The following is a 57,671-nucleotide window of genomic DNA, read 5'->3' as shown; positions in this document are numbered from 1 at the left end:
GCCGAGTTGCTGGCAGATCCGGCATTCGATTTTCACTGCATGGTCGATCACCCGGACAACGTCGCCGACCTCGGGGCCTTTTTTGCCGCGCGCGGTTTGCGCCTGAACGTGATGATCGAGTACGGCGTGGTCGGCGGTCGTTGTGGTTGCCGCAGCGAAGCCGAAGTGCTGGCGCTGGCCGAAGCGATCAAGGCGCAGCCGGGGTTGGCGTTGACCGGTATTGAAGGCTACGAAGGGGTGATTCATGGCGACCAGGCGGTCAGCGGAATCCGCGAATTTGCTGCGTCCCTGGTGCGCCTCGCGGTGCAGTTGCAAGACAGCGGCGCTTTCGCCATCGCCAAGCCGATTATCACCGCGTCGGGCTCGGCCTGGTATGACCTGATCGCCGAGTCCTTCGAAGCCCAGAACGCCGCTGGACGTTTTCTCAGTGTGCTGCGCCCTGGCAGTTACGTGGCTCACGACCATGGCATCTACAAGGAAGCGCAATGCTACGTGCTCGATCGTCGTAGCGACTTGCATGAAGGCCTGCGTCCGGCACTGGAAGTCTGGGCGCATGTGCAGTCGTTGCCGGAGCCGGGGTTTGCGGTGATCGCCCTGGGCAAGCGCGATGTAGCCTATGACGCAGGGCTGCCGGTGCCGTTATTGCGTTATCGGGCGGGTGTGGTGCCAGCGATCGGTGATGATGTCAGTGCCTGCACAGTGACGGCGGTAATGGATCAGCATGCGTTCATGACGGTCGCGCCCGGGGTTCAATTGCGCGTGGGTGACATCATCTCGTTCGGTACGTCTCACCCGTGCCTGACCTTTGATAAGTGGCGCACCGGTTGCCTGGTGGATGAGCAGTTGAACGTCATCGAAAGCATGGAAACCTGTTTTTAAGGTTTGAGACCGAGGTGCGGCCATCGCGGGCAAGCCCGCTCCCACATTGGATCTCCAGTGTTCAAAAGATCAGTGTGGGAGCGAGCTTGCTCGCGATGACGGCCTGCCAGACAACACCGAAACCCCAGAGAACCCCCAACCATGAACACCCTCAGCCATCTCGGCCCCGACACCCCGCGCATTGCGCTGATCGGCGAGTGCATGATCGAGTTGCAGCAGCGCGCCGACGGCAGTCTGCAACAGAGTTTTGGTGGCGACACCCTGAACACCGCGGTCTACCTGTCTCGTGAAATGGGCGATGGGGCCACGGTGGATTATGTCACCGCGCTGGGCGATGACAGTTTCAGCGATGCCATGTGCCAGAGCTGGTCCGAAGAAGGTATCGGCCTGGGCATGGTCCAGCGGCTACCGGGACGTTTGCCCGGTTTGTACTGCATCCAGACCGATGCGTCGGGTGAACGTCGTTTCCTCTATTGGCGCAACGAAGCCGCCGTGCGCGATTGCTTCACCACACCGGCGGCGGCACCGATTCTTGCGGCGCTGCCGGATTACGACGTGTTGTATTTCAGTGGCATCACCCTGGCGGTGCTGGGCGAAGCAGGGCGTAAAAAGCTCATCGAGACACTGATCGAAGCCCGTCAGCGGGATGCGCGGATCGTCTTTGACAACAACTATCGGCCACGTTTGTGGAGCAGCGTCGAACAGGCCCGGGTGGCGTACCGCGAAGTCTTGCCCTACGTCGATCTGGCACTGCTGACAGTGGACGATGAACTGGCGTTGTTCGGCTTTTCCGATGATACGGCGGTGTTCGCGGCCTATGAGCAGATTGGCATACCGGAGGTGGTGCTCAAGCGCGGCGCCGAGCCGTGTCTGATTCGCTGTGGCGGTGAGTCGTTCGAGGTCCCGGCGCAACGCGTCGAACGGGTGGTGGACACCACGGCGGCGGGGGATTCGTTCAGCGCGGCGTATCTGGCCAGTCGGCTCCGTGGCGCAAGCCCCGCAGAAGCCGCAGAGGCCGGGCATCGGTTGGCGAGCCGGGTGATCCAAGTGCCGGGGGCACTGATCCCCAAAGATTGAGGTTCAATGGCCGCTTGCTGCGCAATCGGATCGCGAGCAAGCTCGCTCCCACACTGATTTCAGTCACACTACAAAACCTGTGGGAGCGAGCTTGCTCGCGATGAGGCCCTCAAGCCAATCCATCAATCGCGGTAAAACACCTGCACCAGGTGATAACCAAACTTGCTCTTGATCGGTCCGTGCACGACACGCAGCGGTTTCTTGAAAATTACCGCATCGATAGCGCCGACCATCTGCCCGGGCCGGACTTCGCCCAGGTCACCCCCGCGTTTGCCGGACGGGCAAGTGGAATACTTCTTGGCCAGCACATCAAAGGCTTCGCCCTTGGCGATGCGTTGTTTGAGCTGTTCGGCTTCTTCGGCTGTTTTCACCAGGATATGGCGGGCTTGAGCTTTCATTGGGGCAGTTACCTTGGAGCGGTGTTGGCGGCGGGGCGCGATTATGCCTCAAATCATCCGGTTCGGCGGATCATGTGGCGAATCTTGCCGGCCAGTTGTTCAAGGGTGAAGGGCTTGGCCAGCAGGTCCATGCCCTCGTCGAGAAACCCCTGGCGTTCGGCGGCTTTTTCCGCGTAACCAGTCATGAACAATACGTTGAGCCCAGGTCGATGCTGACGGGCGATTTCCGCCAGTTGCCGGCCATTCATGCCGGGCAGGCCGACATCGGTTACCAGCAGATCGATGCGCAGGTCAGACTCCAGCAGCGGTAGGGCGTTTTTGGCATCTTGCGCCTCATGGGCGATGTAGCCCAGTTCGTTCAGCACATTGAGCACCAGCATACGCACCGCAGGGTCGTCTTCGACCAGTACCACCGACTCGCCCGCCGTCGCATAGGGGCTGCCCAGGCTGACTGCCGCCGGCGAGCTGTGCTGAGGCGCGTTGTGCAGGCGCGGCAAATACAGGCGCACCGTCGTGCCTTGTCCCGGCTCACTGCTGAGGGTCACATGGCCGCCGGATTGCTGGGCGAAGCCGTAAATCATCGACAACCCCAGCCCGGTGCCCTGGCCGATGGGTTTGGTGGTGAAGAACGGATCGAAGGCCTTGGCCAAAACGCGCGGGGTCATGCCGGTACCATTGTCGCGTACGCCGAGCATCACATAGTCACCGGCCTTGACAGGCTCAAGCGTGCTGATATCACTGCCGTCAAGGTAGCTATTGGCGGTTTCAATCACCAGCTCGCCGCCCTCAGGCATCGCATCGCGGGCGTTGATCACCAGGTTGAGCAGGGCGTTTTCCAGTTGATTGGCATCGGTGTTGACCGGCCAGACTTCAGGTGCCAACTGAAACTTCAGCTCGATATGCTCGCCCTTGGTGCGGCGCAGCAGCTCTTCGAGCGAACGCACCAGCGTGTTGGGCTCAAGCGGTCGACGGTCCAGCGATTGCCGACGGGAAAATGCCAGCAGCCGGTGGGTCAGGGCCGCTGCCCGATTGGCAGACGACACGGCTGCATCGGCGAAGCGGCCGATCTCATCGCTGCGCCCATCGGCAATGAAGCGCTGCATCAGGTCCAGGCTGCCAATAATTCCGGTCAGCATGTTGTTGAAGTCGTGGGCGATACCGCCAGTGAGTTGGCCGACGGCTTCCATTTTTTGTGCATGGCGCAACGCATCCTCGGCGCGTTCACGCTCGAACATTTCGTTTTGCAGGCGATGGTTGGCTTCAGCCAGTGCCTTGGTGCGTGTGTCGACCCGTTCTTCCAGCGTCTCGTTGAGGTTGCGCAAGGCTTCCTCGGTCTGTTTACGCTCGGTTTCGTCGATCACGAAAATGTAGAAGCCATTGACCGCGCCGTCGGGGCCAAAGCGCGGCAGGTACTTCATCAGCGCATAACGCGGTCGGCCGTCGCGGTGCGGCGAATAAGCCTCGAAGCTGCAGGCCTTGCCGGCCAGTGCCGCGCTGATGTGCTCGACGCGGGTGGCATAGAGTTCGTCGCCGAGAATTTCGCGAATGGTTTTGCCGTACAGCTCCTGCGGGGTCATGCCATACCAGTCCAGGTACGCGCTGTTGTTCAGGCGAAAGCGCTGTTCATGATCGACATAGCCGATCAGCACCGGCATGGCGTTGATGATCAGTTGCAGCTCGGTCTGGCTCTGCCGTAACGCCTGTTCGGTGTGCTTGCGCTCGGTCAGGTCCAGAGCAGCCCCGAGAAAACGCAGAGGCCGACCGTGGTGATCCTTGTAGCAGCGGCCCCGGGCAAAGACCCAGCGTACTTCGCCACTGGCTTGCAGCAGCCGGTATTCCTCGGCGTATTCGCTGCCATGGCTGATGCAGTGCTTGATGCTGCGGGCGACCATGCCCCGGTCTTCCGGGTGCACGCCGTTGAGGTATTCGGTGATGGGCAGTTGGCTGGCCAGCGCCGGATCAACACTGTGCAACTGGGCGAAGTGGGCGTCGGCAATAAAGCGATCTTCGCCGATATCCCAGTCCCAGGTGCCCACCGCGTCGGTGGCGGCGAGGGCCAGTTGCAGGCGCTCTTCGGTTTCGTGCTGGGCCTTGAGGCTGGCCTCCGAGCGTTGTTTGAGCTCCAGGGCAATGCGTCGGCGCTCATTGGTTTCGATGGCGGTGACCAGGATCCCGGAGACCTGGCCACGTTCGTCGCGAATCGGACTGTAGGTCAGGTCCAGCCAGACATCCGACTCACCGCCATCGCGTTGCAGGCTGAAACGCTGCTCGCTGTAGGAGCGTACTTGGCCCTGTAGGACTGCGCTATAAATGGGGTCGGTGAAGTCTTTAAGTTCTGGCCATGTCTGGTGCGTGGGTTGTCCGAAAGCCTGCGGATGCTTGTTGCCGGCCAACAATGCAAAGCCGTCGTTGTAGATCTGCGACAGCTCAGGCCCCCATAACAACAGCATGGGCATGGGCGAGTGAATCACGATGTCCACGGCGGTACGCAGGCTCTGCGGCCAGTTGCTGGCAGCGCCCAGCGGGCTTTGTGCCCAATCGAGTCGGGCAATCAAGGCCTGGGCGTCGCCGCCGGTAGGGGATCCGTTCATTGGGGTTCCTGCATCATGTCGGTACTGCGGCATCAACTATTCTTCGAAGGAGTAGACGCTCGGACGCGTGAAAAGTGGCGTGCCTTGGCGATTTTCGTTCAATGGAAGGCTATACGGATATTTTTTGCCATGGAAATTCATTCGCTGCTAAGAATGCTGGCCAGCCAGGAGGGCTCCGATCTTTACCTGTCTACCGGAGCGCCGCCCACCGGGCGATTTAATGGTGCGCTCAGAGCGCTGGTCAGTGAGACCTTCAAGTCTGGCGAGATCGCCGCGATTGCCGAGGCCATTATGGACGCCGAGCAGCGCGCGGAGTTCGATCGCGAGCTGGAAATGAACCTGGCGGTTTCTCTGGTCGGAGTCGGGCGCTTTCGCGTCAACATCTTCAAGCAGCGCAATGACGTATCGATCGTGGCGCGCAACATCAAACTCGATATCCCACGCTTTGAAGACCTGAAACTGCCTGCCGTGTTGCTTGAAACGGTGATGCTCAAACAGGGGCTGATGTTGTTTGTCGGCGCCACGGATTCGGGCAAGTCGACCTCGCTGGCAGCGTTGATCGATTACCGCAATCGCCACAGCAGCGGGCACATCATCACCATCGAAGACCCGGTGGAATATATCCATCGCCATCAAAAATCGATCATCAACCAGCGCGAGGTAGGCGTTGATACGCGCAGCTTTCACGCCGCCTTGAAGAACACCCTGCGCCAGGCCCCGGATGTGGTGCTGATCGGCGAAATCCGCGACCGCGAAACCATGGAGCATGCATTGGCATTCGCCGACACCGGGCACCTGGTGATCTCCACCTTGCACGCCCACAACGCCAATCAGGCGCTGGACCGGATCATCAATTTTTTCCCGGAAGAACGCCGTGGGCAGTTGCTCAATGATCTGGGCAACAACCTCAAGGCCTTCGTTTCCCAACGCCTGGTGCGTACGCGCGACGGTCAGCGCCGGGCCGCGGTGGAGGTGATGCTGGGCACGCCAACCATTGGCGATCTGATACGGCGCAATGAGCTTGGTGAGCTGAAGTCCATCATGGGAAAGTCATCAGAACTTGGGATGCAGACTTTTGATACAGCGCTTTACACGTTGGTTGTTGAAGGTGTGATCAATGAAGATGAAGCATTGAAACATGCTGACTCGGCTAACGACTTGAGACTGCGTATCAAGCTCTATGCCGAATCAAACGGCATTAAGTCGCCGTCAACAGGCGATTGGGGGTTGGTCGAGTGACAGTTTGGTAGGTATGAAATTGTTCTGGGTTTGGTGGGTGTGTAGTGGCTCGCAATATTGTTTAATATTTTGTCGTTTGATGCTTTTCGTTCTATTAGTAGAGTGCCTGCTCCGTTAAGTTTATTTTTTTATTTTGGAGTGGGTTTTTATGAAAGTCAGGAGTGATGCAAGTGAAGTTGCAGTGTGTGATGCTCGCAGGTATCTGTTGGGTGGGAGGTCTGATGAGATTGAACGTAGTAGTGTCATTGATCTTCTTGAGTCGTTAGTTGCAATTCGCCTCAATAGTGAGGTCGTTAATCTGGAGGGTTCTTTCTTTTTCATGAGTGAAGGGTCGTCCCTTCACGTTGTGTGGAAAACTGTCAGCGTCATGTTGAAGGATCTGGTTGAGTCGGAGGCATTCCAGGAAATACTTACCTCGAAGGGTGCTATCGATCGTAGGCAGGTTTTTGTCACTAGCAGTGGTCGTATGAATATTCTGCTGAAAAATGGTTATTCGGATATCGCACAGGAGCTAAACGCTGATCCGCTTGACGCCCCTCGTCTGCAAGCGCTGGTCGCTGCTGCAAATGCAACAGGTGGGGAAATAAGACTCACAAACACAGTGAACGTAGCTCAATGGATGCGCTTTCACGGTCTGAAGTTGCCAACGGATGTAGGGCAGGTTCACAAACTCTTGTCCTTTCTGAAATGGAACTGGCCAGAGTCGGATAAGCTTGGTTTTTATTGGGAGCATATTCGCGGTCATGACGGTGATTCGGTGGTGCTGACCGAGCCCCAGTGCCAGGAAATTCGCGCGCTGAAGAAAAAGTTGTCCCCTGGTCCTCAGAGTTTGCTCGGTATTTTATATAAGAATGTTCAGGCGACAATTTTCGAGGATATTAGTGGGCAGAATGCGAATGAAATCATAGCGAAAATAGTGCGCCACCCTTCGTCGCAAGCGTTGGCAAAGAAATATATCGAGGCATTGGAGTGGTATGGCTCCAGGAAAGGGGAACATCTTGAAGAGGATGATTTGTCGCAGTTTCTCATTACAGCGATTCTTCTTGATCTCGAATTGTTTAACGGCAAGGGAGAGACGCGAAACCATATCGATTCCTTCGATATTTACCAGCCTTGGGATACTGTGGACAAGCCGCTGAGCATTGTTCGTCACGGGCTTGAGCAATATTTGCTGCTTAATCGAAGGATCTCCGGAAAACTGGTGCCTTTGGTATCGCATTTGCTGTTAGCCGATCTTGCTCCGGGCTTCCTGGTAAAGGGCATACCCTTCGATCTCACTGTGGGTTCTCTAGGTTGGGTGACCTTTTCTCAAACGGTGGCTTTTATCGAAATGAAGTCCAGAGGCGCATCACGTTTCATGACGTATAACCAAGTCATGGAGATTGCAGATATGGATGCACCCAGTTCGTCAATGGGTCAATTGCAGAGTCTGGCGGCCGTTGAAGCCATTATCGACTGGGCACTGGTTAACGAGGTCATTACCCACGATGAGCTGGAGGCATCAGTCAACGGCGCTTCCGCGAGTGCGATATCCGCCTATGAGCGTTATGTAAACCGCCTGGCGCAGAGCTCCAATATATGGGCTGAGCTACCACCAAGCCGGCAAAAAATTGCACTGGAGGCCTTGAAGAAGGCCGCGCCCGGATGTGATTTTCTAGAGAAGCCGTTGCTAAGACATTTCGCGGATCAATTTAATAGTAAACCTAAGGTGTCAATGCTTGATCTGCATATAGAAGGTGAACTTCAAGGTCAGGAGTGGGACTGGGGAAAGGACAAGAGTCTCTTTAAAATCTATCCGGGGCTCATCCAGTTGATGCCCAATCAAGCCATATTCGAAGACGCCGCGCGGGAGCACCATCGTAAACTTCATGAGGCACTGTCGACCAATATCAAGTTTGCAATGGCGTGCATGCCTAGCCATGATCGTGATATTTACGAAAAAAGTAGTATCTCTTTTTTTACCATCCGTCCACCGGTTGGCACACTTGTCTATCCTTCCACTCACAGCACTGGTTATACAGGCGTCAATAATCGTCCTCCTGAGCTCATGGAAACCCAGGCGCAAAGAGATGAGGCGACGGGTCGGTTTGGAGTGATAATGTATGTCTCCAGCGGTAATGATCAATATCTCTGTTATGAGATGTTTAACTTGAGAGGTGAGCTCAGGAGAAACGATGAATTAGGCGCTCTTATTCAAAAGGTCGGGAAGGACAATTTTTCTGCGAGGCTGGATTTCACTGGACGTCTCGACGATCTGCTGCCGGCCGCCACAACGCTCAATTATGCGCCGGTTGATCTCGAAAGTTATACCCACGGTAGCGCACCCAGGGAAAACAGGACAAGTATCGCCATTATAGAAAAATTGGGTACTCTCGCGGCACCAACGTTGGAGCTCGAAAGAAAATGCGGTATTTATCAGCATTTCGTTTGTCCACGATTCAATGAGATTGCACAATTCATCACCACTTATCGCCCTCTGGCGACGGTCAGGGAGTACACAGAGGCGATAACCGAGCTCACTGAGCGAGAGCAAGTGCGCGCGACCACCGAAAAGGTTATTACTTATGTTGTCGACTTGGTCGTGCCTTTCAAAAAGTGTATCGAAGACATTGTCTCAGGAGATAAAAATCGGCTGGTAGATGGTCTTTACGGCTGCACAATGGATGCTATCGGGATTCTTTTCACTGTACTGGGTGCCACCTCCAAACTCTTGAGCATTGCGTCCAGGACGGCATCGTTGGTGTCGAAATTTGTCAGTGTCGGGAAATTTGGATTGAAATTGATGGTTTCGACATTTAACCCGATTGATGGATTGCCGACAGCAGGGTATCGGTTGTCGAAAACACTCTATAGAGGTGGATTGCGTCTGAGCAAAGAAGGCGTCCAGTTAGTAGAGTTGGCGAGCTTCCAGTTACGCAGGCTCACGGGCAAGGCGTCTTCGGTAGACCTGCTCAAGTTAGACAATGTGCCTCAGCTCGGAACGGGTAAGTGGCGCCCTCGCAGTGGTTCCGCCGATGTCATGGACGTGTGTGCAATCGCTAAAAACAGTCACTGGTACGGCGTCAATCGTTTCGGCAGGCCGTGGGGCAAGCGGCTTGATTTCGACTGGAAGCATCCGTTCACTGTGCCGGACGTTCGCCATGAACTCCCGGTGAACTACATCCACCATGTCATTGAACAAAGCATGGGGATTGCCACCCGCAAGATCGATAACGCCATCGTGGTGCTGACGACACCGTCGCTCAAGCTCAGAACTGACCCTGCGATTGGTCTGTTTCTGGGAACGACACCGCAGGTACGGGACGACTTGCTCGCGTTCTTGAAAATCATCAAAACAGACTTCGCTGGCTGGTCACCCAGCAATGTCCTGCTGGATCCCTTGAAAGGCATTGCGACGACCCTTCAGATCAAGCCTCTGGACTTCACCAAATGGAAGAGCGCAGCGATGAGTCAGAAGGCCGATCATCAATTTTTGTCCGTTAATCCTAAAAACCTCAATGACCGTTTAAGTGCTGAAGGCTCCAATTACGGAGATATTGCCGATGATCTGATTCATGAAATGTTTCGCGCCGCGTCTGCCAGAAAGGATATGGTGATCGCCACTGCAGCGACAGAGGCTAATAAAGGCTTGAACGTTGCGCCGTTGTTGAACCTTGTAGCAGGACGTCTTCCAGAGTCGACTCGCGAAGAAAATGTGCGCTATCACGATAGTGGTAAAGCAATTGAAAATGCTGACTCTTGTACGCTGGCAACAGCATTGCTCAGTCAAGTGGTGACTGATTATTCAAATTTCTCGGCAAACGTCGGCATCATGAGTAGCGCCGTTACAGCCAGCACGATTGATACTGAAGTGTGGCTGAATCTGAATACCAAATGAACTGAGGCGATAACGCGCACTTGCGGCGTTATCGCCTCTTGAAGGGCTGTCTTGAGCGGATCAGCTCCTCAGCTCCGGTCGATCCCGAAACTGCTCCAACGCTTCGGGATTGGCCAGTGCATCGGTGTTTTTCACCGGCCGACCATGCACGACATTTCTGACCGCCAACTCGACAACCTTGCCGCTGATGGTTCGCGGTATATCCGTCACCGCCACGATCTTCGCCGGCACATGCCGAGGCGTGGTATTGGCGCGGATGACCTGGCGAATCTCCTGCTCAAGGTTGTCGTCCAGCGTCACGCCGTCACGCAGGCGCACGAACAACACCACGCGCACGTCATCCTGCCATTGCTGGCCGATGGCGACCGAGTCCAGTACCTGATGAACTTTCTCTACCTGACGGTAGATTTCCGCGGTGCCGATGCGTACGCCGCCGGGGTTGAGTACTGCGTCAGAGCGCCCGTGGATCAGCCAGCTGCCATTGGGCCGTTGTTCGGCGTAGTCGCCCTGAGCCCAGACGCCCGGAAACTGGCTGAAATACGACGCACGGAGTTTTTCCTGCTGCGGGTCGTTCCACAGGCCGATCGGCATCGCCGGGAAGTGCCGGGTGCAGACCAGTTCGCCTTTTTCACCGATCACCGGTTGACCGGCCTCATTCCAGACTTCAACCGCCATGCCCAGGCCCTTGCACTGCATCTCGCCACGGCGGACCGGCAGGACCGGGTTGCCGGCAAGAAAGCAGGAAATGATGTCGGTACCGCCGGACATCGATGACAGACACAGATCGCTTTTTATCTCGCGATAAACATAATCGTAGCTTTGCGGCGATAGCGCCGAACCGGTCGAGAGCAGGGCTTTCAGGCTGCCCAGGTCATGGCTGAGGCGTGGCTGGAGGTCATTGCTTTCCAGGGTCGCCAGGTATTTGGGGCTGGTGCCGAAGACGCTGATGGCTTCGCTGTCGATCAGGTCGATCAAGCGTTGTGGGCCGGGATGGAAAGGTGAGCCGTCGTACAGCACCACGCTGCTGCCGACCGCCAATGCCGAGACCAGCCAGTTCCACATCATCCAGCCACAGGTGGTGTAGTAGAACAGTCGGTCGTCAGGCCCGAGGTCGACGTGCAAACCGTGTTCCTTGACGTGTTGCAGCAATACGCCGCCGACGCTGTGGATGATGCATTTCGGCACGCCGGTGGTGCCGCTGGAGTAGAGAATGTACAGCGGATGCGCGAAGGGTACCAGGACGAACCCGGGCTCGCCGCCCGGACGATAAAAGCTGTCCCACAACGCAACGTTGGCTTGGGTTTTGTAATCGTCAATGCGGGCCTGTGGCCGGGCGTAAGGCACGATGATCAGCTGCTGCAACGATGGCAGGTGTTCGAGGATTTCGTTGACCTTGATCGTCTGGTCGATCTCTTTGCCGGCGTAGCGATAACCGGCGCAGGTGATCAGCACTTTCGGTTCGATCTGGCCGAAGCGGTCGACCACTCCGTGCGTGCCGAAATCGGGTGATGAACAGGACCAGATCGCGCCCAGGCTGGTGGACGCGAGCATGCCCACCAGGGTCTGCCAGGTGTTCGGCATGCACGCCGCCACCCGGTCACCCTGACCAACACCGGCGGCGCGCAGGCTCTTTTGCAGACCGGCGACGTGTTCGGCCAGCTCACGGTAACTCAAGCTTTCACGGTGGCCATTCTCGGCGATGGCAATCACGGCAGTTGCGTCATCGCGACGACGCAGCAAGTGTTCGGCGAAGTTCAGCGTGGCGCCGGGAAACCACTCGGCGCTGGGCATCTGCGGGCCCTCACGCAGCACCGTGCTCGGTGGCTGGTGAAAGTTGATCTCGAAAAAATCGACGATGGCCTGCCAGAAATCTTCGCGCTGATCGATGCTCCATTGATGCAGAGCGGGGTAGTCCGCGAGTGCCAGGTTGTACCGCTGATTGCTGAAGCGCCTGAAGGCATCCATGCGGGTCTTGCCGATGCGTTCGGCGCTGGGTTGCCAAAGAACTTCTGACATGATTGGCCTCTTTTTGTTAACCGGATCGTTCCCACGCTCTGCGTGGGAATGCAGCCCGGGACGCTCCGCGTCCCAAAAGCGGACGCGGAGCGTCCATTGAGGCATTCCCACGCAGAGCGAGGGAACGATCATCACCAGTAAAGGCTACTGCGCCAGCCACCCACCATCAATATTCCACGCCGCGCCGCGCACCTGACTGCCGGCTTCACTGCACAGGAACAGCACCAGTTCACCCAGTTGTGAAGGGGTCACGAATTCCAGCGACGGTTGCTTCTCGGCCAGCAAATCATGTTGCGCCTGCTGAGGGTCAATCCCTGCTGCGGCGCGGTCGTCGATCTGCTTCTGCACCAGAGGGGTCAGCACCCAGCCTGGGCAAATGGCGTTGCAGGTGACGTTGCTGGTGGCGGTTTCCAGGCCGACCACTTTGGTCAGACCGATGACCCCGTGCTTGGCGGCGACGTAGGCAGCCTTGCCCACCGAGCCGACCTGGCCGTGTACCGAGGCGATGTTGACGATCCGTCCCCAACCCTTGGTGCGCATGCCTGGCAGGCTCAAACGGGTGCTGTGAAAGACCGAGGACAGGTTGATCGCAATGATCGAATCCCAACGCTCCACGGGGAAGTCTTCCACCGCAGACACGTGCTGGATGCCCGCGTTGTTCACCAGGATATCGACACCACCGAACTCGCGTTCGGCATAGGCGATCATCTCGGCAATTTGCGCGGGGTCACTGACATCGGCCGGGTGATGGCCGACCTTGCCGCCGAACTGTTGGACCTGCGCGATGACGGTGGAGGCATCGCCGAAACCATTGAGGATCAGGTTGGCGCCGGCCTTGGCCAGGCTCAGCGCGATGCCCAGACCGATGCCGCTGGTGGAGCCGGTGACCAATGCGGTTTTGCCGGAAAGAGTTGTCATGAATGCCTCACACAATGCCGGTGGCGTAGAAAGTACCGATGACTACGAAGACCGCCAGGGTCTTGATCAGCGTAATACAGAAAATGTCTTTATAGGCTTCGCGGTGGGTCAGGCCCGTTACCGCGAGCAAGGTAATGACGGCGCCGTTGTGCGGCAGGGTGTCCATGCCGCCACTGGCCATGGCGGCGACCCGGTGCAGCACTTCCAGCGGAATGTTCGCTGCATGGGCTGCCGCAATGAAGTCATTGGCCATCGCCGCGAGGGCGATGCTCATGCCGCCCGAGGCCGAACCGGTGATACCCGCCAGCAGGGTCACGGTGATCGCTTCATTGACCAGTGGGTTAGGGATGCTTTTGAGCCAGTCGGCCAGTACCAGGAAACCGGGCAAGGAGGCGATGACCGCGCCAAAACCGTATTCCGACGCGGTGTTCATCGCCGCCAGCAAGGCGCCGCTGACCGCGCTTCTGCTGCCCTCGGCGAGCTTGCCACGGATCGCCTGGAAGCCGAACATCAGCACCATGACGATGCCGACCAGCAACGCGGCCTGGACCGCCCAGATGGCGGTGAGCTTGGCGATTTCGGTGGTCACCGGCGCGGCCATGCCCGGCAGGCTCAGGCTGTGGGTCTTGCCGTACCACAGCGGAATCCAGTGGGTGAACAGCAGGTTCATGATGCCCACCAGCAGCAACGGCGAGAGCGCGATCCACGGATTGGGCAGCTTCACGTCTTCGGCAGTTTCCGGCTCGTTGCGCAGCACTGTGCCGTAGCCTTCACCGTTGCGCTGGGCTTTGTTGCGCTGACGCTGGAGGAACAGCATGCCGGCGCAAAAGACGAAAATCGTGCCAATCAAACCCAGCCACGGCGCCGCCCAGGCGGTGGTGTCGAAGAAAGTGCTGGGGATGATGTTCTGGATTTGCGGGGTGCCGGGCAGGGCGTCCATGGTGAAGGAAAAGGCGCCGAGAGCGATGGTCGCCGGGATCAGCCGTTTCGGGATATTGCTCTGACGGAACATTTCCGCGGCAAACGGATACACCGCGAATACCACGACGAACAGCGACACGCCGCCGTAGGTGAGCAGGGCGCAGACCAGCACGATCACCAGCATCGCCTGACGCGTGCCGAGCAGGCGAATCGCTGCGGCGACGATCGAACGTGAGAAGCCCGACAACTCGATCAGTTTGCCGAACACTGCGCCGAGCAGGAACACCGGGAAGTACAGTTTGACGAACCCGACCATTTTCTCCATGAACACGCCGGTGAAGGCGGGCGCAACGGCAGAGGGGTCAGTGAGCAGGACCGCACCAAGGGCGGCAATCGGAGCGAAGAGAATGACGCTGTAGCCACGGTATGCAGCCAGCATCAGCAGCGCGAGGGCTGCCAAGGCAATGATCACACTCATGGTGTGTCTCCTGAATTGTTATTTTTTTTGGGGTGGATCTTTTGTGGGAGAGGGCATTAGCGAGTTTCGTGCCATTCAAGCAACTTGTTGAAATATATGAATATTTTTTGGTTTGTCGCTGATGGGGGAATAATTTGTCTCAGATTAGAGACTTGTGGTGGCCTGTAGGGCCCTATCGCGAGCAAGCTCGCTCCCACATTTGTTCGGGGTTGACCCGCAAATATGAGTCTAATGCGATTCAGTGTGGGAGCGAGCTTGCTCGCGAGGGCCGCGATGCGGTTTCAAGTCATGTCTATAAATAGAGATGAATATCTCTTTATTGAGACTCGGCAATCCCCAATGCGACCATCTTCTTGTACAGCGTGGAACGCCCAAGCCCCAGCCGTGCCGCCGCTTCGATCACCTTGCCGCCACAGTGCGCGAGCGTGCTTTCAATCAACTGCCGGTCGAAGCGTTCGCGTGCAGCACTGAAAGTCTCATTGGCATGCGTTTCAATGGCTGGTGGCGTGGAGCGCTGTACCGGCACGAAACTGCCAATCGCTGCGCGAATTTCTGCAGCATTGAGGATCAGGTCATCGCTGAGCAGCGCGGCCCGCTCCAGCACGTTGCGCAGTTCGCGGATGTTTCCCGGCCAGGCGTGTTGGCTGAGCAATTCCAGCGCCTGGCTGTCGAGCTCATGCTGACTGCGCAGTTCTTCCAGGATTGCTTCGCTCAGGGCCGGCAGGTCATCGAGGCGCTCGCGCAGCGGCGGCACCTGGATCGGCAACACGTTGAGGCGGTAATACAGGTCGGCACGAAACTCGCCGCGTTTGATCGCCGCTTCGAGGTCGGTGGAGGTCGCGGCGATCACCCGCACATCGCTCTGGATCACTTCGTTGGAGCCGACCGGTTCGAATTCTTTTTCCTGCAACACCCGCAGTAATTTGCTTTGCAACGGCAGCGGCATGTCGCCGATCTCGTCGAGAAACAAGGTCCCGCCCTGAGCGATCTGCAGCTTGCCGGAGCGACCCTTGCGGTCAGCGCCGGTGAAGGCCCCCGGCGCGGTGCCGAAAAATTCGGCTTCGAGCAGCGCTTCGGGGATCGCCGCGCTGTTGATGCTGACGAAGGCTTTGTGCGCCCGTGGCGAAGCACCGTGAATCGCCTGGGCCAGCAGCTCTTTGCCGGTGCCGGTTTCACCCAGCAACAAGACCGGTGACTCGGTGCTGGCGCTACGTCGGGCGCGGCGTTTGACCTCCAGGCTGGCCGCGCTGGTACCAATGAAGTGGGCAAAGGTGTATTTGGCTTGTCGGGCCCGCAGCAGCGAACGTGTGGACGCAAGCTCTTCCTGCATGCTCAGGTAGCGCTTGAGCATCGGCGACAGGCTGCGCAATTCATCGAACAGCGCAAACCCGATGGCACCAATCACCGCGCCGGCGTCATCGTGAATCGGCAGGCGCATCACCACCAACGGCTCTTTGGGCGTGTCCTGCATGTCCAGCAGAATGGGCCGACCGGTACGCACCACCTCGCGCAACAAGCTGCCGGGAATCACGCTTTCGCACGCCTTGCCGATCGCCACTTCGGCGGACGCCAGGCCAAAGCGCTTGGCATAACGTTCGTTCATCCAGACGATGTTCGCATCGCGGTCGACGATCACCGTGCCTTCGCTGGACTGCTCGATGATCTCGAACAACGAGCGGATCGCCAGCATGCGCACACGTTGGTAGTCCTTGAGGCTTTCGGTGGTGTTCATGGTTTCACTTCCAGAATGTGTAATGCCTGTGCTGGCCCCATCGCGAGCAAGCTCGCTCCCACATTGGATCTATGGTGTTAACCGGCCCCTGTGGGAGCGAGCTTGCTCGCGATGGATGCGACGCGGTCCAACGACATGTACGTGATTATGTCCAGCCAGGATGCGCTGCGGCCAACAACTCTTTGGTATAGGGGTGCTGCGGCGCGGCGAACACTTCATGGCTGGCGCCACGCTCCACGACTTTGCCGTCCTTGATCACGATCATGTCATGGGCCAGGGCGCGAATCACCGCCAGGTCATGGCTGATGAACAGGTAGGTCAAGCCGTATTTTTCCTGAAGCTGGCGGAGCAGGGCGACCACCTGTTTTTGCACCGTGCGATCAAGCGCCGAGGTCGGTTCGTCGAGTAGGATCAATGCCGGTTTCAGCACTAGGGCACGGGCGATGGCGATCCGTTGGCGCTGCCCACCGGAGAATTCGTGCGGGTAGCGGTGACGGCTTTGCGGGTCAAGCCCGACTTCTTTCAGCACCTGGATGACCTGCGCCTCGCGCTCGGCAGCACTCGACTGGCTGTGAACTTCCAGCCCTTCGCTGATGATCTGAGCCACCGACATTCGTGGGCTGAGACTGCCAAACGGGTCCTGGAACACCACCTGCATCTGCTTGCGCCAAGGCCGCAGCTGTTTCTGGTTCAGGCTGTCGAGCGCCTCGCCCTGAAAACGGATGCTGCCTTCGGAGTCGAGCAGGCGCAGGATCGCCTGACCGAGGGTGGACTTGCCGGAACCGGATTCGCCGACGATGCCCAGCGTCTTGCCGCGTTGAATGCTCAGGCTGATGCCGTCGACTGCATGCAACCAGGTTTTGCGCTGGAACAATCCGCCACCCAGCGGAAAACGCACGTTGAGGTCGTTGACCTCCAGCACGGCTTCGCGCTCGTCACGAGGCAAGGCTTCGCCTTCCGGTTCGGCGTTCAGCAGCAGGCGACTGTAGGGATGTTGCGGTTGGTTGAACAACGTCTCGCAAGCGGCTTGTTCGACGATCTCGCCACCGCGCATCACGCAGACACGCTGGGCGATACTGCGTACCAGATTGAGGTCGTGGCTGATCAACAGCAGCGACATGCCCAAGCGTTGTTGCAGTGATTTGAGCAGCAGCAGGATCTTGCGCTGTACCGTCACATCGAGTGCGGTGGTTGGCTCATCGGCGATCAACAACTCGGGTTCGCAGGCCAGCGCCATGGCGATCATCACCCGTTGCCGTTGGCCGCCGGAGAGCTGGTGCGGATAGGCTTTCAGGCGCTCTGCGGGTTTCTGGATACCCACCAGTTCGAGCAGTTCAAGGGTGCGCTTTTGCGCCGCCTTGCCACCGAGTCCCTTGTGCACCAGCAGGGTTTCGCCAATCTGTTTTTCGACGCTGTGCAACGGATTGAGAGAGGTCATCGGCTCCTGGAAAATCATCGCGATGCGATTGCCGCGCAAGGCTCGCAACGTCCCGACGTCCGCGCCGACCAGCTCCTGGCCTCGGTAGCGAATACTGCCCCGGGTTTCGGTGCCGCCATCGGGTACCAGTTGCAGGATCGAATGGGCGGTCACCGATTTACCCGAGCCGGATTCGCCGACCAGCGCCAGGCATTCGCCGGGGCGGATGTCCAGGCACAGGTTGCGCACCGCAGCCTGACCACTGAAGGCCACGTTGAGGTCACGGATTTCGATCAGGTTGTCACTCATATTCAATGTCCGTTTCAAGATCGCGGCTCAAGAGCGCGGATCAAATGCATCGCGCAATGCTTCACCGATAAACACCAGTAAGGAAAGAATCAGCGCCAGGGTGAAAAACGCCGTCAGCCCGAGCCACGGTGCTTGCAGATTCTGTTTGCCCTGACCGATCAATTCGCCCAGCGAGGCGCTGCCGGCGGGCATGCCGAAGCCGAGGAAGTCGAGGGCGGTGAGGGTCGAGATCGCCCCGGTGAGAATGAACGGCAGGTAGCTCAAGGTCGCGTTCATCGCGTTTGGCAGGATGTGCCGCACGATCACTTTGCGGTCGGTCAGGCCCAGCGCGCGCGCCGCTTTGACATACTCCAGATTGCGCCCGCGAAGGAACTCGGCGCGCACCACGTCCACCAGTGCCAGCCAGGAGAACAGTGCCATGATCCCCAGCAGCCACCAGAAGTTCGGCTCGACGAAACCCGACAGGATGATCAGCAGGTAAAGCACCGGCAATCCTGACCAGACTTCCTGCAAACGCTGGCCGAGCAGGTCGACCCAGCCGCCGTAGTAGCCCTGCAAGGCGCCAGCGGCGATGCCGATCAGCGCGCTGATGAAGGTCAACGCCAGCGCAAACAAAATCGACACCCGGGCGCCGAAGATCACCCGCGCCAACACATCGCGCGCCTGATCATCGGTGCCCAGCCAGTTGACCTTCGACGGTGGGCTCGGCGCCGGCTGATTGAGGTCGTAGTTCGGCGTGTCGTCGCTGAACGGGATCGGCGGGAAGAGCATCCAGCCGCCGTCCTTGTGGATCAGCTTCTGCACGTACTCACTGCGGTAATCGGCCTGGAACGGCAGTTGTCCGCCGAACTCTTGCTCGGTGTAGCGTTTGAACGCCGGGAAGTACAACGAGTCCTGATAACTGAGTACCAGTGGCTTGTCGTTGGCGATCAGTTCGCCGCCGAGGGTCAGGACGAAGAGGCCGATGAACAGCCACAGCGACCACCAGCCACGGCGGTTTTTCTTGAAGCGCTCCAGGCGTCGGCGCGACAGGGGCGAGAGATTGAGCATCAGGCGTTCCTCGCGGCGAAGTCGATGCGCGGGTCGACCAGGGTGTAGCAAAGGTCACCGATGAGTTTTACCAGCAGGCCGAACAGGGTGAAGATGAACAGCGAGCCGAACACCACCGGGTAGTCCCGGGACACCGCCGCTTCGTAACTCATCCGCCCCAGTCCATCGAGGGAGAAGATCACTTCGATCAACAGGGAACCAGCGAAAAACACGCCGATCAACGCTTGGGGAATGCCCGAAACCACCAGCAGCATCGCGTTGCGAAACACGTGGCCGTACAGCACCCGACGCTCGCTCAGGCCTTTGGCGCGGGCGGTGACCACGTATTGGCGGGTGATCTCGTTGAGGAACGAGTTCTTGGTCAGGATGGTCAAGGTGGCGAAACCGCCGACCACCAGCGCCGTCACTGGCAGCACCAGGTGCCAGAAGTAGTCGGCCACTTTCCCCAGTGTCGACAGCTGATCGAAATTTTCCGAGACCAATCCACGTACCGGAAACCAGTTCAACGACGTACCACCGGCAAACACCACGATCAGAAACATCGCAAACAGGAACGCCGGCATCGCGTACCCGATAATGATTGCGGTGCTGCTCCAGATATCGAAATGGCTACCGTGATGCACGGCTTTGCGAATGCCCAGCGGAATCGATACCAGGTAGGTGATCAGTGTCGCCCAAAGCCCGAGGGAGATGGTCACCGGCATTTTTTCGAGGATCAGGTCGGTGACCGTGGCACCGCGAAAGAAGCTCTTGCCGAAGTCCAGTCGCGCATAGCTGGTGATCATCAGCCACAGGCGTTCCGGTGCCGGTTTGTCGAAGCCGTACTGTTTTTCGATGTCCTTGATCAGCTGTGGATCAAGGCCTCGACTGGCCCGTGAGCCGTGGCTGATGGCATCACCGGAAGCCCCGATGGCTGGACCACCGATGCCTTGCAGATGCGCGATGGCCTGCTCGACCGGGCCACCCGGTGCGGCCTGCACGATCACGAAGTTGACCAGCAGAATGATCACCAGCGTCGGAATGATCAGCAGCAAACGTCGAACTATATACGCCAGCATCAATGAGGCCCTCCGGGTCTGCCACGGCTGATGCGTTCGGCGGCCATCTGTTCGTTGGTCAGCGGAGTTGTGCTCATTTCCCACCAGCTCTCGATGGCTTCGTCATTGCTCGCTTGTATCGCCGGAATGCCGAAACGGTTCCACCACACGGTCGAGGAGCCTGGCGGGTAATAGTTGGGAATCCAGTAGTAGTTCCATTGCAGCACCCGGTCCAGTGCGTGGGCATAACGCAGCATGTCGGCCTGGGTGGTAGCTTTGACCAGACCGGTAATCAGCGTATCGACGGCCGGATTTTTCAGCACCATGTAATTATTGGAGCCGGGGTCGGTGGCGGCGGCCGAGCCGAAGTAGTTGTACAGTTCACTCCCTGGCGAGGTGGTCACCGGATAGCCGGTGACGATCATGTCGTAGTCACGACTCATCAAGCGGTTTACGTACTGCGACGAGTCGATCCGGCGGATGTCCAGATTGATCCCGATCTGCGCCAGGTTGCGCTTGTACGGCAGTAGCAGACGGTCCATGCCGTTCTGGCTGATCAGGAACGTAAACGCCAGTGGCTCGCCCTCGGCGTTGACCAGTCGATCGCCATCGGGTTTCCAGCCGGCTTGTTCGAGCAGCGCCAGTGCCTGCAATTGCTTGCCACGGATCAGGCCGCTGCCGTCGGTCTTCGGTGCTTCGAAAACCTGGGTAAAGACCTCGTCCGGAATCTGCCCGCGCAAGGGTTCGAGAATCGCCAGTTCGCCGGCATCGGGCAGTTGCCTGGCCGCCAACAGGCTATTGGAAAAGTAACTCTGCTGGCGAATGTACATATCGCGCATCATCTGCCGGTTACTCCACTCGAAATCCCAGAGCATCGCCAGGGCCTGACGGACGCGGCGGTCCTGGAACATCGGCTTTTGCAGATTGAACACAAAACCCTGGGAAGGTTGTGGTGCCTCTTTGGCCAGATGAGCTTTTTGCAGGCGGCCGTCGTTCAGCGCAGGTCCTTCGTAACCGATGGAATATGCGGTGGCCGAGAACTCGCGGTTGTAGTCATAGGCGCCGCCGCGCAAGACCTGACGAGCGACGTCGGTGTCGCCGAAGTACTCGATGCTGAAATGGTCGAAGTTGTACAGGCCACGGCTGACAGGCAAGTCCTTGCCCCACCAGTCGGCGTTGCGCTCGAAGGTAATGCTGCGCCCCGAATCAACCTTGCCGACGCGGTACGGGCCGCTGCCCAGTGGTGCTTCATAACCGCCGCCGTTGGCAAAGTCACGGGTCTTCCACCAGTGCTCGGGAAACACCGGCAAGGTCGCGATGTCCAGCGCCAGGGTGCGGTTCTCGTTGTTCTTGAAGTCAAAACGAATGGTGCGCGGCGACTCGACTTCGACGCCTTTGACGTCGGCGAATTGGGTGCGATAGCGCAGGCTGCCCTGGGTCATCAGCAGGTCGTAGGTGTAGCGCACGTCTTCGGCGGTGATGGGGGTGCCATCGGCGAAGCATGCCTTGGGGTTCAGGTAGAAACGCAGCCACAGGCCATCGTCGGCGCGCTCCATTTTCTCGGCCACCAGCCCGTACACGGTGTAAGGTTCATCCAGCGAACGCTGAGCCAGCGGCGAGTAAATCATCCCGTCTACCTGAGTTACGCCAATGCCCTTGTCGATGTACGGCAGCACGTGGTCAAAGTGGCCGATTTCAATCGCCGAGCGGCGCATGCTGCCGCCCTTGGGCGCCTGCAGGTTGGTATAGGCAAAGTGACTGAAGCCGGCAGGGTATTTGGCCGGTTCGCCATACACGGTCAAGGCGTGTTGTGGCGCAGCGTTCACGCCTGCAGTGCTCAGTAGCAAAGCCAGGGCCGTGAAGATCAATGAGGGGAAAGCCAGTCGCATTGTCAGCCTTAAGAGCCGGATGATCGATAAGCACAATTTGTACGCTAGCGGCGCGTGACTCGCCAGCCATAATCATTCGATACAAACGCAACGGCCCACCAGAAGGCGGGCCGTTGTTTGAGCAAATCGCGGATTGATCAGTCCTGGCGGCTGGTCACTTCCAGCAGGTGGTAACCGAACTGGGTCTTGACCGGGCCTTGCACGGTATTGACCGGTGCGCTGAAGACCACGGTGTCGAATTCCTTGACCATCTGGCCTGGACCGAACGAACCGAGGTTGCCACCGTCACGGCTCGACGGGCAAGTGGAGTTGGCTTTGGCAATGGCAGCGAAATCAGCGCCGGCTTCGATTTGGGCTTTCAGTTCGTTGCACTTGGCTTCTGTGGCAACCAGGATGTGGCGGGCAGTGGCTTTGGCCATGAGAAAAATCTCCATTCAATGTTCAGGTAAGGTGTTGAGCCTACCGGATTCAGTGACCTATTTCTCGTCAAAGTTCGGTCAATCGATTGCCGGTTTTCACCTCATCTTGCCGTTGTTCGAAAAAGACCTGCTTAAAGGCCAACGCTTTTCAAGCGTTCGGCATGCAGCAGATACAACTCGATGGGGTCGATGCCTTTGCGAACCAGACCTGCCGTTTGATTGATCGCATCCAGATGGTCCATCGGGTAATCGGAGCGCAGGACGGTGCCCAGGTGCGAGCTGTAGCGGCCGACCATCCCGTCATTTTGCTCGGACTCGCGGGTGAAAAACCTGGAAAACCCCCGACAAAAAGCATGCAGTGGATCGAGCGCATGCAGCCCTGCATCCAGCAGATTGCCTTGCAACGTGCCACTCCAGGAGTAATAACGAACGCCGTTGACCTGTTCTTCGCCGTTGCCACCCCAGGTCTTCGGCAGGCCTTGAGGGTATTTGGCATTGAAGGCCGCGACGCCTTCAGTCGTTAAAGCGTTGAGGGCGGCGACGGCGTTCTGCGGGATTTTCGGGTTGCCACTGATAAACGACAGGAATTCGACGAACAGTGTCGAGACTGCCACCGCGGCATGTTCTGGCAGGTGCCCGGGGGTCAATGCCTTGCGCAAGCAGTCGGCGAGCTCGGAGCCATGGTTCGGTCCGCTGACCGAGGTCACCGAAGCGACGTTTTGGGGCGCTATCGCTGCGGCATAACGAGCGGTCAGTGCACCTTGGCTATGGCCGATCAGATTGACTTTGCTCGCGCCGGTGCCTGCCAGCACCCGGTCGATTTGCGTCAGCAGTTGCTCGCCACGGACCTCATTGCAGTGAGCGGCCGAGAGGTGGGGTATGAACACTTGTGCGCCAGTGTTCCTCAGTGCCTGTTTCACGCCATGGAAGAGTTCCAGTTTGCCGATGCTTTCGAAACCGAAGAGGCCGTGGACCAGCAGGATAGGGTGCTGCGTGATTGCATTCCGTTGCATGTGCGTACCTGTATTCCGTAGTTCGAGTGAGGGTTCACGTCTTCACTCTAATGCAGGCCGGTAGGCGAGCGCTGTGCGAAAAAACCGCTGTAAACAGTTGAAAACGGAATAAAAATGGCGGGAAAGATCAGATATTGACGAGGCATTGCTCGGAACATTTCGACATCTTCATGTGGGGGATGAAGCTCAACAGCGGCTTTCGTCCTACCCGAGTCAGCTCATTGGCCTCTTTGTTTTAGAGGGAGAGCTGACATCAACAGGCTGACATTTAGGCTCCAATAGATCCATTCAACGCCGCTTCCAAACTATCGGGCAGCGTTTTTCCAAGGAAAGGAGAAGGTGAATGGGTACAGATACCGTGTGTGGCGATAGCGTTTCTAAAAAGGCTGTACCAGAGTGCACCGAGAGGCAGCGCATTCATGTCGGCCAGCTTGCTGAGCCGATTTTGATTGCGCCCAGGAAGGAAGACACGCGACTCCTTCAGCACCGTGTCCTCGACCCCTCCCAAAACCGTGCGGTGCTCAACGTCGAACCCTACCCGGGCATGGCCTGCGGAGACAGGATCGTGCTGTCGTGGAGTGGCATCGATGCTGATGGTGCTGCTTATTTTCACAAGACAGAGCGTTTTGTCAGCAACGCTCAGGTTGGCAAGAAAATTGTGTTCATTGTTCGTGCCCCCCATATTGCAGCGCTCGATGGCGGCTCACTTGAGGTGTATTACACCTTGAGCAGTGCCGAATTGAGCGGCCCCGTTGAATCCCGGCGACTGCAATTGGAGGTGGGAGATGTCAGGCAAGAGTTGCTTGCGGCGCTGGTGGGTGACGCCATAGGCGGCTGGCTTGCTCCCGGGCGGGTCGCTGAAGGGACGAAAGTCACCATTCGCCCCTACGCCAGAATGGCAGTGGGCGACACGGTGTTTTTGTCGTGGGCAGGCAACACGCCGAATCATGCTTTCAGTGATTCGTTGAGCATTGAACACTTTGCTGTCGGGAGCGATATCTCGTTCTGGGTTGATCCGCACTACGTCACGCCGAATCCTGGTTCAGTCGTCACGCTCAGTTACTTTGTCGAGCATCCTGGCCAGGCCAAGCGTTATTCGGAGCACACACAGATAATGATTGGTGTCCGCGAGCGGCTACCGCTCGCGATACCCGATGTGCTGGAGGCTGATGATGGGGAGTTGGACCTGCGAGATGCGCTGGATGGTGTCACGGTCGTGATCGATGAGCCAGATGTCGGGCAGGGGGAACTGGTTTACCTGAAATGCGACGGTGCTAACTTCAGTCATCGCGATAACAAAGAAGCCTCGGGTGATGCAGCGACAGTTTTCATCGTGCCTTACCGCTTTTGGCGAGAGCATCAAGACTCTACGGTTCGGGTGAGTTATAGCGTCGAGCGCCTCGATGACACGAGTCAGGCGTCGGATGTGCTGGAGATGTATGTTCGTTCAGGTGACCTGCCGCTGTAGCCAGACTCTGGGCCATGCTGCCGCTCCGGATATTCACAGGGAGCGGCAGTGCAGGGTGGTGATCGCTCGTGTTGCAGGGGCGATCAGACGTTCACTTTCGTTTCGTGGCCAGGCCCGCGCAGTTGCAGGCTGGCGTTGCGCAACAACTGCTCGGTCGCCTCCCAGCCCAGGCAGCCGTCAGTCACCGACACCCCATAGCGCAGAGTCTTGCTCAACGGTTGGCAGCCCTCGAACAAATGGCTTTCAAGCATCATGCCGATCAGCGAGTGATTGCCGCCCAGGCGTTGCTCAAGCACTTCGTTGAACACGGCAGGCTGGCGTAGCGGGTCTTTACCGCTGTTGGCGTGACTGCAATCGACCATGATCCGCGAGGCAATCTTCAGCTTCTGCAAGTCAGCCTGTATGTGCGCGACGCTCTGGACGTCATAGTTTGGCCCGCGATGCCCGCCGCGCAGTACCAGATGCGTATCCGGGTTGCCCTGAGTCTGAATGATTGCCGGGTGCCCCTGGCTGTCGACACCGAAGTGCCGATGCGGATGAGCTGCCGAGCGCATGGCATCGGTGGCGACGCCGACACCGCCATCGGTGCCGTTCTTGAAACCGACCGGCATGCTCAGGCCGCTGGCCATCTCACGGTGAATCTGTGATTCGGTGGTGCGCGCGCCGATGGCGACCCAGCTCAACAGGTCATCGAAGTAGCTGGCGGCCATCGGTTGCAGCAGTTCAGTGGCGATTGGCAAACCGAGGCGAAGCATTTCGCGCATCAATTCGCGGGAGAGGGTCAAGCCACCGACCATGTCGTCGCTGCCATCCAGGTGCGGGTCGTAGGCGAGGCCTTTCCAGCCCACCGTGGTGCGAGGCTTTTCGATGTAGGCGCGCATCACCACGAGCATTTCATCGCTGACGTCGGCCGCAAGCCGGGCGAGCTTGCCTGCGTATTCGAGGGCGGATTGCGGATCGTGAATCGAGCAAGGGCCGACGACGACCAGCAGACGGGAGTCTTCACCGTTGAGAATCGCGCGGACCGCTTCGCGGTGGGCAGCGACCTGTTGGGTCAGTGCGTGAGTGAGTGGCAATTGGTGCTTGAGTTGCAGCGAACTGGGCAAACGCTGGGTCAGCGCTTCATTGGCCGGGCTCAAGGTGGACAGCGGCAAAGCAGAGATGGACGAGTTCATATTCGGGCTTCCTGGGCTGGCGGCGGGTTTTGTCCCGCGCGCTCGGCCCTACTGGGGTGTTCGACAATTGGCCGGGTTGGCTTCGAGTGTGTGCATGCCACCTGTGGGTGACCGATCGGAGGCGGCAGGCTGTCCCGAGCGGAGGCTGGTAAATCGCCAGGCGGAAAAACTGTCGTAACGGTAATAAGTGGCGTAGTTCATGTCGTGATTCCTTGAAGTCAGTGATGTCGCTAAAAATGTGTGGGGCTGAAAAAACAAAACCCCCGGTCGGGAGGCCGACCGGGGGTTGAGAATTCTCTGGTAGGCGACCCCTTGAGTAGTGGGCGCCGTGTGGGTATCAGGCGCGCCAGTGGCTAAACCAATACCCAAAATAAAAGTTTACCGGTGCGCAGACGCCATTCACCCGTGCAGCCGCAACCGAGCGCGGGGCGCTGGCGATACGAAGCTGTGAAGGGGTATGCGGCATGGTCTGTCTCCGATGAATGCGCCGAGCTTACTAGAGGCGGGCGTGCAGATTCAATCAGTAAATGCTATCGGCTCGCAGGTGAATTTCTATGGCTTAAGCACGGCGAAGCTTTGTGCCACACTTCGTGATTGCTCGCGGACATTCATCAAGGACAACGCAGATGACGACACTGACCATCGCCGCCGCGCAATCGATCTCGATTGCCGGGGATCTTCGCGCCAATATTGCCCGGCACCAGCACTTCATCCAGGTCGCAGCCGGGCAGGGCGTGCAACTGTTGGTGTTCCCCGAGTTATCACTCACAGGGTATGAGCGCGGATTGGCGGCGGAACTGGCGATCGCACCGGATGCAGCGGTCTTGCAGCCACTGCGGGATTTGGCTCGAGAGTTGGGTGTCACCACCGTCGTTGGAATGCCGATTCGTCTGTCGGCCGATGCACCGGTACTGATTGGCGCGCTGGTACTGGCTGCCGATGGTTCGCTGGGGGTCTACAGCAAGCAGCATCTGCATTCGGGCGAGGAGGTGGCGTTTGCACCGGGCTCGGGCGGTTCGTTGCTGACGATGGGTGACGATACGATCGCGTTGGCGGTGTGTGCGGACTTTTCGCATGCCAGTCATGCCGCTGCGGCTGCTGACAAGGGGGCAAACCTCTACGCCGCCGGCGTGCTGATTACCGAAGGTGGCTATGCCCCGGACACCGCATTGCTGCAAGGTTATGCCAGCGAGCACTCGATGGTGGTGTTGATGGCCAATCATGGCGGTGCAACGGGCGGCTGGGAGTCGGCAGGGCGCAGCGCAATTTGGGCGACGGACGGTTCGCTGATCAACGCTGCCCCGGGAACCGGGGATTTACTGGTGATTGCCCGCCGAAATAGCGGTGAGTGGAGCGGCGAGGTTTTACCCGTGGCCAGTGTATGAGGAGGGCAGATGGATTTTGAGCTGCGACTGGCCTCGACGGAGCATTTGCCGTTTGCGCGAGCGTTGACCTGCCAAACCATGCTTGGCTACTACATTCGGCATGACCTGCCGTGGATCGACGAGGCGTTCGATGTGTCCTGGGCGGGTCGGGAAAACTGGCTGATTTGCCAAAATGCATCGGTGCTGGGTTTTACCAGTCTGAGCCGCGACTCGAAGGCCCTGTACATTCGCGAATTGCATGTGGTCGAGGCCTCTCGCGGTCAGGGCGTTGGCACCTGGACCCTCGAGCAGGTGTATTCGAAAGCCTGTGCAGAGCGACGTCCGGCGTTGCGTTTGACGGTGTTCAAGGACAATCCCGCCCAAGCGCTTTATCAGCGCTTGGGCCTGGAGATTGTCGGGCAGGACGACTGTTTCCTGAGGATGGAGCGTAAATGTCTGCGCTGAAACGTCTGCAAAGCCTGTAGCTCAAGCTATTCAAGACGAATTGAAACTTTTTATATAGCGCTTGCTGCTAGGTCTGCCGGATGCTTTTTGCTAAGGTGTTCGGCAACCAATAAGACCATTATCGCGAGGTGTCTGCTTGATTAGGGTGCTAGTAGTCGATGACCATGATCTCGTTCGTACCGGTATTACACGAATGTTGGCTGACATCGATGGTCTGCAAGTAGTCGGCCAGGCTGAGTCGGGGGAGGAATCCCTGCTTAAAGCGCGTGAGTTGAAACCGGATGTGGTGCTGATGGACGTCAAGATGCCCGGGATCGGCGGTCTTGAAGCCACGCGCAAGTTGTTGCGCAGCCACCCGGACATCAAAGTCGTCGCCGTAACCGTGTGCGAGGAAGATCCGTTTCCTACCCGACTGTTACAGGCAGGTGCCGCGGGCTATCTGACCAAGGGCGCAGGGCTTAATGAAATGGTGCAGGCGATTCGCCAGGTATTTGCCGGACAGCGTTATATCAGTCCGCAAATTGCCCAGCAGTTGGCGATAAAATCGTTCCAGCCGAGCAATGATTCGCCTTTCGACGCACTGTCAGAGCGGGAGATCCAGATCGCGCTGATGATTGTCGGCTGCCAGAAGGTCCAGATCATTTCCGACAAACTATGCCTGTCGCCAAAAACCGTGAACACCTACCGTTACCGCATTTTCGAGAAGCTTTCGATCAGCAGCGATGTTGAGTTGACGCTGTTGGCGGTTCGTCACGGCATGGTCGATGCCAGCCTCTGACAATGACCGACACGTTTGATCCAAGCGCCTTTCTTTCGACCGTCAGTGGGCGCCCCGGTGTGTATCGCATGTTCGACAGCGATGCGCGCCTGCTGTACGTGGGCAAAGCCAAGAACCTGAAGAAACGTCTGGCGAGTTATTTCCGCAAGACCGGCCTGGCACCCAAAACGGCTGCATTGGTTGGCCGGATTGCCCAAATTGAAACTACCATCACCGCCAACGAAACCGAAGCGCTGCTGCTTGAGCAGACGCTGATCAAGGAATGGCGGCCGCCTTACAATATCCTCCTGCGAGACGACAAGTCCTATCCGTACGTGTTTCTTTCGGATGGCGATTTTCCACGCCTGAGCATCCATCGCGGTGCGAAAAAGCTGAAGGGCAAGTACTTCGGTCCTTACCCGAGTGCCGGTGCGATTCGTGAAAGCCTGAGCCTGCTGCAAAAGACCTTTTTTGTTCGTCAGTGCGAAGACAGCTACTACAAGAACCGTACGCGACCGTGCTTGCAGTACCAGATCAAACGGTGCAAGGCACCTTGTGTCGGCCTGGTCGAACCGCAAGTGTACGCCGAGGATGTGCGTCATTCGGTGATGTTCCTCGAAGGTCGCAGCAATGCGCTGACAGACGAGCTGTCTGCAGGCATGGAGCAGGCGGCGAGCACCCTCGATTTCGAGCGGGCGGCCGAGCTGCGGGATCAGATTTCCCTGCTGCGCCGGGTGCAGGATCAACAGAGCATGGAAGGCGGAACGGGGGATGTCGATGTCATCGCGGCATTCATCAACCCGGGTGGTGCCTGTGTTCATTTGATCAGTGTGCGCGGCGGACGGGTGCTGGGCAGCAAGAACTTTTTCCCGCAGGTGGGTATTGAGGAGGATGTTGCCGAGGTAATGGCGGCGTTTCTTGGCCAGTACTTCATCAGCAGTCCCGAACGCGACTTGCCGAGCGAGTTGATCGTCAATGTGGTCCACGAAGACTTTCCGACCCTGATCGCGGCCATTGAAGAGCTACGCGGTCGCGAGTTGACCATCAGCCATCGGGTACGCGGTACGCGAGCACGCTGGCAGCAACTGGCCGTGACCAATGCCGAGCAGGCGCTCGGGGCGCGTCTGGCCAATCGTCAGCATGTTGCCGCACGGTTTGAAGCCTTGGCGCAAGTGCTTGATCTGGATGAGCCGCCGCAACGGCTGGAATGCTATGACATCAGTCACTCGAGCGGCGAAGCGACGGTGGCGTCTTGCGTGGTGTTTGGCCCGGAAGGACCGCTGAAGTCCGACTACCGCCGCTACAATATTGAAGGTGTCACGCCGGGCGATGACTACGCGGCGATGCATCAGGCGCTGACTCGACGCTTCAGCAAGCTGAAGGACGGCGAAGGCAAGTTGCCGGACATCCTGCTGGTGGACGGCGGCAAGGGGCAGTTGTCCATGGCGCGTGATGTGCTCAACGAGTTGGCCGTGCCTGACCTGATTCTTCTGGGCGTGGCCAAGGGGGCGACGCGCAAGGCCGGGTTTGAAACGCTGTATCTCAATGACGCCGCCCATGAGTTCACCTTGCGTGGGGATTCTCCGGCGCTGCACTTGATCCAGCAGATCCGCGATGAAGCCCACCGTTTTGCCATTACCGGTCACCGCGCGCGACGTGGCAAAACCCGCCGCACTTCAACGCTCGAAGGTGTGGCCGGGGTTGGGCCGACGCGGCGGCGTGACCTGTTGAAACATTTTGGTGGATTGCAGGAGCTGTCTCGTGCAAGCATCGAAGAGATCGCCAAAGCACCGGGGATCAGTAAAAAGCTCGCTGAGCTGATTTATGCAAACCTGCACAGCGAGTAGAATGCCCAACTCACCTCGTAGCCAGTTGTGCCGATGAATATCCCTAATCTGATCACCGTTCTACGCGTTCTGCTTATCCCGATCTTCATTTTGCTGTTTTACCTGCCGTACCAATGGAGTTACCTGGCGTCCGCCTCGGTCTTCGCGTTTGCTGCGGCTACGGACTGGCTGGACGGCTATTTGGCCCGCCGCCTGGAACAAAGCACACCGTTCGGGGCATTTCTCGATCCGGTCGCCGACAAGCTGATGGTCGCAGTGGCGCTGGTGTTGCTGGTGCAGGAGCACGGTAACGTGTGGCTGACATTGCCGGCAGCGGTCATCATCGGTCGTGAAATCGTGGTTTCCGCGCTCCGAGAGTGGATGGCTGAACTGGGCGCGCGTGCGCATGTTGCTGTCTCGAACCTGGGCAAATGGAAAACCGCTGCGCAGATGCTGGCGCTGGTGATCCTGCTGGCCAATCCGTCGGACTTCAGCTTTTGGGTTCTGGTGGGTTATACCTTGCTGATGGTCTCCGCAGGCCTGACGTTGTGGTCGATGGTGCAGTATCTGCGCGCTGCCTGGCCGCATCTGAAAACCGATGTAGAAAAAAAATAAAACTTTTTTGAATCAAGGGGTTGACGAGACTTCTAAATTCTATAAAATGCGCCACACCAAGACGCGGGAATAGCTCAGTTGGTAGAGCACGACCTTGCCAAGGTCGGGGTCGCGAGTTCGAGTCTCGTTTCCCGCTCCAAGCATTAAAAAATGGATCTCTGAAAAGAGGTCCATTTTTTCGTCCAAAGAAAAATCTTTCTTTGGCTTTTGCCGTGCGCGCCCCCCTGAAAACACTCAGATCCAGCCCCAATGAGCACATTTTCCAGTACATCAATCCGGTGCTCGGCAGATCGGTTTTCTCGTGGCGTGTACGATGGCTCTCACCCCGCGTGTCCATCGGCAGTTGGAGCGTAATGCTAGGCGCCTGGCCTCGGAAAACGCCTAAGAACCGGTTGTTCAACATTGAAAGTGGTACGCAAAGTTGAACATCGTGTTTCTGGTCGTGGGACTCGATAGTCCGGTCGGACCCAGAACCTCCCGCTTCAATTGGCCGCCGAGTCGGCTGACAGCGAGGGCGCTCAGGTTGAGATGTAGAGGGGGGGCGCCTTACCTTCGCTGTTCATGGCCCGTTAAGCTGTTGGGGCAGGTCGGTGATCAGTCGTTGGGCAGGTGCAGTTGCACTTCCATGGCGTCATGAAGGAGTCGGCCGACCTCGATCACGTCGCATCTGACGATCTGGGTTGCACGGGTTCATCCGCCGCGCCAAACAGCGCGTGCTGGTGCCTGATCTGCATGTGCAAATGCCTAAAAGGGGTTCTAGCCCCTGGGACGTCGGGCTAGTTGATCCGCGTGTGGAATGCGCCCTCACAAGAGTTGTGTCAGCGCTGACCCCTACGATGACCTCGCTTATCGACTGGGCCGAACTGCGTCGCGTGCACGATGCAAAGCGGGTCTTATAGTGCCTTTGAGGCAACATGCGCCCCTGCGTCGTCTCGCTGCCAACCGCCGCCCAATGCTTTGAACGTGGCCACTGCAGCGCGAGCCGATTCAGTTTGTGCCTGGGCTCTGCCATCAGATGCCGCTAGGAGATGTTCATCAGCATCCAGCACTTCGATCAAGCTGACCACGCCTTTTTCATAGGCGGAAAACGACGCCGCTCTGGCTTTCGCATACGCCGACTCGCCTTGGGCGAGCTGGGTCGATTGTTGCTCGCGGTTGATCCGTGCCGAAACAGCGTTTTCCACATCTTCGCAGGCCCGCAGAACGGCCTGGCGGTAAGCGGCCAAGGCTTCGGCTTCCTGGCCCTTTGCCAAATCAATCTGGGTATTGATGCGGCCAAAATCGAACAGCCTCCAGCGTAATCCCAGTGCCGCCGAAGCCTGACTGGCGCCGTTGCTGAACAGGTTTGCGCTGGATACCGAGGTAGCACTGCCGAGCAGCGCTCCCACAGACAGTTTGGGGTAGTACTCGGACATGGCTTCGCCGATGCGTGCGTTGGATGCCGCAAGCCGGCGCTCAGCGACGATCAAGTCTGGACGCCGACGCAGCAGGTCGGCCGGAGCGCCCATGTCCGAGAGGCCTGGCACATCAGGGATGGGCGCCGGCTTAGTCAACTGCGCGCTATAAGTGCCCGGCGCCTTGCCCAACATGACATCCAGCGCATTCATTGACGCGTCAAGGCCGGCTTGCAGTACCGGAACGTTAGCCTGCGCTTGATTCAGCGCGCCTTGGGTCTGGTTCAACTGCAGTTCAGCTGCCAGTCCTTTTGCATAGAGGTGTTCGATGGTGGTGAGCAGTTGTTGTCGCGTGTCTACTTGATGCCGGGCAATTTCCAGGCGTGCTTGAAGGCCACGGATGCTGATGTAAAGATCGGCTGTCTGCGCGACCACTGCCAGGCGTGTGGCAATCGCTCCGGCTTGCGAGGCCTGATAATCGGCGAAGGCGGCTTCTTTACCTCGGCGCAGCCCGCCAAACACATCCAGCTCCCAGCTGGCATTCAAATTCGCCTCATAGGCACTGCCGTAGCGATTATAGGAAGGGTCTGAATTCAGCACTTGGCCCAACGGAGTCTCCAATGACTGACGGGCTCGGGCCGCTTGACCGTTGACGGTAGCCGACGGCAGGAAGGCTGCGTTAGCTGCGCCCAAACCGGCGCGAGCCTGCTCGATCCTTGCGCTTGCCTGGGCTAAATCGAGGTTCTGTTCAAGTGCCCGATTTATCAGCTGACTGAGTACCGGGTCATCAAATGCATTCCACCAAGCGGCGAGATCGGCATTTGCGGCGCCCACTTGTCGTACCTTGGACGTTTGCGCCGAGAAATGCTCGGGCAATTCCACACTGGGTTTTGAGTAGTCGGGGCCCACTGCGCAACCTGCAACCATACCCAAACACAGTAAGACGGCGAAACGAGGAGGAGGGTGCATGCGGTACCTGCGAAAGGGGCGGTTTGTGACGATATTACAATTTGGTCACAAGTTGTCAACCACCTTTGGGATGAGTAAGCTGCTCGCATGAATCAGCCATCAGTTTCTTCGCCCAGCGCCCGTGGCCCAGCCGATCACGACATTCGAGACCAGATTGTTGCGGCGGCCAACGAGCATTTCAGTCAGTACGGTTATGGCAAAACAACGGTTTCTGACCTAGCCAAGGCCATCGGCTTTTCCAAGGCTTACATCTACAAATTCTTTGAATCCAAGCAGGCGATTGGTGAAGCAATCTGTACAAATTGCCTGACTGAAATCGTTGTGGCAGTGGAGCAGGCCATCAATGTAGACGGCATCTCGCCGACTGAACGTTTTCGGCGCCTGGTCAAAACCTTAATCGCTACAGGTGTGAGCCTGTTCTTTAACGACCGTAAACTCTACGACATCGCGGCGTTCGCCGCGTCGGAGCGCTGGCCCAGCTCACAAGTCTATGACGCTCAGCTCAAGAGCTTCGTGTTGCAAATCGTGCGTGAGGGGCGAGAGCTCGGCGAGTTTGAACGCAAGACACCGCTGGACGAGACGGTAGAGGCGATTCATCTCGCTCTGCGGCCCTTCATCAATCCTCTGCTATTGCAGCACAACCTCGATTTTGTTGAAGAAGCCCCTTCTCTCATCTCCAATCTTGTTCTGCGCAGCCTGATGCCTTAAACCTCTGCTGACGGATGCGCTGTGCATCCGTATCAGCGTGTGCGCCTGAAAAAACCAGATATCAAGCCTCTCTGCTTTGCTCGGATCAAGTGGGCGATGTTCATTCGTCTTGGTAGTGACTATTGACAGAAATGGTCACTTGAATAAGCATGATACATCCGCTACCGAGAGGTCTTTATGATCCAGCGCCACCGCATGTCACTCATTTTCATTGTCTTGTTGCCGTTTGCCCTAGCGGCCTGCAACGAGGCCACGCCTGCCGATCCTCGCCTTCAAGTGCCCTTGGTGCGCATCGGCGTGGTTCAACCCTCCGCGCCTGCAGCACGGCTATTCACCGGTATCGTCGCGGCTCGAGTTCAGAGCGATCTCGGTTTTCGGGTGCCAGGGAAAGTCTTGGAGCGCTTGGTGGACACTGGGCAGAGTGTCAAACGTGGGCAGCCACTCATGCGCATCGATGCCAACGACCTGACGCTGACCGCGAGGGCGCAGCAGGAAGCGGTGCTGGCCGCTATGGCCCGAGCCCGGCAGGCCTCCGATGATGAGTTTCGCTACCGTGATTTGGTGGCCGTCGGTGCGGTATCTGCCTCAGCTTACGCAGGGATCAAAGCGGCGGCCGACTCGGCGAAAGCTCAGCTAAACGCTGCCCAGGCCCAGGCTGATGTGGCGAAAAACGCGACCGGTTATTCGATGTTGCTGGCGGATGCTGACGGGGTGGTAGTGGATACCTTGGCGGAGCCGGGGCAGGTGGTTGGCGCAGGGCAGGTGGTGGTACGCGTTGCCCATTCAGGGCAGCGTGAGGCCGTGATCCAGTTACCCGAGACGCTACGTCCTGCGCTGGGCTCGGTGGCGACGGTTGAGCTCTACGGGCAGAACCAGCGTGCAGGCAGCGCCCGTTTACGTCAGCTGTCCGACTCTGCGGACCGACAGACCCGAACGTTTGAAGCGCGTTATGTGCTGGAGGGGGCGCTCTCCAACGCCACGCTGGGTTCGACGATCTCCGTGGTGATCGCTGAGGCGCAGGGTGTCGATGCCAAGGAATTACAGGTGCCCATCGGGGCCCTCTACGACGCCGGTAAAGGCCCGGGGGTCTGGGTGGTGGGCGGGGAACCTGAGCAGGTGGCATGGCGCCCGATCAAGGTTCGCAGCCTGAATAATGAGGCCAGCGTGCGCGTGACGGGTGATCTGCAGGTGGGTGATCGTGTTGTCGCATTGGGTGCTCACTTGCTGAGCGAGGGAGAGAAAGTCAGGACTGAACGTGTCGATGCCGCGCAAAAAACGGTGGTTGAGGTGAGTCGATGAGTGGCTTCAATCTTTCGGCGCTGGCAGTCCGCGAGCGCTCAATCACCCTGTTTTTGATCCTGCTGATTTCTGTGGGTGGCTTGTACGCCTTCTTCAAGCTGGGGCGCGCGGAAGACCCCGCATTCACCATTAAACAAATGACGGTGGTCACTGCCTGGCCTGGGGCGACGGCCCAGGAGATGCAAGACCAGGTGGTAGAAAAGCTGGAAAAACGCATGCAGGAACTGCGTTGGTACGATAGGACCGAAACCTTTACCCGGCCCGGCTTGGCATTCACCACGGTTTATCTGCTCGATAGCACGCCACCCTCAGCCGTCCAGGAGGAGTTTTACCAGGCGCGCAAGAAAGTCCTGGATGAGCAGAAGGGGTTGTCGTCTGGGGTGATCGGCCCGATGGTCAATGATGAGTATTCCGATGTCACCTTCGCGCTCTATGCGCTCAAGGCCAAGGGCGAGCCGCAGCGTTTGGTGGTGCGCGAAGCCGAGAGTTTGCGCCAGCGTTTGCTGCATGTGGCGGGTGTGAAGAAGGTCAACATCATCGGTGAACAGGCCGAGCGCATTTTTGTCGAGCTGTCCTACGAGCGTCTGGCGACACTGGGCATTTCCGCACGAGACATCTTCAGTGCGTTGAACACGCAGAACATGATAACGCCGGCCGGCTCAGTTGAAGCGAAGGGCCCACAGGTTTTCATCCGCCTGGATGGCGCGTTTGATGACCTGCAGAAGATTCGTAATACCCCACTGACGGTGCAGGGCAGAACCCTCAAGTTGTCCGATGTGGCTGAGGTCAAGCGCGGTTATGAGGACCCCGCGACATTCCTGGTACGCAACAATGGCGAGCCCGCATTGTTGCTCGGCGTGGTCATGCGCGATGGCTGGAACGGCCTGGATCTGGGGAAGTCGCTGGAGGCCGAGGCAACAGCGATCAACGAGCAGATGCCTTTGGGCATGAGCCTGACCAAGGTCACGGATCAGGCGGTGAATATTGGCGCCTCCGTCAACGAGTTCATGGTGAAGTTTTTTGCTGCCTTGGGCGTGGTGCTGCTGGTGTGTTTTCTCAGCATGGGCTGGCGTGTCGGCGTTGTGGTTGCCGCGGCGGTGCCGCTGACCCTGGCGGCCGTGTTCATTGTCATGGCGGCCACGGGCAAAGACTTCGATCGAATTACCCTGGGCTCTTTGATTCTGGCGCTGGGACTGCTGGTGGACGATGCAATCATTGCCATTGAAATGATGGTGGTGAAGATGGAGGAGGGCTACGACCGAATCAAGGCCTCCGCTTATGCCTGGAGCCACACGGCCGCGCCGATGTTGTCGGGGACGTTGGTGACGGCGATCGGCTTTATGCCCAACGGATTTGCCAAGTCGACCGCTGGTGAGTACACCGCGAACATGTTCTGGATCGTTGGCATTGCGCTGATTACTTCCTGGGTAGTGGCCGTGGTGTTTACCCCTTACCTGGGCGTCAAACTGCTGCCGCAGATCAAGGTGCCTGAAGGCGGGCATACGGCGATTTACGGTGCACCGAACTACCAGCGTTTCAGGCGCCTGCTGGGCAGTGTGATCCGCCGCAAAGGCCTGGTAGCGACATCCGTCGTGGGCTTGTTTGTTGTTGCGATTCTGGGCATGGGCGTGGTCAAGAAGCAGTTCTTTCCAACGTCCGACCGACCTGAGGTGCTGGTTGAGGTGCAGATGCCTTACGGCACCTCTATCGAACAGACTGATGTGGCGGCGGCCAAGGTCGAGGCGTGGTTGGCTCAGCAGCCGGAAGCCAAGATCGTCACCGCTTACATTGGCCAGGGCGCGCCGCGCTTCTACTTGGCGATGGCCCCTGAGCTACCCGATCCATCCTTCGCAAAAATCGTCGTCCTGACCGCGAGTCAGCAAGAGCGCGAGGCGCTCAAGCTCCGCCTCAGGCAAGCCGCAGCCGATGGTTTGGCGCCTGAAGCCCGGGTGCGGGTGACGCAGTTGGTATTTGGTCCTTACTCACCGTATCCGGTGGCCTTTCGGGTGATGGGCGCCGACCCCGCAGTGTTGCGGGATATCGCCGCGCAGGTGCGTGAGGTCATGACCGCCAGCCCCATGATGAGGACCGTCAACACCGACTTGGGCGAGCGCGCGCCGGCACTTCATCTCACGCTGGATCAGGATCGCCTGCAAGCATTCGGCTTGACCTCGACCGATGTCGCGCAACAGCTGCAATTTCTGCTCACGGGGGTGCCTGTCACCGAGGTGCGTGAGGACATTCGTTCGGTTCAGGTGGTCGCTCGCTCCGCTGGGGAGACGCGTCTGGATCCATCGAAAATTGCCGCCTTCACGCTGACCGGCGCCCAAGGCCAGCGCGTGTCGCTGTCCCAGGTAGGGGCGGTGGATGTGCGCATGGAGGAGCCCATTCTGCGGCGTCGTGATCGGACGCCGACCATTACCGTGCGCGGTGACGTGGCTGAAGGTCTTCAGCCTCCCGATGTCTCCAACGCCTTGATAACGCAGTTGCAGCCCATCATCGAAAAACTGCCGGCGGGCTACCGCATTGAGTTTGCCGGCTCGATCGAGGAGTCGGGTAAAGCGAACAAGGCATTGCTGCCGTTGTTCCCGATCATGATTGCGCTGATGTTGCTGACCATCATCATTCAGGTGCGCTCGATGTCGGCAATGATGATGGTGTTCGCCACCGCGCCTTTGGGCCTGATTGGTGTGGTGCCAATTCTGCTGCTGTTCCAGCAGCCGTTCGGGATCAACGCCTTGGTGGGACTGATTGCATTGTCAGGGATTCTGATGCGCAACACGCTGATCCTCATCGGCCAGATTCACTCCAATGAGCAAGCCGGCCTGTCGCCTTACAACGCAGTGGTCGAAGCCACTGTGCAGCGCGCGAGGCCCGTGATTCTCACGGCGTTGGCGGCGATGTTGGCGTTCATTCCGCTGACCCATTCGGTGTTCTGGGGAACGTTGGCCTACACACTGATTGGCGGTACGTTTGCCGGCACCGTGCTGACCTTGGTGTTCCTGCCAGCGATGTACGCCCTCTGGTTCAAGATCAAGTCTGAAGCCTCACAGGAATTCTCGACGCATGTACGTCCTGTCTGATTGAGCGGGCAAACGTTCGCTTGGGCGAGCGTTACGCCCTCTCAAGGCTGGCCGAAGACAATACGAAATCATGGCCCTGATAAACGGGGCCATGACGAAGAGAGCATCCCGGCACATCACCTCGGCTGCAATGAATCGCTCAGGTTTAAGCCACCCCATCACCTTTGCGGGGCTTTTCGGCCTCGTGGATTTGGTTTCACGGGGACGCTTTTCCCGTACTCGCTCCACCAGGTGGCGAGTGCCTCCATCGTCGGTCCGAGTGCACGCGCCTTGGCTGTCATCTCATATTCGACGCGCGGTGGTACTTCCGCGAAGACTGTTCGCGAGATCAGGCCATCGTTTTCAAGCTCTCGGAGTTGCGCCGTCAGCATGTGTTGCGTGATGCCGCTAATCGCCTTGCGCAGTTCTCCGAAACGATAGATTCGCTGGTTCAACAACCACATGATTTCCAGTTTCCACTTGCCTGAGAGCAGCGCAAATGCGCGGCGCATTTCCTCGTGCATGTTGATCTGAGCGTCATTATTAGTCTGGTTTTCCATACTAAGCACCACTTTTTCATCCTGCTTGTGGGTTTTCATGTTAGGCGACATCTTTGACCTGAGTCGACGCAAAAATCGCCTGCTTAGGAAAACCTCATGATCGAAAACTACATTTATTGGATCAGCACGGCGCTACTGTCGCTGCTCTATTTCGCTTCTGCCTCCCTGTACATCGCCAAAGCAGACTATGTTCGAAATGCACAGGCGGAGTTGGGTTATTCAGCCTCCCACCTGGTGCCCTTCATGATCATGGTCAAGGTACTGGGTCCTGCTGCGATTCTGTGGCGCTTTAACGTGGCGCTCAGTGATCTTGCCTATGCAGGCATGTTTTATCACCTGCTGCTCTCCGCCCTGGCACACCTGGGTGTTCGCAAGCCCAAGGGTTCTCTCCCGGCAGTCGTAGCACTGATCCTCCTGGCGGCCTCCTTCATGACACAAAACGCTGTTCGCGATCTTCCGTCGCCTTACGCACCGCCGACGGCGGTCATCCAAACGCCTCTTGAATAAAGGAGATTTATATGACTCGACTCAGTGGAAAAGTGGCCATTGTCACCGGCGCCGGCCGTGGCATCGGCCGAGCCACCGCCAAGCTTTTTGCGGTGCAAGGCGCGAAGGTGGCGGTCGTTTCACGCACGGCAGAAAATGTCGACCAGGTGGTTGCCGATATCCAGGTCGCGGGCGGCATCGCTCTCGGAATCGTCTGTGATATCGCTGATCCTGATCAAGTTACTGCCACCGTTGATAAAGTGGTGGCTGCCTATGGCCGGATCGATATTCTGGTGAACAATGCTTTCGACCCCTCCGTGGTTTTTTCATCCGTGGTCGAGCTGTCGGCTGAGCAGTTGCAACGTAATTTCGAGATGGGGCCGATCGCCTATCTGCGCACTATGCAAGCGTGCTACCCCCACCTCAAAGCTAGTGGTGAGGGAAGAGTTATCAACTTTGCGTCACTGGCCGGTGTCCTCGGAATGCAGGGCTACGCCCCCTACAACATGGCGAAGGAAGCGGTACGAGCCTTGACTCGTTCAGCGGCGAGGGAATGGGGTGCTGACAACATAACGGTGAATAATGTCATGCCGGTCGCAGACACTTGGGGTACTGCGGCCGATGTGCCTGCACCCACTAACGTACTTGGCCGTTATGGATCACCCGAAGAGGACATTGCGCCGGTTGTGTTATTCCTCGCCAGCAAGGATGGGCAATTTTTGACGGGGTATAGCCTGACACCTGACGGAGGCCAAATCATCGACAGCGCACGCTGATTTTACCGTCCAGCCTGTGAACGATTGCTCCACCGGAACCACAAGAAACGCCTTGGCGTGTCTTGTGGTTTTTTCATGCGATGTTCACCGATGCAACCGGCTCCCGCGTGGCTGCGCGTGCAGCCAGGAGGGCAAGAGCAGCCGCCACGCCCAGCAACGCGGCGCTCAACTCGAAGGTCGCTCGATAGCCGCTCGAGTCAAACACCAGCCCGCCAACGGTTGCACCCGAGGCAATGGCCAGTTGGATGATCGCCACCATTAAGCCGCCTCCCGCTTCAGCAGCCTCTGGCAATGTTCTGGTCAGCCATGTCCACCATCCCACCGGGGCCGCCGTTGCAACTAGCCCCCAGAGACCCAACAAGACAGTGGTGGCCGCCGCCGAGCTGCCGAATGAAACGAGCGCCAGTGCGATCATTGCCATCAAAATCGGTATGACGATGAGGGTGCGATGCAGGCCATTTTTCAAGAAGGCTTCAATCAGGAAGGTTCCCGCGAGGCCCGCCAGACCCAGGACGAGCAACATCAGCGACAGCATGGAAACACTGACGTGCGTGATCGTTTCAAGGAACGGGCGCAGGTAGGTAAACAGCATGAACTGACCCATGAAAAAGACACTGACCGCCACCATGCCTAACGCGACCGGTAGGCTTTTCATCAGCCTGAAGACATTCCCAGTGCCTGAACCACTTTGCGACTTCATCGCCGGAAGGCTAAACAGAAGCCAGACAGAGGCGATTACCGCGACCGGGATGACGCACAAAAATGCACCGCGCCAGCCGATCAACGCGCCAAGGAAACTGCCCAACGGCGCTGCAATCACTGTTGCCAGAGCGTTGCCGCCGTTGACGATTGCCATGGCGCGAGTGATCTGGTCTTCAGGCACCAGGCGCATGGCGGTCGCCGCCGACAGCGACCAGAAGCCGCCTATTGCTACCCCGATCAGCGTGCGGCCGGCCATGAACACCCAGTAGTTCGGCGCGAACGCGACCACTGTTCCCGAAATGATCATCAGCACAGTCAGTGACAACAGCAGAGGTTTGCGGTCGACCCGCGCCGCCACCGAAGCGGTCAGGAGGCTGGCGAACAGCGCAAACAGCCCAGAGACTGAAATGCCCTGGCCCGCTTGCCCTTCGGTGATATGCAGATCGGCCGCAATCGGTGTCAGCAGGCTCACGGGCATGAACTCCGATGCCACCAGAACGAAGGCGGCAAGCGACATGGCGAACACGGCGCCCCATGATTGTTCAGGATTTCGCGGGGCTGAGAGCGTATGTTGGATCATTGATTGAATCCTGTAATGCGCGAAGCGTCGCGGCCCCGGGAACAGGGCCGCGCGTGAGAACGGGTGCCCGGCCAGGGCACCGTGCCGCTACTTCAGGTTGCTTTTGAAGAACGAGGTCAACTTGGTGAATGGAATGAGGTTGACCCGATCGTAAAGATCCACATGGCCGGCATCCGGAATGATGAGCAATTCTTTAGGTTCTGCCGCGCGTTTGTACGCATCCTCACTGAACTCGAGTGAGTGTGCCTGGGCGCCAGCAATGAACAGCAGTGGGCGAGGGGAGATCGTCTCGATGTCGTTGAACGGATAGAAGTTCATGAATTTCACGTTGCTGGTCAGTGTCGGCATGGTGGTTGTTTGCGCCGACGCGCCGGCAGGGGTGACCTCACCACGCGGTGTGCGATAGAAATCGTAGAACTCGTCACCCACGGCGTTGCCAGTTAGCTTCAGTGGTGAGCCGCTGGTATAGCGGGTCTGCCCACCTTGGAACTCTACATCGCGCTGTTGCACCGCTTCACGAATGATCTGCTGGCGTTGTTCAGCCGTTACGCCGTGCTTGAGGCCGTTACGATTGGCCGCGCCCATGTCGTACATGCTGACGGTGGCGATGGCCTTGAGACGTGGATCAATCTTGGCCGCACTGATGGCGAAACTGCCGCTGCCACAGATGCCGATGACGCCGATACGCTCATGATCAACTATCGGTCGAGTGCCGAGAAAGTCTACGGCGGCACTGAAGTTTTCGGCGTAGATATCAGGCGAGACCGCTTGGCGAGGTGTGCCCTCACTTTCGCCCCAGAAGGACAAGTCCAGCGACAGTGTGACAAATCCCTGCTCGGCCATTTTTGTGGCGTAGAGGTTTGCGCTTTGCTCCTTTACCGCGCCCATGGGGTGGCCAACGATGATGGCGGCGTTTTTCGTTTTCGGGTCGAGGTCTTTCGGGGTGAACAAGTTGCCCGCGACTTTCATTCCGTATTGATTGTTGAAGGTGATCTTGTCCACCGTCACCTTGTCGCTTTTGTAGAAGTTGTCTGCGCCGTTTGACATCTCGGCTCCCATTGAAGAAAAAGAGGTAACAAGTAGCCCGAAGGCGAGAAAAATACCTTTCACTGGATCGTCCTTTCGGTTGAGTCGTTATTTGCTGGAGTCTTCCGCTTGGCCAGCCAATGTGGCGTTGTCGATCACGAAGCGATACTTGACGTCACCCTTGAGCATCCGTTCGTAGGCATCGTTGATCTGATCGGCTCGAACCAGTTCGATGTCGGCGACGATGCCGTGCTCGGCGCAGAAATCCAGCATCTCCTGCGTTTCAGGGATGCCGCCGATCATCGAGCCGGCAATCGTTCGTCGTTTCATGATCAGGTTGAACACATTGGGCGATGGATGCGGCGAGGCGGGCGCACCGACCAGGGTCAGCGCACCATCGCGCTTGAGTAGAACGAGGAAGGCTCGAGATCGTGGGGGGCCGCGACGGTGTTCAGAATGAAATCAAAGCTCCGGGCGTGCGCGGCCATCTCTTCAGCATTGCGCGACACGACAACCTCGTCGGCGCCCAGTTGCTTCGCCGCCTCGCGCTTGGATTCAGAGGTGGTGAACGCCACGACGTGGGCGCCCATCGCGTGGGCCAGCTTGATGCCCATGTGGCCCAGGCCACCGATGCCGACCACGCCGATTTTCTTGCCCGGCCCGGCGTTCCAGTGACGTAATGGAGAATAGGTGGTGATGCCCGCACACAGCAGCGGTGCGACGGCGGCCAGTTGTGCTTCGGGATGGCGGATACGCAGAACATAACGTTCATGCACCACGATGTTTTGCGAGTAGCCGCCGAGCGTCCAGCCGGGCTCGTCCGGGGTCGGGAAGTTGTAGGTGCCGATCATGCCATCGCAGTAGTTTTCCAGACCGGTTTCACAATCGTCACAGTGTTTGCAGCTGTCGACGATGCAACCAACACCGACCAGGTCTCCAACAGTGAAATCCGAAACATGCGCACCCACCGCCGATACACGGCCGACAATTTCGTGCCCCGGTACGCAAGGAAACTGAGTGCCTGCCCATTCGGCACGCACCTGATGCAAGTCCGAATGGCAGATACCGCAGAAGGCGATATCGATCTGAACGTCATGGGCGGCGGGGGAACGGCGACTGATCTGCAAAGGCTCAAGGGGGTTGTCGCCCGCATGAGCACCATAGGCTTGTACAAGCATGGGAGAGTCCTCGAGGGTATGTCGGATGAACATTCTCCCGCTCTACCCAGAGGCTCTGTAGTGCAATCCGCTGGATTACTTGCCTGATTCTATGAGTCTGCGTTCTATTGCAGGACGGTTGCGTGCGGGCGAGTTAGAGTTCAGCGAAGAGGTACGAGAGGAACATGATGACCCAACACGAAACCGCCACATCGCCCCAGGAGGCGCTCGCCCAGGTCATTGGTTCGCAGGTTTTGAAACCCGGTGACTACGGAACCTCGATTGCGGGCCTCGGCTTCTTTAGGCGCGAACACCCGTCGCCGCCCGTTGTTTGCATGGTCGAACCGAGCATCATTCTTGTCGCCCAAGGCGAGAAACAGCTGTGGGTAGGCGGTGAGGGTTATCCGTATGACACCTCACGTTTTCTGGTCACCTCACTGGATTTGCCGGCCAACTCGGAGGTGCTCGCGGCGAGCCCGGAACAACCGTGCCTGGGGCTGACGTTCAAGCTCGATTTGCGCATGCTGGCAGAGCTGATAGCGCAGAGTGACCTACCGCCCACCCGTGAACGCTCCATCGCGAAAGGGGTAGGCATCGGTTCAGTGACCGCAGCCATGCTTGCGCCGTTCGAGCGCTTGTTGGCGCTGCTCGATGAGCCGGAAGCTATTCCTGTTCTCGCCCCTTTGATCCAGCGTGAAATTCACTACCGTCTCTTGAAAAGTGATCAGGCGGGCAGGTTGCGACAAATCACTTCTGTCGATGGCCAGGGCTATCGAATCGCCAAAGCCATCGATTGGCTGAAGTTGAATTACACCTCGGCCCTTCGTGTCGACGAACTTGCCGCCCGGGTACAGATGAGCACGCCGACCTTTCACCACCATTTCCGCCAGCTCACCGCGATGAGCCCGTTGCAGTACCAAAAATGGCTACGGCTAAACGAGGCGAGGCGCTTGATGCTCAATGAGCATCAGGATGTATCGAGTGCGGCGTTCAAAGTCGGTTATGAGAGCCCTTCGCAGTTCAGCCGCGAATACAGCCGACTGTTTGGAGTCGCGCCTAAACGAGATATCGCAGTGTTGCGAGGGGCAGGCTAGCGACATGGTGAGGTCATTCAAAAATGGTGGTTGGTCCACGAGCGAATACTCCGCCCAAGATGTGAGGGAGCTATTTATAAAACGGAAAAAACCATTAACAATCAGGCTTTTATGTAAAAAATAGCCGGATGCGATGGGCTACACCTAACGGTTTTTTTGCCCCCAAACGGATCTCCGACGGAGAGCTACCAAACCAGCGTTTGCAAGAACGTGCCCGGAGAAACCCACGGCGATTCAAGGCAAACACCTTGCGCTACGTTTTATGGATGACCGCCAAACCATGGAGGTCGGAATGAGCCACCTCCCGACCTCCATGCGTCGCGCCTTTTTTCGCCCGAAGATTACTCCGCCGACGTTTGCAGTACCTCAACCCATAACGCACCTTTTCCCGACGCCGCTTCACCGACACGTTTCAAGGCGCCGTTGTTGCTGACCGCGTAAGTGCCGACTTTTTCGCTTTTCTCACCCGTTACCAGCAACCAGTGCCCGTTGGGTGAAAAAGCGATATTGCGTGGCTGCTTCTCTTCCACCGGATAGTTCTCAAGAAAGCTCAAGCCGCCTGTTGAAGGGTCAACCGCGAACGCCGATACCGAACTGCTGGTGCGCTCGGTCATCAACAGTAGCTTGCCGTCGGGTGAGATCCGCAGGTCCGCCGCCCAGATACGTGGTGTGGGGTCATCCTTCAGGTCGTTGTTACGGGCATCACGCACTTCGCCGCGAGCCAGCTTCAAACGCTCGGGAATGCCATTGGCAACGGCAATCTGACTCAAGGCACCGGTGCTGTCATTGATTGAAAACGCTGTGACCGTGCCGCTCATTTCACCGACCACATACAGGTATTTGCCGTTCGGGGAAAAGGCCAGGTGCCGAGGCCCGGTATTGTCCGGGACACTGATGTAGCCGCTGTCGATGGGGGTGAGCGCGCCGGTTTTGGCATCAAGGCGATATTGCAGGACCTGGTCCGCGCCAAGATTGCCCGCGTAGGCAAAACGGTTGCTTGGGTCGGTTCGAACCGAATGCGCATGCGGACCTGTTTTGTAGCTCAGGATGCTGGCAGAAGGCTGATAGGCCTTGTCGATGGCCTGAACGCTGACGGTATCGGCACCGTAGGATGCACCGAGCAGATAGTGTCCTTTTCTATCGGTAGACAGGTAAGCCATGCTTTCTGCCAGTGGCGCTTTGGACAGCGGCGTCAGATGTCCGCTCTTGGGATCTATGCGGTAGCCCAGCACCTGAAACGGCTTGACCCGCAAGGCGGCAAACAGCACTTTGCCGTCAGGGGTGATGGCCATGGGGTTGACCTGATCACCGGCGTTGACCTGTTCAATCAGACTCAGCGCGCCGTTGTTCTGGTCAAGGCGATACTGGGAAATCATTCCATCTCCCGGGCTCGAGATATAGGCAAAGGTGGCGGCATTGGCTTGCAGGCTGAGACCGTAGACAACGGCAGCGGCCAAGAGGAAGGGGTTTCTCACAGGTGGTCCCTTATTTTTATGATTGTGGTCAGTCATCCTATGACTGTTCTTGGACAACATCAATCATGGCTTTTCTCAGGTTGGAAAGTAACTTCATGGCTCAGGCGCAGTGTTTACGAGACCTGGCCCGGTTCGGCTATGCGCAGCTGAATCCCTTTTTCGCCAGTTGGGCGTCGATCTGTTTACCTGACACCGAGCCGCCGAGGGGACGCAACGTCTCCTCGGTGGCCAACGTTCAGTCAGTCACGGAACCGTGCGGTATTCTCCCGGCGAAACTGTCCACCAGGCTCGCCACCACCATCTCTCCCATTCGCGTGCGGGTCTGCAGCGTCGCACTCGCGCGATGGGGCTGCAGAACCACGTTCTCGTTACCAAACAGTGCCTCGGGGACGTTCGGTTCATCGACAAACACATCCAGCGCCGCACCCGCGATCTCACCAGCGGCAAGCGCCGCCACCAGATCAACCTCGTTGACCAGCTTGCCGCGCGCCACGTTGATCAGATACCCGTCCTTGCCCAGCGCCTGCAGCACCTCGGCATTGATGATGGCTTCAGCCTTGTCGGCAGCGGCCGCGAGAATCAGCGCATCACTGTTGCTGGCCAACTGCTTCAGATCGGCGAAGAAAGTGTGGTTCACATCGCTCATCGGCTGCAGATCGGTGTAGCTGATCGGGCAGCCGAACGCCGCGGCTCGAGTCGCCACTGCACGGCCGACCCGGCCCATGCCGACGATGCCGATGCGCATGCCCGACACCTGACGCGCCAACGGCAACGGGGCCAACGGTGTCGGGCTATGGGGCCATTGTCCCGAACGCACATAACGATCACTGGTGCACAGGCCCCGGCACACGGCAATCAACAAGCCGATGGCCAGGTCGGCGACGTCTTCGGTCAGCGCTCCGATGGTTGCGGTCACGCGGATCCCGCGATCCCGGGCGTAAGCCAGATCCACCGCATCGGTACCCACGCCATTGACCGCCACCACTTCCAGTTTGGGTAATTGCGCCATCAGCGCCTGACTGATACCAGTATGCCCGCCTGTAATCACCCCGCGAATGTTCGCGCCGTGTGCCTGCAAATAAGCCTGCTTGTCGGCTTGCTGGAAGTAACGTCTGACGGTAAACAACTCATCGAGCAGGGCGTTGATTTCAGGGATCAGGATCGGGCTGAGCTGCAAGACTTCTGGCTTCATGTAAACCTCGCGTAACGGAATAAAAAGGCCGGTTTAACCGCGACCGGCAAACGGCATGGCACTGGCCATGACGGTCATGTTCAGGACGTTCGCCTCCAGCGGCAGGCCGGCGATGTAGCGCACGGCATCGGCCACATGCTTGACGTCCACCATCGGCTCCACGGCGATGCTGCCGTTGGCCTGGCGCACGCCTTTGGTCATGCGCACCGACATTTCGGTCAAGGCGTTGCCGATGTCGATCTGGCTGCAGGCGATGTTGAATTCGCGCCCGTCCAGGGCCAGGGATTTGGTCAGTCCCAGCACCGCGTGTTTACTGGCGGTGTAGGCGCTGCTGAACGGTCGTGGGGTATGCGCCGAGATCGAGCCGTTATTGATGATGCGTCCGCCCTGTGGCTGTTGCCGGCGCATCAGTGCGAAGGCACCACGGGCGCAGAGGAAAACGCCGTTGAGGTTGGTGTCGATCACGTTTCGCCACTGCTCGAACGTCAGCTCATCAAGCGGCACGGCAGGGGCGTTGACCCCGGCGTTGTTGAACACCACGTCGAGGCGTCCGTATACCTCGGTGATGGTGGCAAACAGCGCATCGACACTGGCCGGGTCGCGCACATCAGTGGGCACTGCCAAGGCTTCGTGTCCTTCGCTGAGCGCCAATTCGACCAAGGCCTGCAACGGCTCAGGCCGACGTCCGGCTAATACCAGGGTAAATCCGTCTGCCATCAGAGCCAGCGCCACGGCGCGGCCGATTCCGCTGCCGGCGCCGGTGACCAGGGCCACTTTCAAAGGACTGGACATGTTGTTATCTCCTTTTTTCAATTCACGAGCGCGTATGTCGGGTTCAAGGTCGCTGACCGACGCGCATTTCCAGTTGGCCGATGCCGTCGATCCCGGCATTGATGATGTCGCCCGGTTGCAGTACATCGACGCCCGCCGGGCTGCCGGTCATGATCAAGTCACCGGCCCGGAGCGCTACCGATTGCGAGATGCGGCTGATGATTTCACTGACCGACCAGATCTGGCTGTCGAGGCTGTCGCGTTGGCGCTCTTCGCCGTTGACGTTCAGCCACAACTCGCCGTCCGGGTGTCCCGCGCGAGTCACCGGCACGATGGCCGTCATCGGCGCGGCGCCGTCGAATACCTTGGCACCTTCCCACGGCAAACCATTGCTTTTGGCCGCACGCTGGACATCACGACGGGTCAGATCAAGACCGACGGCATAGCCCCAGACATAGGCCTGCGCCTGACTCTCCGGAATATTGGCGCCGCCCTCACCGATGGCCACGACCAATTCGATTTCGTGAACAAACTCTTCGGTCAACGGCGGGAAAGTCACTTCACCCGCCGCATCCACCACGTTGCTCGCCGGTTTCATGAAGAACACTGGTGGCTGGCGGGACTGGCCTTGGGCATCTGGCCAAGGGTAGTTGCGGCCGACGCAAAATACCCGGCCGACGGGAAAGCGCTGCTGGCTGCCAGCAACCGGCAAGGTCACGGGCAGATCCGGGGTAAACACGTACTCGGTCATCGTCATTTTTGTAGTCGTCCTGTTAGAAGCGTCAGCGTACGGCGGCAATCTTTTGCAAAGTTGGACGAAAGCCGCCTCGTGTTGGAGAAAAACGGTGTCTTGGCTCAGCGCGCCTTGAGTTCGATGCGATACAAGCGACCGAGCAGCAACGAATAGGACAAGGTCCCCATCAACGCCACCCCCCCAATGAACCAGAAGGCGTAGGCAAACGAGCCTGTCGCGTGGACGATGCCGCCAATCACGATCGGGGTGACGATCCCGCCGATGTTGGCGGCCAGGCTGGTGACCCCGCCGGTCAGGCCGATCAGTTCCTTGGGCGCGACTTCCGATACGGCCGCCCACGACGACGAAGCGATTCCCTGGGCGAAGAAGGCAATGGTGAGCACGGCAATGCAGATCACGTTCGAGTCGGTGAAATTCACCAGCACAATCGACATCCCCAGCATCGATCCGACCACCAAGGGCAACTTGCGAGCGAAGGACATTGAGTAACCACGGCGTATCAGCAAGTCAGAGACGATGCCGGCCAGCAGAATGCCAACCGTTGCGCCCACGAAGGGCAGCACGGCGAAGATCCCGGCCTTGATCATGGTCAGCTTGCGTTCTTCGATCAGGTACGTCGGGAACCAGGTCAGGAAGAAGTACAACGCCGAGGTGCTGGCGAACTTGCCGATGCAAATCGCCCAGATCTGCCGATAGCTGAACAGCTCGGCGATCTGCCGCCAGTTGAACCGGGTGCGCTCCTGACTGCTCTTGACCAGTCCACCGCCGGCTTCGATGTACTTCAGTTCTTCCTGGCTGACGTTCTTGCAGCTCAGCGGATCGCGGTACACGTAGAGCCAGATCACACCGAACACAATGCCGAGTATCCCGGTGCTGTAGAAAACATGGCGCCAGTCATAGGTCGTGGCCAGCCATAACAGCACGCCGGTAAACAGTGCCGTGCCCAGATACTGGCCGCACACGTAAATGCTGCTGGCAAGGCCTCGTTCGCGGGCCGGGAACCACACCGTGACCGCTCGGCTGTTGGCCGGAAACGCTGGAGCTTCCATGGCGCCGACAGCCAGGCGCAGCCCGAACAGCGAAGCGAATCCTGTGGCAAAGCCTTGGCACACGGTAACTGTCGACCAACTGATCAGCGACACCCCGTAAGTGAACCGGGAACCGAAGCGATCGGCGATGAACCCGGCGGGGACCAAGGCGAGTGCGTAGGTCCAGGCAAACGCGGAAAAAATCAGGCCCATTTCGATCTTGTCCAGGCCCAGATCCTTGGCCATGAACGGTGCGGCAATCGAGATGTTTACGCGGTCGATGTAGTTGATGATGGTCGCAATCAGCAGCAACGACAGCATGAACCAGCGCCGACGCGTCGGCAGTCGCTGAGGCAACAGGGCGTCCCTGGCGCCGGCGCTCACCGACGGCGCGGTGGACGGGGAGGTTTGCGAATTCGACATGGGTAGACCTTTTTATTGTTAGAAGAATCGAGATGTTCGCGCGCAGCCGAAGCCGATGCCCCCAGTGTCGGGGCAGAGCAATCGCTACTTGAATGAGAGGCGCGGACAGCCGCTGTCAGGCGCTCAAATACGCCTTCGGACTGGCTCGGTAGGGGGAGGGTTGGCGAGGGAAAAAAGCAGGTTCATCACGAGCGCACCTTTTGATTGTTTTTGGAAGGGTCGGGCTGCATTGGTTGTTACAGTGGTCGTACAACCTCTCAAAATCAACGGAGGCGTTAGATCGTTTTTTCTCCTGTAAAAGGCGATTAATGCAGGTGTCCAAGAGAAATCAAATCGGCTCATTTCCTTCGTTATGCTTTATTCGCTTCATAAGTTGATGTTTTTAAAAGATTAAATATTTTTGTGTGCTCGTAGTTTTTTGGACAGGCGACACATCACACACTGATACAATTAATTCTCTGTGTTTCGTTATCATCCTATGACGTGTTGAAGCCAGCGGTGTCTGCCTTCACAATCACCGCGGTCGCCGCCTGCGTCGCGGCGCGACGACAACCTGTCCATGTACCTGTCGAGGATCCTCAGGCGATGTCGTCACCGAGTCGAGTACCCACTTACGTCATGCAGCAACGCAGCGAATTGACGGACTTTTACATCCGCGACAAAAAGGGCCGGCGCGCCGAAACCAGCCCGCATCGCCATGAGTATTTCCAGATCCAGGTCAACCTCGGTGGCGATACCGTGCAGCACATCGGCAACGTCGAACGTCCGTTTCCGCGCAATACGCTGGCCTTCATCCTGCCGCATCGCGTGCACGTGATTCCGCATCCGCTCGACAGCAATTTCATGGTGATCAATTTTTCCCAGACCTTTCTGCTGCCGCATTTGCAGTGCGACCCGATGGACCTGGAGGAAGTCTCGATTCTGCTGGCGCCGGAGTTGTCGCCGTTCCGCTTTCAGGAACATCTGGATTTCATTCTGGCCGATGAAGATTTCAGCAAAGTCTGTGCCCTGATCGAACAGATGCGCGTGCTCGATGAAAACCGTCAGTTTGGCACTCGCGAGATGCTCAAGGGGTTGTTGCTGCAACTGGTGGGTAGCGTTTGTGCCTTGTATGCCGAGCCGCTCAAACGATTGGCCGAAGAGAATGCCGCCGAAGTCAGCCGACGCGATGCGCTGAGCAGGATGTCCGAATACTTGCGCAAGAACATTGACGATCCCGATCTCAACCTGATCAAGGTTGCTGCTGCGACTTACTTGTCACCGACGTATCTGACGCACTGGTTGCGCAAGGAAATCGGCAAGACCTTCACTGAGCTGGTGCTCGAGCGCAGGATGCACGCGGCACGCAATTATCTGCTCAATGGAACCCGGCCGGTGGGGGAGGTGGCGAGGTTGTGCGGTTTCGCTGACGAAGCTTATTTCTCCCGACGCTTTCGCCAGATACATGGCCAGCCACCCGGGCAATTCAGACGTCAGCAGCTCAATCCTGATACGCCGCAATCACCGTCCGACACGTGATCGACAGCTGTAGGTGATGTGGCGGTAGATACGAGGTCGATCTGGGCGCACCGGATTGGCCGAAATCGGATGTTCACCGCAGGATCTCTCAGGCATACGCAGCCTCTACAAATGCCTCCAGCGCCTTGTCTTCCAGGATCTCGATAGAGAAGTGCCCGAAGCGCTTGGGCAGCCAGAAGATGCGTGCCCCGCAATGTTCAGATGGCTTGAAGCAGAACCCAGTGGCTTGCCTTGGGATTTCTCCTTTTTTGCTCTTGAAGCTCCCCAAAAACAAGTCCAGAATTAAGTCTTTTCCTGCTTCGGAAATAAAAGAAACCCCTTAGATTTCAATGGGTAAGACGCTAGATGCGAGTCTCGTTTCCCGCTCCAAATACAGAAAAACGCCACTCAATGAGTGGCGTTTTTTTTTGCGCGTTATTTTGTTGTCAGCATTGAAAGAAGAGGCTTTTGCCTCTTTTTTCCGTTTCAACAGGTTCCACTCGAAACCACTACCAGCGACGTTTTTTTAGTACATCGTCGGCGCTTGGCAGATCACTTTTTCTTGGTGCCCGCCTCACTGGAAACCGTACAGGTCACCTCCACCCATCCATACAAGTCGGAGACTGTACGATGGCCCTTGCGCTGCCTCGACCAGAAGGATTGCCTGATCGGTGACGCGTTACCTGCGTCTGGTCGAAATGCCGGTAGCCAAGATCCTGTAAGCATGTGCCGTGGTCGACATCCAGATTTACGCAAGGTTGTAGCAATGGCCTTGTCTGGATTACTTGATTGACGTCAACCGTATGTGTCGGCCCGCTCTGTATTCTGCGCTGAAACCGACTGTTGGTAGCGCAAGGCTTATCGCTTATGACTGAATTGACACTGACTCACCTCGACTCACTGGGACGCGCACGAATGGTCGATGTTACGGATAAAGGCGTGACGTCTCGAGAAGCAGTGGCTGAGGCATGGGTTCATATGCTTGCCGAGACCCGACAACTGATTGCCAGTGGGGCTCACCCTAAAGGTGATGTATTTGCGGTAGCGCGGATCGCTGGCATTCAGGCGGCCAAACGCACGAGCGAGTTGATTCCGCTCTGTCATCCGCTGCTTTTGAGCAGTGTTAACGTTGAGTTGAGTTTTGAAGGTGACCAACGCGTACGCATTGTTTCTCGGTGCAAGTTGTCCGGACAGACCGGTGTCGAGATGGAGGCACTGACCGCCGCGAGTGTGGCGGCCTTGACCCTGTATGACATGTGCAAGGCCGTGGACCGGGGCATGAGTATCGAATCGGTGCGGCTGTTGGAGAAACGGGGTGGTAAAAGCGGTTGGTATCAGGCGTTGGAACAATGAAACTGAATGTTTTGTATTTCTCGCGGTACCGCGAAACGCTGGGCCGTGACGATGAAACGATTGAAGGTGATTTCACTTCTGTCGATCAGTTGCGTCTGCACCTGATACATCGTTCCGGTGTCTGGCGGGTGCTGGCCGAACAGAACCTCATGTGTTCCCGCAACCAGGACATGTGTGGGCTCGATGAGCCGTTGATAGACGGTGATGAAGTGGGTTTTTTCCCGACCGTAACGGGAGGGTGAGTCGATGATTCGAGTTCAGACAGGCAGCTTCGACCCCGGTACCGAAATCAACACGCTGCATGCTTTGAGCCTTGATGTCGGCGCGGTGGTGAGCTGTGTAGGGTATGTGCGTGACTCCAACGTCGGACGGGAAGTCGCCGGCCTGTTTCTTGAGCATTACCCCGGGATGACCGAAAAGGTGCTTGGCAAGATCGCCGACGAAGCTCGACAGCGCTGGCCGTTACTTGGATGGGTGTTGATCCATCGAATCGGAGCGTTGAAACCGGGAGAGCCTATTGTGTTTGTCGGCATCAGCAGCAGTCATCGTCAGGCGGCTTTCGAGGCCTGCGCGTTCGTGATGGATTACCTGAAAACCCGCGCGCCATTCTGGAAGAAAGAACAGACGGCCGAGAGTTCCCATTGGGTTGAAGCTCGTAACAGTGATCGCGAGGCGGCGCAACGATGGGATTGACGTTTCCCTCGCTGTGAGTGAATCGTGTTCATTTGTATTGAGAGCGAGAATCCCATGCTCTATCCGCTGTTTCTGACGTTGCATCTGTTTGCCGCGCTGATTTTTATCGGCACGGTGTTCTTCGAAGTCCTGTTCCTTGAAAGTATCCGCAAGCAGCTGCCCGTCAAGGTCATGTTGCTGGTCGAACAGGGGGGCGGCCGACGTGCCCGCACCTTGATTCCATGGGTTCTGCTGGTATTGTTCGGCGCCGGACTGGGGATGGTCTGGCTGCGTTATTTGCCGGCCCTTGCAACGCCGATGACCTCATCATTCGGCACATTGCTGATGTTGAAGATCGTGATGGCCGTCAGCGTACTGCTGCATTTCCTGGTCGCCATGTGTTTGTTCAAAAGTGGCCGGATGAGTGCCCGATACCTGCATTTCATCCATGGCAGCCTGTTCTGCCACATGATCGTCATCGTACTGTTGGCCAAGTGGATGTTTTACCTGACGTGGTGACTGTACGTAACGGGTGTCTGTTGCGCGACAAGCACCTTGCTCGCGCTTGATACAAATCAAGGAGCATTGATCGCCAAACCCCGACACTGGCGGTCCGCAGTCAGTCTCTGAGACCCGTCATGCTCAATTTATTCCGCAACTCCGGCGAGCTGAACGTTCGTTGCGATCAAGGCGTGCTCGATCCCAACGGCCATGTCGACACTGAAAAGTTCCATGACAGTATCGGCTCTCTGGACTTGCTTCGTGCCTTGCGCGTCAGCCGACAGAAGTGCCGTCCGCTGTCGCTGAATGTGCAACTGCCTTCTAACCTGAAGCCTTCCTTGTGTTCCCCTCGCGATATTTCATGCGAACACAGTGGTGTCGAACACTATCTTCAGCGTCTGCAACATGAGATCGACCTCGTCGGTTGTCACCTGGGGACCGGACAGCGGGTCGAGCAGTTTCATCTGGGGGGCGGAACACCTGCCATCACCCACCTGAGACGGCTGATGAATCACCTTCGTGGTCGATTCAACTTTCTTGGACATGAGTGCGCTGACTACAGCGTAGAAGTGGACCTTCACCATACCGATTGGTCGACCATGGGCGTGCTACGTGATCTGGGGTTCAACCATGTCAGCATCGGAGTTCCAGACATCGGTGCCGACAGTGCGATGTCGGTGACCTGCTACCAGAACCCGGCACCGATCCATTCGCTTATCGATGCCGCTCGTACCTTCGGTTATCGATCCATCAATGTCGATCTGGGTTATGGCCACGACTGGCAGACGCCAGAAAGTTTTGCGCTGAAACTGGCAACCATCATCGAACTGGAGCCGGACCGGCTGCTGGTGTTTGATTATGCCCGGCCACCTCAACGCTATCGGCCAAAGGCCGCAGACAAAATCAGGGCGTTTTGCAGCGAAGAAGACAAAGGCGCCATGCGCCGGATCAGTTTTGAACAGTTGATCGGTGCCGGTTATCACTACATTGGCCTGGGGCAGTTTGTCCGGCCCGATGACGATTTGGCGATTGCTCAGGAGCGCGGCCGATTACGTCGCAATAGTGAGGGATTTACCCGTCACGGATATTGCGACCATATAGGGTTCGGTTTGGGCGCTATCAGCCAGATCGACGATTTGTATGCGCAAAACACCGACAAACAGGAGCTGTATCAGCAGCAACTGGACATGGATCAATTGCCGACGAGCCGTGGCTGGCGCTGTGAGACAGGGAATCAGGTCAGGCACATGGTCGTGGAGCGCCTGGCATGTGATCTGGAGCTGGATATCCAGGCAATCGAGACGCGCTATGGACTTATTTTTCGTCAGTACTTTTCCGCCGTCTGTCCTGTGCTGGAGCGATTGACCCGTGAGGGGTTGATTGAGTTGTCTGATCGTTTCATCAGTATTCTTCCGGCCGGTCGGCCGCACGTGGATGCCATCTGCAACCTGTTTGAAAAGGATTCGGGCAGGGCGGGGCGTGAACCCCATTGCGAGTGGATTGATCATGACAACTTCGTTTGATTTCAATCGCGCCCTGGTCGAAAAGTATGACCGCCCGGGGCCGCGCTATACCTCTTACCCGACTGCGCCGCAGTTTCATCAGGCGTTCGCCGTCGATGACTATCAGCGTGCCGCCTCGGACAGCAACCAGGCGGCAACGCCAAAATCGTTGTCGGTGTACATCCACATCCCGTTCTGCAAGAGCCTTTGTTATTACTGCGCCTGCAATAAAATCATTACCCGCAAAACCCACCGCGCCGTCGAGTACCTGACGTACCTCAAGCGCGAAATCGCGATGCAAGCTGCCTTGTTCGACCGCACCCGCAAACTCACACAACTGCACCTGGGTGGTGGCACGCCGACCTATTTGACCAGCGAGCAACTGGCTGACCTTATGGACTGCCTGCATCAGGCATTCGACATGGATGACAGCGATGACCATGAGTTTTCCATTGAAGTCGACCCTCGCACCATCAGCACTGAACAGATCCAGTCGCTGCGCGGGTTGGGGTTCAATCGCCTGAGCTTCGGCGTGCAGGACTTCGATCCCGACGTGCAGGCCGCGGTCAATCGTCAGCAAAGTGAAGGGCAAATTTACGCACTGGTCGCTGCTGCGCGTCAGGCGAAATTCAAGTCGATCAGCGTCGATCTTATCTACGGCCTGCCTTTGCAAACCATGAACAGTTTCGACGTCACCCTCGGCAAGATCATCGCGTTGCGCCCGGACCGGATTGCAGCCTACAGCTACGCCCATTTGCCAGAGTTGGTGCGCGCGCAACGGCTGATTCGTCCGGCCGATATGCCGCCACCTGAGCGCAAGCTGGAGTTGCTTGAACTGACTGTCCGTCGTCTGACCGAGGCCGGTTATGTCTATATCGGCATGGACCATTTCGCCTTGCCGGACGATGAGTTGGCGTTGGCTCGGGCGAATGGCACGTTGCAGCGTAATTTCCAGGGTTATTCCACCCACGCCGACTGTGATTTGATCGGTCTCGGGGTGTCTTCGATCGGCAAGGTCGGCGATAGCTACAGCCAGAGCGTCAAGGAGCTTTCGCAGTATTACGCGCGACTCGATCAAGGTTTGTTACCGGTCCATCGAGGTTACCGCTTGAGCGCCGACGATCAGCTTCGCCGTGAAGTGATCAGCGATCTGATGTGTCATGGCCGGATCGACTTCGGCAAGTTTGAAACGCGTCATGCCATCTGCTTTACCGAATATTTTGCCGATGCGCTGATGCAACTGGACGAGCATGTTCGCGATGGATTGCTGCAGATTCACGAAGATGCGTTGGTGTTGTTGCCCCACGGGCATTTGATGATGCGCAGCGTGGCGATGGCGTTTGACGCCTATCTGGACGGTGATCAAAAAGGCCGGTTTTCACGCACCGTTTGAAGTCCCCGGCTCCGGGGACGCGTCAGCGGTGGCCAACGTGATTGTTTTTCAACTGTCCCAAGGTGCTCGGGGTGTCTACGGTCAGGACTGGAAAGTCGACTACTCGCTTGATCGCGATCAAGTTTGTCGGCCATGTCACTTGCCAGGTTGTCGCAGGCGCCCGTAGCGTGTTGCTTGAATCCGCTTTTGGAACAGACAGCCCATGGACCGTATCCCGTCTTGCGAACACAAGGTCGACCCCTTCTATCAACCGCTGAATAATGAGGAGGTACTGTTCGAGCAAGCCTGGCGTCACGGCATGCCGGTGCTGATCAAAGGCCCGACCGGGTGCGGCAAGACCCGTTTCGTCCAGCACATGGCCCATCGA

Annotated in this window: 46 protein-coding genes, 1 tRNA gene and 2 pseudogenes (2 of these 49 running past the window's edge); 25 read left to right on the top strand and 24 right to left on the bottom strand. The window is 57.9% G+C overall.

All coding sequences use genetic code 11. From position 1 onward, the window contains the following. On the top strand, window positions 1–879 hold the 3' portion of the coding sequence (locus AC1DIG_RS03505; RefSeq protein ID WP_477766164.1) for an amino acid deaminase. Its footprint begins 339 nt before the window's first position; 879 of the gene's 1,218 nt are visible here — the last part of the coding sequence; its start codon lies beyond the left edge, outside the window; it ends in the stop codon at window positions 877–879. Window positions 880–1,020: 141 nt separating this feature from the next. Next, a complete protein-coding gene (locus tag AC1DIG_RS03500) occupies window positions 1,021–1,956 on the top strand; it encodes a sugar kinase (protein WP_477766163.1) in 936 nt (311 codons plus the stop codon). Window positions 1,957–2,078: 122 nt separating this feature from the next. Here the strand turns inward: AC1DIG_RS03500 and AC1DIG_RS03495 are convergent, their stop codons facing one another. Together AC1DIG_RS03495 and AC1DIG_RS03490 are read right to left on the bottom strand one after the other, a co-directional pair. Then, window positions 2,079–2,354, bottom strand: a complete 276-nt coding sequence (locus tag AC1DIG_RS03495) for a peptidylprolyl isomerase (RefSeq protein ID WP_019690952.1) — start codon at window positions 2,352–2,354, stop codon at window positions 2,079–2,081. Window positions 2,355–2,407: 53 nt separating this feature from the next. Continuing rightward, on the bottom strand, window positions 2,408–4,945 hold the full coding sequence (locus tag AC1DIG_RS03490) for a PAS domain-containing hybrid sensor histidine kinase/response regulator (RefSeq protein ID WP_477766162.1): 2,538 nt from the start codon (window positions 4,943–4,945) through the stop codon (window positions 2,408–2,410). 129 nt (window positions 4,946–5,074) lie between these two features. On the opposite strand from AC1DIG_RS03490, the gene AC1DIG_RS03485 reads away from it, so the two are divergent. Further along, window positions 5,075–6,184, top strand: coding sequence for a PilT/PilU family type 4a pilus ATPase (locus AC1DIG_RS03485; protein ID WP_477766161.1), 1,110 nt, complete (start codon window positions 5,075–5,077; stop codon window positions 6,182–6,184). 148 nt (window positions 6,185–6,332) lie between these two features. Next, window positions 6,333–10,061: a hypothetical protein gene (locus AC1DIG_RS03480; RefSeq protein ID WP_477766160.1), complete on the top strand. Its 3,729-nt coding sequence runs from the start codon at window positions 6,333–6,335 to the stop codon at window positions 10,059–10,061. Window positions 10,062–10,121: 60 nt separating this feature from the next. Here the strand turns inward: AC1DIG_RS03480 and AC1DIG_RS03475 are convergent, their stop codons facing one another. From AC1DIG_RS03475 to AC1DIG_RS03430, 10 genes are all read right to left on the bottom strand, one after another. Then, window positions 10,122–12,077 (bottom strand): acetoacetate--CoA ligase, encoded by a 1,956-nt coding sequence (locus tag AC1DIG_RS03475; protein ID WP_477766159.1) that lies wholly within the window; start codon window positions 12,075–12,077, stop codon window positions 10,122–10,124. 144 nt (window positions 12,078–12,221) lie between these two features. After that, window positions 12,222–12,995 carry a 3-hydroxybutyrate dehydrogenase gene (gene hbdH, locus AC1DIG_RS03470; protein ID WP_477766158.1) on the bottom strand — a complete coding sequence of 258 codons (774 nt, stop codon included), beginning with the start codon at window positions 12,993–12,995 and terminating at the stop codon, window positions 12,222–12,224. Between the two features lie 7 nt (window positions 12,996–13,002). Continuing rightward, window positions 13,003–14,394, bottom strand: a complete 1,392-nt coding sequence (locus AC1DIG_RS03465) for a GntP family permease (RefSeq protein WP_477766157.1) — start codon at window positions 14,392–14,394, stop codon at window positions 13,003–13,005. Between the two features lie 316 nt (window positions 14,395–14,710). Beyond that, window positions 14,711–16,126: a sigma-54 interaction domain-containing protein gene (locus tag AC1DIG_RS03460; RefSeq protein WP_477766156.1), complete on the bottom strand. Its 1,416-nt coding sequence runs from the start codon at window positions 16,124–16,126 to the stop codon at window positions 14,711–14,713. A gap of 145 nt (window positions 16,127–16,271) precedes the next feature. Continuing rightward, entirely contained in the window at window positions 16,272–17,852 is a 1,581-nt protein-coding gene (locus tag AC1DIG_RS03455; protein WP_477766155.1) for an ABC transporter ATP-binding protein, read from the bottom strand. Between the two features lie 27 nt (window positions 17,853–17,879). Next, window positions 17,880–18,902 (bottom strand): ABC transporter permease, encoded by a 1,023-nt coding sequence (locus tag AC1DIG_RS03450; RefSeq protein WP_477766154.1) that lies wholly within the window; start codon window positions 18,900–18,902, stop codon window positions 17,880–17,882. After that, a complete protein-coding gene (locus AC1DIG_RS03445; RefSeq protein WP_477766153.1) occupies window positions 18,902–19,960 on the bottom strand; it encodes a microcin C ABC transporter permease YejB in 1,059 nt (352 codons plus the stop codon). The genes AC1DIG_RS03450 and AC1DIG_RS03445 overlap by 1 nt, the downstream gene beginning before the upstream one ends. Further along, window positions 19,960–21,828 carry an extracellular solute-binding protein gene (locus AC1DIG_RS03440; RefSeq protein WP_477766152.1) on the bottom strand — a complete coding sequence of 623 codons (1,869 nt, stop codon included), beginning with the start codon at window positions 21,826–21,828 and terminating at the stop codon, window positions 19,960–19,962. The genes AC1DIG_RS03445 and AC1DIG_RS03440 overlap by 1 nt, the downstream gene beginning before the upstream one ends. 137 nt (window positions 21,829–21,965) lie before the next feature. Further along, a complete protein-coding gene (locus tag AC1DIG_RS03435) occupies window positions 21,966–22,247 on the bottom strand; it encodes a peptidylprolyl isomerase (protein WP_019690941.1) in 282 nt (93 codons plus the stop codon). Window positions 22,248–22,378: 131 nt separating this feature from the next. Then, window positions 22,379–23,260 carry an esterase/lipase family protein gene (locus AC1DIG_RS03430; RefSeq protein ID WP_477766151.1) on the bottom strand — a complete coding sequence of 294 codons (882 nt, stop codon included), beginning with the start codon at window positions 23,258–23,260 and terminating at the stop codon, window positions 22,379–22,381. A 343-nt stretch (window positions 23,261–23,603) separates the two neighbouring features. On the opposite strand from AC1DIG_RS03430, the gene AC1DIG_RS03425 reads away from it, so the two are divergent. Then, entirely contained in the window at window positions 23,604–24,728 is a 1,125-nt protein-coding gene (locus AC1DIG_RS03425) for a hypothetical protein (RefSeq protein WP_477766150.1), read from the top strand. Between the two features lie 83 nt (window positions 24,729–24,811). Here AC1DIG_RS03425 and AC1DIG_RS03420 read toward each other — a convergent pair whose 3' ends face one another. Further along, entirely contained in the window at window positions 24,812–25,903 is a 1,092-nt protein-coding gene (locus AC1DIG_RS03420; protein WP_477766149.1) for a 3-deoxy-7-phosphoheptulonate synthase, read from the bottom strand. Between the two features lie 626 nt (window positions 25,904–26,529). On the opposite strand from AC1DIG_RS03420, the gene AC1DIG_RS03415 reads away from it, so the two are divergent. The 6 genes from AC1DIG_RS03415 (at window position 26,530) to AC1DIG_RS03390 (ending at window position 31,069) form a co-directional block, all read left to right on the top strand. Beyond that, a complete protein-coding gene (locus AC1DIG_RS03415; RefSeq protein ID WP_477766148.1) occupies window positions 26,530–27,288 on the top strand; it encodes a carbon-nitrogen hydrolase family protein in 759 nt (252 codons plus the stop codon). Window positions 27,289–27,297: 9 nt separating this feature from the next. Further along, window positions 27,298–27,732, top strand: coding sequence for a GNAT family N-acetyltransferase (locus AC1DIG_RS03410; protein ID WP_477766147.1), 435 nt, complete (start codon window positions 27,298–27,300; stop codon window positions 27,730–27,732). Window positions 27,733–27,868: 136 nt separating this feature from the next. After that, window positions 27,869–28,510 carry a response regulator transcription factor GacA gene (gacA, locus tag AC1DIG_RS03405; protein WP_019690936.1) on the top strand — a complete coding sequence of 214 codons (642 nt, stop codon included), beginning with the start codon at window positions 27,869–27,871 and terminating at the stop codon, window positions 28,508–28,510. Window positions 28,511–28,512: 2 nt separating this feature from the next. Continuing rightward, window positions 28,513–30,336, top strand: coding sequence for an excinuclease ABC subunit UvrC (gene uvrC, locus AC1DIG_RS03400; RefSeq protein ID WP_477766146.1), 1,824 nt, complete (start codon window positions 28,513–28,515; stop codon window positions 30,334–30,336). 33 nt (window positions 30,337–30,369) lie between these two features. Beyond that, window positions 30,370–30,930: a CDP-diacylglycerol--glycerol-3-phosphate 3-phosphatidyltransferase gene (gene pgsA, locus AC1DIG_RS03395; RefSeq protein ID WP_123583870.1), complete on the top strand. Its 561-nt coding sequence runs from the start codon at window positions 30,370–30,372 to the stop codon at window positions 30,928–30,930. Window positions 30,931–30,993: 63 nt separating this feature from the next. Next, a tRNA-Gly gene (locus tag AC1DIG_RS03390) sits at window positions 30,994–31,069 on the top strand. 754 nt (window positions 31,070–31,823) lie between these two features. Here AC1DIG_RS03390 and AC1DIG_RS03385 read toward each other — a convergent pair. After that, window positions 31,824–33,293 carry an efflux transporter outer membrane subunit gene (locus AC1DIG_RS03385; RefSeq protein WP_477766145.1) on the bottom strand — a complete coding sequence of 490 codons (1,470 nt, stop codon included), beginning with the start codon at window positions 33,291–33,293 and terminating at the stop codon, window positions 31,824–31,826. An 87-nt stretch (window positions 33,294–33,380) separates the two neighbouring features. Between AC1DIG_RS03385 and AC1DIG_RS03380 the strand changes: the two genes are divergently transcribed. The 3 genes from AC1DIG_RS03380 (at window position 33,381) to AC1DIG_RS03370 (ending at window position 38,383) form a co-directional block, all read left to right on the top strand. Further along, window positions 33,381–34,001: a TetR/AcrR family transcriptional regulator gene (locus AC1DIG_RS03380; RefSeq protein ID WP_477766144.1), complete on the top strand. Its 621-nt coding sequence runs from the start codon at window positions 33,381–33,383 to the stop codon at window positions 33,999–34,001. Between the two features lie 177 nt (window positions 34,002–34,178). After that, the gene (locus AC1DIG_RS03375; RefSeq protein ID WP_477766143.1) at window positions 34,179–35,300 is read left to right on the top strand and encodes an efflux RND transporter periplasmic adaptor subunit; all 1,122 of its coding nucleotides are present in this window, start codon (window positions 34,179–34,181) and stop codon (window positions 35,298–35,300) included. Further along, a complete protein-coding gene (locus tag AC1DIG_RS03370; RefSeq protein ID WP_477766142.1) occupies window positions 35,297–38,383 on the top strand; it encodes an efflux RND transporter permease subunit in 3,087 nt (1,028 codons plus the stop codon). The genes AC1DIG_RS03375 and AC1DIG_RS03370 overlap by 4 nt, the downstream gene beginning before the upstream one ends. A 158-nt stretch (window positions 38,384–38,541) precedes the next feature. On the opposite strand, the gene AC1DIG_RS03365 is transcribed toward AC1DIG_RS03370, so the two are convergent. After that, entirely contained in the window at window positions 38,542–38,961 is a 420-nt protein-coding gene (locus AC1DIG_RS03365; protein ID WP_477766141.1) for a winged helix-turn-helix transcriptional regulator, read from the bottom strand. 57 nt (window positions 38,962–39,018) lie between these two features. Between AC1DIG_RS03365 and AC1DIG_RS03360 the strand changes: the two genes are divergently transcribed. Then, on the top strand, window positions 39,019–39,429 hold the full coding sequence (locus AC1DIG_RS03360) for a DoxX family protein (protein WP_477766140.1): 411 nt from the start codon (window positions 39,019–39,021) through the stop codon (window positions 39,427–39,429). 11 nt (window positions 39,430–39,440) lie between these two features. Continuing rightward, window positions 39,441–40,184 (top strand): SDR family NAD(P)-dependent oxidoreductase, encoded by a 744-nt coding sequence (locus AC1DIG_RS03355; RefSeq protein ID WP_477766139.1) that lies wholly within the window; start codon window positions 39,441–39,443, stop codon window positions 40,182–40,184. Window positions 40,185–40,257: 73 nt separating this feature from the next. On the opposite strand, the gene AC1DIG_RS03350 is transcribed toward AC1DIG_RS03355, so the two are convergent. The 3 genes and pseudogenes from AC1DIG_RS03350 to AC1DIG_RS03340 form a co-directional block, all read right to left on the bottom strand. Further along, on the bottom strand, window positions 40,258–41,466 hold the full coding sequence (locus AC1DIG_RS03350) for an MFS transporter (protein ID WP_477766138.1): 1,209 nt from the start codon (window positions 41,464–41,466) through the stop codon (window positions 40,258–40,260). An 87-nt stretch (window positions 41,467–41,553) separates the two neighbouring features. Next, window positions 41,554–42,513 carry an alpha/beta hydrolase gene (locus AC1DIG_RS03345; protein WP_477766137.1) on the bottom strand — a complete coding sequence of 320 codons (960 nt, stop codon included), beginning with the start codon at window positions 42,511–42,513 and terminating at the stop codon, window positions 41,554–41,556. Between the two features lie 87 nt (window positions 42,514–42,600). Further along, window positions 42,601–43,670: pseudogene (locus AC1DIG_RS03340) on the bottom strand (NAD(P)-dependent alcohol dehydrogenase). A 164-nt stretch (window positions 43,671–43,834) separates the two neighbouring features. On the opposite strand from AC1DIG_RS03340, the gene AC1DIG_RS03335 reads away from it, so the two are divergent. After that, window positions 43,835–44,743: an AraC family transcriptional regulator gene (locus AC1DIG_RS03335; protein WP_019690925.1), complete on the top strand. Its 909-nt coding sequence runs from the start codon at window positions 43,835–43,837 to the stop codon at window positions 44,741–44,743. Window positions 44,744–45,084: 341 nt separating this feature from the next. Here the strand turns inward: AC1DIG_RS03335 and AC1DIG_RS03330 are convergent, their stop codons facing one another. The 5 genes from AC1DIG_RS03330 to AC1DIG_RS03310 all read right to left on the bottom strand — a co-directional run bounded on the left by AC1DIG_RS03330 (window position 45,085) and on the right by AC1DIG_RS03310 (window position 50,386). After that, window positions 45,085–46,218, bottom strand: coding sequence for a lactonase family protein (locus AC1DIG_RS03330; RefSeq protein WP_477766136.1), 1,134 nt, complete (start codon window positions 46,216–46,218; stop codon window positions 45,085–45,087). Between the two features lie 235 nt (window positions 46,219–46,453). Continuing rightward, window positions 46,454–47,410 (bottom strand): 2-hydroxyacid dehydrogenase, encoded by a 957-nt coding sequence (locus AC1DIG_RS03325; RefSeq protein ID WP_477766135.1) that lies wholly within the window; start codon window positions 47,408–47,410, stop codon window positions 46,454–46,456. A gap of 33 nt (window positions 47,411–47,443) precedes the next feature. Further along, the gene (locus AC1DIG_RS03320; RefSeq protein ID WP_477766134.1) at window positions 47,444–48,202 is read right to left on the bottom strand and encodes an SDR family oxidoreductase; all 759 of its coding nucleotides are present in this window, start codon (window positions 48,200–48,202) and stop codon (window positions 47,444–47,446) included. A gap of 43 nt (window positions 48,203–48,245) precedes the next feature. Next, window positions 48,246–48,938 (bottom strand): fumarylacetoacetate hydrolase family protein, encoded by a 693-nt coding sequence (locus tag AC1DIG_RS03315; RefSeq protein ID WP_477766133.1) that lies wholly within the window; start codon window positions 48,936–48,938, stop codon window positions 48,246–48,248. A gap of 98 nt (window positions 48,939–49,036) precedes the next feature. Then, the gene (locus tag AC1DIG_RS03310) at window positions 49,037–50,386 is read right to left on the bottom strand and encodes an MFS transporter (RefSeq protein ID WP_477766132.1); all 1,350 of its coding nucleotides are present in this window, start codon (window positions 50,384–50,386) and stop codon (window positions 49,037–49,039) included. Between the two features lie 585 nt (window positions 50,387–50,971). Between AC1DIG_RS03310 and AC1DIG_RS03305 the strand changes: the two genes are divergently transcribed. Continuing rightward, complete coding sequence (locus AC1DIG_RS03305) at window positions 50,972–51,904, top strand: helix-turn-helix transcriptional regulator (protein ID WP_477766131.1); 933 nt, start codon at window positions 50,972–50,974, stop codon at window positions 51,902–51,904. A gap of 88 nt (window positions 51,905–51,992) precedes the next feature. Here AC1DIG_RS03305 and AC1DIG_RS03300 read toward each other — a convergent pair. Continuing rightward, window positions 51,993–52,094: pseudogene (locus tag AC1DIG_RS03300) on the bottom strand (VOC family protein); the annotation flags it as partial. Window positions 52,095–52,750: 656 nt separating this feature from the next. Between AC1DIG_RS03300 and moaC the strand changes: the two are divergent. The 7 genes from moaC to AC1DIG_RS03265 form a co-directional block, all read left to right on the top strand. Then, entirely contained in the window at window positions 52,751–53,236 is a 486-nt protein-coding gene (gene moaC / locus AC1DIG_RS03295; RefSeq protein ID WP_477766130.1) for a cyclic pyranopterin monophosphate synthase MoaC, read from the top strand. Continuing rightward, window positions 53,233–53,478 (top strand): MoaD/ThiS family protein, encoded by a 246-nt coding sequence (locus AC1DIG_RS03290; protein WP_477766129.1) that lies wholly within the window; start codon window positions 53,233–53,235, stop codon window positions 53,476–53,478. The genes moaC and AC1DIG_RS03290 overlap by 4 nt, the downstream gene beginning before the upstream one ends. A 4-nt stretch (window positions 53,479–53,482) precedes the next feature. Continuing rightward, window positions 53,483–53,929 carry a molybdopterin synthase catalytic subunit MoaE gene (gene moaE, locus AC1DIG_RS03285; protein WP_477766128.1) on the top strand — a complete coding sequence of 149 codons (447 nt, stop codon included), beginning with the start codon at window positions 53,483–53,485 and terminating at the stop codon, window positions 53,927–53,929. A gap of 54 nt (window positions 53,930–53,983) precedes the next feature. Continuing rightward, window positions 53,984–54,427: a CopD family copper resistance protein gene (locus tag AC1DIG_RS03280; RefSeq protein ID WP_477766127.1), complete on the top strand. Its 444-nt coding sequence runs from the start codon at window positions 53,984–53,986 to the stop codon at window positions 54,425–54,427. 119 nt (window positions 54,428–54,546) lie between these two features. Further along, on the top strand, window positions 54,547–55,932 hold the full coding sequence (locus AC1DIG_RS03275; protein ID WP_477766126.1) for an oxygen-independent coproporphyrinogen III oxidase: 1,386 nt from the start codon (window positions 54,547–54,549) through the stop codon (window positions 55,930–55,932). Then, a complete protein-coding gene (gene hemN, locus AC1DIG_RS03270) occupies window positions 55,916–57,304 on the top strand; it encodes an oxygen-independent coproporphyrinogen III oxidase (RefSeq protein ID WP_477766125.1) in 1,389 nt (462 codons plus the stop codon). The genes AC1DIG_RS03275 and hemN overlap by 17 nt, the downstream gene beginning before the upstream one ends. A 202-nt stretch (window positions 57,305–57,506) precedes the next feature. Beyond that, window positions 57,507–57,671, top strand: partial view of a CbbQ/NirQ/NorQ/GpvN family protein gene (locus tag AC1DIG_RS03265; protein ID WP_253912233.1) — the beginning only. The gene runs 639 nt beyond the window's last position; only the first 165 of its 804 coding nucleotides appear in the window; the start codon lies at window positions 57,507–57,509; the stop codon falls past the right edge of the window.

This window comes from Pseudomonas sp. 05N431, assembly GCF_056397005.1.
Note: the sequence above shows the minus strand (reverse complement) of the source record. Positions and strands in the feature narration are given on the sequence as shown.

Excerpts from the sequence above, each read along its gene's own strand:
- AC1DIG_RS03500 (WP_477766163.1), top strand. The coding sequence starts at position 1,021 with ATGAACACCCTCAGCCATCTCGGCCCCGACACCCCGCGCATTGCGCTG.
- AC1DIG_RS03495 (WP_019690952.1), bottom strand. The coding sequence starts at position 2,354 with ATGAAAGCTCAAGCCCGCCATATCCTGGTGAAAACAGCCGAAGAAGCC.
- AC1DIG_RS03490 (WP_477766162.1), bottom strand. The coding sequence starts at position 4,945 with ATGAACGGATCCCCTACCGGCGGCGACGCCCAGGCCTTGATTGCCCGA.
- AC1DIG_RS03485 (WP_477766161.1), top strand. The coding sequence starts at position 5,075 with ATGGAAATTCATTCGCTGCTAAGAATGCTGGCCAGCCAGGAGGGCTCC.
- AC1DIG_RS03480 (WP_477766160.1), top strand. The coding sequence starts at position 6,333 with ATGAAAGTCAGGAGTGATGCAAGTGAAGTTGCAGTGTGTGATGCTCGC.
- AC1DIG_RS03475 (WP_477766159.1), bottom strand. The coding sequence starts at position 12,077 with ATGTCAGAAGTTCTTTGGCAACCCAGCGCCGAACGCATCGGCAAGACC.
- hbdH (WP_477766158.1), bottom strand. The coding sequence starts at position 12,995 with ATGACAACTCTTTCCGGCAAAACCGCATTGGTCACCGGCTCCACCAGC.
- AC1DIG_RS03465 (WP_477766157.1), bottom strand. The coding sequence starts at position 14,394 with ATGAGTGTGATCATTGCCTTGGCAGCCCTCGCGCTGCTGATGCTGGCT.
- AC1DIG_RS03460 (WP_477766156.1), bottom strand. The coding sequence starts at position 16,126 with ATGAACACCACCGAAAGCCTCAAGGACTACCAACGTGTGCGCATGCTG.
- AC1DIG_RS03455 (WP_477766155.1), bottom strand. The coding sequence starts at position 17,852 with ATGAGTGACAACCTGATCGAAATCCGTGACCTCAACGTGGCCTTCAGT.
- AC1DIG_RS03450 (WP_477766154.1), bottom strand. The coding sequence starts at position 18,902 with ATGCTCAATCTCTCGCCCCTGTCGCGCCGACGCCTGGAGCGCTTCAAG.
- AC1DIG_RS03445 (WP_477766153.1), bottom strand. The coding sequence starts at position 19,960 with ATGCTGGCGTATATAGTTCGACGTTTGCTGCTGATCATTCCGACGCTG.
- AC1DIG_RS03440 (WP_477766152.1), bottom strand. The coding sequence starts at position 21,828 with ATGCGACTGGCTTTCCCCTCATTGATCTTCACGGCCCTGGCTTTGCTA.
- AC1DIG_RS03435 (WP_019690941.1), bottom strand. The coding sequence starts at position 22,247 with ATGGCCAAAGCCACTGCCCGCCACATCCTGGTTGCCACAGAAGCCAAG.
- AC1DIG_RS03430 (WP_477766151.1), bottom strand. The coding sequence starts at position 23,260 with ATGCAACGGAATGCAATCACGCAGCACCCTATCCTGCTGGTCCACGGC.
- AC1DIG_RS03425 (WP_477766150.1), top strand. The coding sequence starts at position 23,604 with ATGGGTACAGATACCGTGTGTGGCGATAGCGTTTCTAAAAAGGCTGTA.
- AC1DIG_RS03420 (WP_477766149.1), bottom strand. The coding sequence starts at position 25,903 with ATGAACTCGTCCATCTCTGCTTTGCCGCTGTCCACCTTGAGCCCGGCC.
- AC1DIG_RS03415 (WP_477766148.1), top strand. The coding sequence starts at position 26,530 with ATGACGACACTGACCATCGCCGCCGCGCAATCGATCTCGATTGCCGGG.
- AC1DIG_RS03410 (WP_477766147.1), top strand. The coding sequence starts at position 27,298 with ATGGATTTTGAGCTGCGACTGGCCTCGACGGAGCATTTGCCGTTTGCG.
- uvrC (WP_477766146.1), top strand. The coding sequence starts at position 28,513 with ATGACCGACACGTTTGATCCAAGCGCCTTTCTTTCGACCGTCAGTGGG.
- pgsA (WP_123583870.1), top strand. The coding sequence starts at position 30,370 with ATGAATATCCCTAATCTGATCACCGTTCTACGCGTTCTGCTTATCCCG.
- AC1DIG_RS03385 (WP_477766145.1), bottom strand. The coding sequence starts at position 33,293 with ATGCACCCTCCTCCTCGTTTCGCCGTCTTACTGTGTTTGGGTATGGTT.
- AC1DIG_RS03380 (WP_477766144.1), top strand. The coding sequence starts at position 33,381 with ATGAATCAGCCATCAGTTTCTTCGCCCAGCGCCCGTGGCCCAGCCGAT.
- AC1DIG_RS03375 (WP_477766143.1), top strand. The coding sequence starts at position 34,179 with ATGATCCAGCGCCACCGCATGTCACTCATTTTCATTGTCTTGTTGCCG.
- AC1DIG_RS03370 (WP_477766142.1), top strand. The coding sequence starts at position 35,297 with ATGAGTGGCTTCAATCTTTCGGCGCTGGCAGTCCGCGAGCGCTCAATC.
- AC1DIG_RS03365 (WP_477766141.1), bottom strand. The coding sequence starts at position 38,961 with ATGAAAACCCACAAGCAGGATGAAAAAGTGGTGCTTAGTATGGAAAAC.
- AC1DIG_RS03360 (WP_477766140.1), top strand. The coding sequence starts at position 39,019 with ATGATCGAAAACTACATTTATTGGATCAGCACGGCGCTACTGTCGCTG.
- AC1DIG_RS03355 (WP_477766139.1), top strand. The coding sequence starts at position 39,441 with ATGACTCGACTCAGTGGAAAAGTGGCCATTGTCACCGGCGCCGGCCGT.
- AC1DIG_RS03350 (WP_477766138.1), bottom strand. The coding sequence starts at position 41,466 with ATGATCCAACATACGCTCTCAGCCCCGCGAAATCCTGAACAATCATGG.
- AC1DIG_RS03345 (WP_477766137.1), bottom strand. The coding sequence starts at position 42,513 with ATGTCAAACGGCGCAGACAACTTCTACAAAAGCGACAAGGTGACGGTG.
- AC1DIG_RS03335 (WP_019690925.1), top strand. The coding sequence starts at position 43,835 with ATGATGACCCAACACGAAACCGCCACATCGCCCCAGGAGGCGCTCGCC.
- AC1DIG_RS03325 (WP_477766135.1), bottom strand. The coding sequence starts at position 47,410 with ATGAAGCCAGAAGTCTTGCAGCTCAGCCCGATCCTGATCCCTGAAATC.
- AC1DIG_RS03320 (WP_477766134.1), bottom strand. The coding sequence starts at position 48,202 with ATGTCCAGTCCTTTGAAAGTGGCCCTGGTCACCGGCGCCGGCAGCGGA.
- AC1DIG_RS03315 (WP_477766133.1), bottom strand. The coding sequence starts at position 48,938 with ATGACGATGACCGAGTACGTGTTTACCCCGGATCTGCCCGTGACCTTG.
- AC1DIG_RS03310 (WP_477766132.1), bottom strand. The coding sequence starts at position 50,386 with ATGTCGAATTCGCAAACCTCCCCGTCCACCGCGCCGTCGGTGAGCGCC.
- AC1DIG_RS03305 (WP_477766131.1), top strand. The coding sequence starts at position 50,972 with ATGTCGTCACCGAGTCGAGTACCCACTTACGTCATGCAGCAACGCAGC.
- moaC (WP_477766130.1), top strand. The coding sequence starts at position 52,751 with ATGACTGAATTGACACTGACTCACCTCGACTCACTGGGACGCGCACGA.
- AC1DIG_RS03290 (WP_477766129.1), top strand. The coding sequence starts at position 53,233 with ATGAAACTGAATGTTTTGTATTTCTCGCGGTACCGCGAAACGCTGGGC.
- moaE (WP_477766128.1), top strand. The coding sequence starts at position 53,483 with ATGATTCGAGTTCAGACAGGCAGCTTCGACCCCGGTACCGAAATCAAC.
- AC1DIG_RS03280 (WP_477766127.1), top strand. The coding sequence starts at position 53,984 with ATGCTCTATCCGCTGTTTCTGACGTTGCATCTGTTTGCCGCGCTGATT.
- AC1DIG_RS03275 (WP_477766126.1), top strand. The coding sequence starts at position 54,547 with ATGCTCAATTTATTCCGCAACTCCGGCGAGCTGAACGTTCGTTGCGAT.
- hemN (WP_477766125.1), top strand. The coding sequence starts at position 55,916 with ATGACAACTTCGTTTGATTTCAATCGCGCCCTGGTCGAAAAGTATGAC.